Source organism: Butyrivibrio sp. LC3010 (assembly GCF_000424385.1).
In the GTDB taxonomy this organism is placed as follows: Bacteria; Bacillota; Clostridia; order Lachnospirales; family Lachnospiraceae; genus Butyrivibrio.
Genome location: NZ_AUJU01000002.1, coordinates 57672 through 115342, shown reverse-complemented (window position 1 = coordinate 115342; position 57671 = coordinate 57672). Strand labels below are relative to the sequence as shown.

56 protein-coding genes (2 of these 56 cut by a window edge) are annotated in these 57671 nt (G+C 38.1%); 29 read left to right on the top strand and 27 right to left on the bottom strand.

Going from position 1 to position 57671, the window contains the following annotated elements; all coding sequences use genetic code 11:
- The 23 genes from mutS to G622_RS0102270 form a co-directional block, all read left to right on the top strand.
- A protein-coding gene (mutS, locus tag G622_RS0102380; RefSeq protein WP_026509334.1) for a DNA mismatch repair protein MutS crosses the window boundary here: on the top strand, positions 1-1781 show its 3' portion. 865 nt of this gene lie to the left of the window's left edge; 1781 of the gene's 2646 nt are visible here — the last part of the coding sequence; its start codon lies beyond the left edge, outside the window; the stop codon is at positions 1779-1781.
- 39 nt (positions 1782-1820) lie between these two features.
- Entirely contained in the window at positions 1821-3929 is a 2109-nt protein-coding gene (gene mutL, locus G622_RS0102375; protein WP_026509333.1) for a DNA mismatch repair endonuclease MutL, read from the top strand.
- Positions 3930-3954: 25 nt separating this feature from the next.
- On the top strand, positions 3955-4908 hold the full coding sequence (gene miaA, locus G622_RS0102370; RefSeq protein WP_330363546.1) for a tRNA (adenosine(37)-N6)-dimethylallyltransferase MiaA: 954 nt from the start codon (positions 3955-3957) through the stop codon (positions 4906-4908).
- Positions 4896-6185, top strand: coding sequence for a methionine gamma-lyase family protein (locus tag G622_RS0102365; protein ID WP_044956952.1), 1290 nt, complete (start codon positions 4896-4898; stop codon positions 6183-6185). The genes miaA and G622_RS0102365 overlap by 13 nt, the downstream gene beginning before the upstream one ends.
- Positions 6186-6337: 152 nt before the next feature.
- Positions 6338-7054 (top strand): RadC family protein, encoded by a 717-nt coding sequence (gene radC / locus G622_RS0102360; protein WP_026509330.1) that lies wholly within the window; start codon positions 6338-6340, stop codon positions 7052-7054.
- Between the two features lie 14 nt (positions 7055-7068).
- Positions 7069-8076 carry a rod shape-determining protein gene (mreB, locus tag G622_RS0102355; RefSeq protein ID WP_026509329.1) on the top strand — a complete coding sequence of 336 codons (1008 nt, stop codon included), beginning with the start codon at positions 7069-7071 and terminating at the stop codon, positions 8074-8076.
- Positions 8077-8946 carry a rod shape-determining protein MreC gene (gene mreC / locus G622_RS0102350; RefSeq protein WP_196814168.1) on the top strand — a complete coding sequence of 290 codons (870 nt, stop codon included), beginning with the start codon at positions 8077-8079 and terminating at the stop codon, positions 8944-8946.
- Positions 8947-9465 carry a rod shape-determining protein MreD gene (gene mreD, locus G622_RS0102345; RefSeq protein WP_026509327.1) on the top strand — a complete coding sequence of 173 codons (519 nt, stop codon included), beginning with the start codon at positions 8947-8949 and terminating at the stop codon, positions 9463-9465.
- Positions 9458-12322, top strand: a complete 2865-nt coding sequence (locus G622_RS0102340; protein WP_026509326.1) for a penicillin-binding transpeptidase domain-containing protein — start codon at positions 9458-9460, stop codon at positions 12320-12322. Before mreD ends, G622_RS0102340 begins: the two co-directional genes overlap by 8 nt.
- A complete protein-coding gene (locus tag G622_RS0102335) occupies positions 12312-13445 on the top strand; it encodes an FtsW/RodA/SpoVE family cell cycle protein (protein WP_026509325.1) in 1134 nt (377 codons plus the stop codon). The genes G622_RS0102340 and G622_RS0102335 overlap by 11 nt, the downstream gene beginning before the upstream one ends.
- Before the next feature lie 17 nt (positions 13446-13462).
- The gene (gene mgsA, locus G622_RS0102330; protein ID WP_026509324.1) at positions 13463-13858 is read left to right on the top strand and encodes a methylglyoxal synthase; all 396 of its coding nucleotides are present in this window, start codon (positions 13463-13465) and stop codon (positions 13856-13858) included.
- Positions 13842-14816, top strand: a complete 975-nt coding sequence (locus tag G622_RS0102325) for a D-alanyl-D-alanine carboxypeptidase family protein (RefSeq protein WP_026509323.1) — start codon at positions 13842-13844, stop codon at positions 14814-14816. Before mgsA ends, G622_RS0102325 begins: the two co-directional genes overlap by 17 nt.
- 112 nt (positions 14817-14928) lie before the next feature.
- On the top strand, positions 14929-15348 hold the full coding sequence (locus G622_RS0102320) for a hypothetical protein (protein WP_026509322.1): 420 nt from the start codon (positions 14929-14931) through the stop codon (positions 15346-15348).
- Positions 15349-15414: 66 nt separating this feature from the next.
- On the top strand, positions 15415-16830 hold the full coding sequence (locus G622_RS0102315) for an HlyD family efflux transporter periplasmic adaptor subunit (protein ID WP_026509321.1): 1416 nt from the start codon (positions 15415-15417) through the stop codon (positions 16828-16830).
- Between the two features lie 53 nt (positions 16831-16883).
- Positions 16884-17408 carry a cell division protein SepF gene (locus G622_RS0102310; RefSeq protein ID WP_026509320.1) on the top strand — a complete coding sequence of 175 codons (525 nt, stop codon included), beginning with the start codon at positions 16884-16886 and terminating at the stop codon, positions 17406-17408.
- An 80-nt stretch (positions 17409-17488) separates the two neighbouring features.
- The gene (gene aroB / locus G622_RS0102305) at positions 17489-18592 is read left to right on the top strand and encodes a 3-dehydroquinate synthase (RefSeq protein ID WP_026509319.1); all 1104 of its coding nucleotides are present in this window, start codon (positions 17489-17491) and stop codon (positions 18590-18592) included.
- Between the two features lie 14 nt (positions 18593-18606).
- A complete protein-coding gene (gene lspA, locus G622_RS0102300; protein ID WP_026509318.1) occupies positions 18607-19146 on the top strand; it encodes a signal peptidase II in 540 nt (179 codons plus the stop codon).
- Positions 19143-20087 (top strand): RluA family pseudouridine synthase, encoded by a 945-nt coding sequence (locus tag G622_RS0102295; RefSeq protein ID WP_044956951.1) that lies wholly within the window; start codon positions 19143-19145, stop codon positions 20085-20087. Before lspA ends, G622_RS0102295 begins: the two co-directional genes overlap by 4 nt.
- A gap of 82 nt (positions 20088-20169) precedes the next feature.
- Entirely contained in the window at positions 20170-20796 is a 627-nt protein-coding gene (locus G622_RS0102290) for a cytidylate kinase-like family protein (protein ID WP_026509316.1), read from the top strand.
- Between the two features lie 60 nt (positions 20797-20856).
- The gene (yfbR, locus tag G622_RS0102285) at positions 20857-21450 is read left to right on the top strand and encodes a 5'-deoxynucleotidase (RefSeq protein WP_026509315.1); all 594 of its coding nucleotides are present in this window, start codon (positions 20857-20859) and stop codon (positions 21448-21450) included.
- Between the two features lie 30 nt (positions 21451-21480).
- Complete coding sequence (locus G622_RS0102280; RefSeq protein ID WP_026509314.1) at positions 21481-23943, top strand: adenosine deaminase; 2463 nt, start codon at positions 21481-21483, stop codon at positions 23941-23943.
- Between the two features lie 92 nt (positions 23944-24035).
- Entirely contained in the window at positions 24036-25754 is a 1719-nt protein-coding gene (locus G622_RS0102275; RefSeq protein ID WP_026509313.1) for a leucine-rich repeat protein, read from the top strand.
- Between the two features lie 155 nt (positions 25755-25909).
- Positions 25910-26431, top strand: coding sequence for a cysteine hydrolase family protein (locus G622_RS0102270; protein ID WP_026509312.1), 522 nt, complete (start codon positions 25910-25912; stop codon positions 26429-26431).
- A gap of 136 nt (positions 26432-26567) precedes the next feature.
- On the opposite strand, the gene G622_RS21390 is transcribed toward G622_RS0102270, so the two are convergent.
- From G622_RS21390 to G622_RS25655, 6 genes are all read right to left on the bottom strand, one after another.
- Positions 26568-29099, bottom strand: a complete 2532-nt coding sequence (locus G622_RS21390; RefSeq protein WP_242832943.1) for an ATP-binding protein — start codon at positions 29097-29099, stop codon at positions 26568-26570.
- Between the two features lie 210 nt (positions 29100-29309).
- Positions 29310-30179 carry a CPBP family intramembrane glutamic endopeptidase gene (locus tag G622_RS0102260; RefSeq protein WP_026509311.1) on the bottom strand — a complete coding sequence of 290 codons (870 nt, stop codon included), beginning with the start codon at positions 30177-30179 and terminating at the stop codon, positions 29310-29312.
- Between the two features lie 189 nt (positions 30180-30368).
- A complete protein-coding gene (locus G622_RS0102255) occupies positions 30369-31226 on the bottom strand; it encodes a CPBP family intramembrane glutamic endopeptidase (RefSeq protein ID WP_026509310.1) in 858 nt (285 codons plus the stop codon).
- Positions 31227-31240: 14 nt separating this feature from the next.
- Positions 31241-32305 (bottom strand): HAMP domain-containing sensor histidine kinase, encoded by a 1065-nt coding sequence (locus tag G622_RS0102250; RefSeq protein WP_026509309.1) that lies wholly within the window; start codon positions 32303-32305, stop codon positions 31241-31243.
- A complete protein-coding gene (locus tag G622_RS0102245; protein WP_026492187.1) occupies positions 32302-32994 on the bottom strand; it encodes a response regulator transcription factor in 693 nt (230 codons plus the stop codon). The genes G622_RS0102250 and G622_RS0102245 overlap by 4 nt, the downstream gene beginning before the upstream one ends.
- Before the next feature lie 78 nt (positions 32995-33072).
- Positions 33073-33243 carry a hypothetical protein gene (locus tag G622_RS25655; protein ID WP_155831403.1) on the bottom strand — a complete coding sequence of 57 codons (171 nt, stop codon included), beginning with the start codon at positions 33241-33243 and terminating at the stop codon, positions 33073-33075.
- 70 nt (positions 33244-33313) lie between these two features.
- Here G622_RS25655 and G622_RS25130 point away from each other — a divergent pair, with 70 nt between their 5' ends.
- Positions 33314-33562, top strand: a complete 249-nt coding sequence (locus G622_RS25130; protein WP_081675144.1) for a BspA family leucine-rich repeat surface protein — start codon at positions 33314-33316, stop codon at positions 33560-33562.
- 189 nt (positions 33563-33751) lie between these two features.
- Here the strand turns inward: G622_RS25130 and G622_RS25650 are convergent, their stop codons facing one another.
- Together G622_RS25650 and G622_RS0102230 are read right to left on the bottom strand one after the other, a co-directional pair.
- Positions 33752-33910: a hypothetical protein gene (locus tag G622_RS25650; protein ID WP_022770065.1), complete on the bottom strand. Its 159-nt coding sequence runs from the start codon at positions 33908-33910 to the stop codon at positions 33752-33754.
- 404 nt (positions 33911-34314) lie between these two features.
- The gene (locus tag G622_RS0102230) at positions 34315-35808 is read right to left on the bottom strand and encodes a radical SAM protein (protein WP_026509307.1); all 1494 of its coding nucleotides are present in this window, start codon (positions 35806-35808) and stop codon (positions 34315-34317) included.
- A 145-nt stretch (positions 35809-35953) separates the two neighbouring features.
- On the opposite strand from G622_RS0102230, the gene G622_RS0102225 reads away from it, so the two are divergent.
- Positions 35954-36502 carry a TetR/AcrR family transcriptional regulator gene (locus G622_RS0102225; protein WP_026509306.1) on the top strand — a complete coding sequence of 183 codons (549 nt, stop codon included), beginning with the start codon at positions 35954-35956 and terminating at the stop codon, positions 36500-36502.
- 3 nt (positions 36503-36505) lie between these two features.
- On the opposite strand, the gene G622_RS27125 is transcribed toward G622_RS0102225, so the two are convergent.
- The 10 genes from G622_RS27125 to G622_RS0102180 all read right to left on the bottom strand — a co-directional run bounded on the left by G622_RS27125 (position 36506) and on the right by G622_RS0102180 (position 44841).
- Positions 36506-36637 (bottom strand): helix-turn-helix domain-containing protein, encoded by a 132-nt coding sequence (locus tag G622_RS27125; protein WP_196814167.1) that lies wholly within the window; start codon positions 36635-36637, stop codon positions 36506-36508.
- 160 nt (positions 36638-36797) lie between these two features.
- Positions 36798-37619, bottom strand: a complete 822-nt coding sequence (locus G622_RS25645) for a TVP38/TMEM64 family protein (protein ID WP_026509305.1) — start codon at positions 37617-37619, stop codon at positions 36798-36800.
- A gap of 36 nt (positions 37620-37655) precedes the next feature.
- On the bottom strand, positions 37656-38390 hold the full coding sequence (locus G622_RS0102215; protein WP_026509304.1) for a GNAT family N-acetyltransferase: 735 nt from the start codon (positions 38388-38390) through the stop codon (positions 37656-37658).
- Positions 38391-38394: 4 nt separating this feature from the next.
- A complete protein-coding gene (locus G622_RS0102210) occupies positions 38395-38586 on the bottom strand; it encodes a hypothetical protein (protein WP_026491476.1) in 192 nt (63 codons plus the stop codon).
- A gap of 33 nt (positions 38587-38619) precedes the next feature.
- Entirely contained in the window at positions 38620-39417 is a 798-nt protein-coding gene (locus tag G622_RS0102205; protein ID WP_026509303.1) for a putative ABC transporter permease, read from the bottom strand.
- Positions 39418-39544: 127 nt separating this feature from the next.
- Positions 39545-39886 (bottom strand): thermonuclease family protein, encoded by a 342-nt coding sequence (locus G622_RS21385; RefSeq protein WP_049945644.1) that lies wholly within the window; start codon positions 39884-39886, stop codon positions 39545-39547.
- Positions 39861-40151 (bottom strand): hypothetical protein, encoded by a 291-nt coding sequence (locus G622_RS0102195; protein ID WP_026509302.1) that lies wholly within the window; start codon positions 40149-40151, stop codon positions 39861-39863. The genes G622_RS21385 and G622_RS0102195 overlap by 26 nt, the downstream gene beginning before the upstream one ends.
- A gap of 78 nt (positions 40152-40229) precedes the next feature.
- The gene (locus tag G622_RS0102190) at positions 40230-40601 is read right to left on the bottom strand and encodes a hypothetical protein (protein ID WP_026509301.1); all 372 of its coding nucleotides are present in this window, start codon (positions 40599-40601) and stop codon (positions 40230-40232) included.
- Positions 40602-40679: 78 nt separating this feature from the next.
- On the bottom strand, positions 40680-43151 hold the full coding sequence (locus tag G622_RS24225) for a zinc-ribbon domain-containing protein (RefSeq protein ID WP_049945643.1): 2472 nt from the start codon (positions 43149-43151) through the stop codon (positions 40680-40682).
- Positions 43152-43452: 301 nt separating this feature from the next.
- A complete protein-coding gene (locus G622_RS0102180) occupies positions 43453-44841 on the bottom strand; it encodes an MATE family efflux transporter (protein ID WP_026509300.1) in 1389 nt (462 codons plus the stop codon).
- A gap of 103 nt (positions 44842-44944) precedes the next feature.
- Between G622_RS0102180 and G622_RS0102175 the strand changes: the two genes are divergently transcribed.
- A complete protein-coding gene (locus G622_RS0102175) occupies positions 44945-45175 on the top strand; it encodes a hypothetical protein (protein WP_035785880.1) in 231 nt (76 codons plus the stop codon).
- Positions 45176-45322: 147 nt separating this feature from the next.
- On the opposite strand, the gene G622_RS0102170 is transcribed toward G622_RS0102175, so the two are convergent.
- Positions 45323-46501 (bottom strand): hypothetical protein, encoded by a 1179-nt coding sequence (locus G622_RS0102170; RefSeq protein ID WP_026509298.1) that lies wholly within the window; start codon positions 46499-46501, stop codon positions 45323-45325.
- Positions 46502-46809: 308 nt separating this feature from the next.
- The gene (locus G622_RS0102165) at positions 46810-47979 is read right to left on the bottom strand and encodes an NAD(P)-dependent malic enzyme (RefSeq protein WP_026509297.1); all 1170 of its coding nucleotides are present in this window, start codon (positions 47977-47979) and stop codon (positions 46810-46812) included.
- A gap of 157 nt (positions 47980-48136) precedes the next feature.
- Between G622_RS0102165 and pepF the strand changes: the two genes are divergently transcribed.
- Complete coding sequence (gene pepF, locus G622_RS0102160) at positions 48137-49936, top strand: oligoendopeptidase F (RefSeq protein WP_026509296.1); 1800 nt, start codon at positions 48137-48139, stop codon at positions 49934-49936.
- Positions 49937-50027: 91 nt separating this feature from the next.
- Here pepF and G622_RS21375 read toward each other — a convergent pair whose 3' ends face one another.
- On the bottom strand, positions 50028-50729 hold the full coding sequence (locus G622_RS21375; RefSeq protein ID WP_044956949.1) for a DUF975 family protein: 702 nt from the start codon (positions 50727-50729) through the stop codon (positions 50028-50030).
- 451 nt (positions 50730-51180) lie between these two features.
- On the opposite strand from G622_RS21375, the gene G622_RS0102150 reads away from it, so the two are divergent.
- Positions 51181-52236: a tyrosine-type recombinase/integrase gene (locus G622_RS0102150; protein WP_026509295.1), complete on the top strand. Its 1056-nt coding sequence runs from the start codon at positions 51181-51183 to the stop codon at positions 52234-52236.
- 108 nt (positions 52237-52344) lie between these two features.
- Here the strand turns inward: G622_RS0102150 and G622_RS0102145 are convergent, their stop codons facing one another.
- The 4 genes from G622_RS0102145 to G622_RS24220 all read right to left on the bottom strand — a co-directional run bounded on the left by G622_RS0102145 (position 52345) and on the right by G622_RS24220 (position 55879).
- The gene (locus G622_RS0102145) at positions 52345-53604 is read right to left on the bottom strand and encodes a 6-phosphofructokinase (RefSeq protein ID WP_026509294.1); all 1260 of its coding nucleotides are present in this window, start codon (positions 53602-53604) and stop codon (positions 52345-52347) included.
- A gap of 114 nt (positions 53605-53718) precedes the next feature.
- Complete coding sequence (locus tag G622_RS0102140; RefSeq protein ID WP_026509293.1) at positions 53719-54066, bottom strand: hydrogenase maturation nickel metallochaperone HypA; 348 nt, start codon at positions 54064-54066, stop codon at positions 53719-53721.
- A gap of 150 nt (positions 54067-54216) precedes the next feature.
- The gene (locus G622_RS0102135) at positions 54217-55341 is read right to left on the bottom strand and encodes a DUF5692 family protein (RefSeq protein ID WP_026509292.1); all 1125 of its coding nucleotides are present in this window, start codon (positions 55339-55341) and stop codon (positions 54217-54219) included.
- Between the two features lie 169 nt (positions 55342-55510).
- Complete coding sequence (locus G622_RS24220) at positions 55511-55879, bottom strand: LysM peptidoglycan-binding domain-containing protein (protein WP_049945642.1); 369 nt, start codon at positions 55877-55879, stop codon at positions 55511-55513.
- Positions 55880-56338: 459 nt separating this feature from the next.
- Between G622_RS24220 and lexA the strand changes: the two genes are divergently transcribed.
- Positions 56339-56953, top strand: a complete 615-nt coding sequence (gene lexA / locus G622_RS0102125) for a transcriptional repressor LexA (RefSeq protein WP_026509291.1) — start codon at positions 56339-56341, stop codon at positions 56951-56953.
- A 133-nt stretch (positions 56954-57086) separates the two neighbouring features.
- Here lexA and rsfS read toward each other — a convergent pair whose 3' ends face one another.
- Positions 57087-57455: a ribosome silencing factor gene (rsfS, locus tag G622_RS0102120; RefSeq protein ID WP_026509290.1), complete on the bottom strand. Its 369-nt coding sequence runs from the start codon at positions 57453-57455 to the stop codon at positions 57087-57089.
- 2 nt (positions 57456-57457) lie between these two features.
- Positions 57458-57671, bottom strand: the 3' end of a protein-coding gene (gene yqeK, locus G622_RS0102115) for a bis(5'-nucleosyl)-tetraphosphatase (symmetrical) YqeK (RefSeq protein WP_026509289.1). 368 nt of this gene lie beyond the right edge of the window; only the last 214 of its 582 coding nucleotides appear in the window; its start codon lies off the right edge, out of view; its stop codon occupies positions 57458-57460.

The following is a 57671-nucleotide window of genomic DNA, read 5'->3' as shown; positions in this document are numbered from 1 at the left end:
TTCTTGATAAGACAAAAACCGCAATGGGTGCAAGGATGCTTAGAAGCTTTATTGAGCAGCCTCTTATTGATACAAATGATATCCTTCAGAGGCAGACAGCAATCGAAGCTCTTGTTAAGAATGTTATTGCCAGGGATGAAATAAGAGAATATCTGGGGCCTATATATGACCTGGAGCGCCTTATGGCGAAAATCAACTACCATACTGCTAATCCAAGAGATTTACTGGCTTTCAGAAATTCATTAAAGATGCTTCCTGCTATAAAGATAGTATTGGAAGATCTTAGAAATACAGTTTCCCTGGATGATGTGTTTGGTCAGATAGATGATCTTCAGGATATATATGAACTGATTGATAAGTCTATAATTGAAGAACCGCCTCTTACTATAAAAGAAGGTGGAATCATCAAGGATGGATTTGATTCAAATATTGATCATTTCAGACAGGCGAGCAGCAACGGTAAGGAATGGCTTTCAGAACTTGAAGCCAGGGAACGCGAAAAGCTTGATATAAAAAATCTGAGAATTAAGTATAGTAATGTCTTTGGATATTCTTTTGAAGTTACAAATTCTTTCAAAGATAAGGTTCCGGATTACTTTATAAGAAAGCAGACACTTACCAATTGTGAACGATATACTACCTCTGAACTCAAGGAGCTTGAAGACACAATCCTTAATGCTCAGGATAAGCTAAATAACCTTGAATACGAGATGTTTTGTAAAATAAGAGATTCCATTTCTTTGGAAATCGAGAGAATACAGCAGACTGCTAAAGGAATTGCGTTACTTGATGTTTTCTGCTCACTTGCTTATGTGGCAGAAAGAAATCATTATGTAAAACCGACTTTATCAGATAAAGGCACCTTAAAAATAAACGGAGGGCGTCATCCGGTAATTGAACAGATGCTCGACCGAACTGATATGTTCATTTCAAATGATACCTTCCTTGACGATAAAAAGCATGCTGTTGCAATTATTACCGGTCCTAATATGGCAGGTAAATCAACCTTTATGAGGCAGACGGCGTTGATAGTTCTGATGGCTCAGATTGGAAGCTTTGTTCCCGCAGAGTCTGCGCAGATAGGTGTTGTTGACAGAATATTTACAAGAGTCGGAGCTTCTGATGATCTTGGAAGCGGACAGAGTACATTCATGGTTGAGATGAATGAGGTTGCAAATATATTGAGAAATGCAACTTCAAAATCACTTCTTATACTCGATGAGATAGGAAGAGGAACATCTACATATGACGGATTGTCAATAGCATGGGCTGTTATTGAACATATCAGTAACAGAAAGCTTTTAGGTGCAAGAACACTTTTTGCAACACATTATCATGAGCTGACAGAGCTTGAAGGGAAAATTGATAATGTAAATAACTACTGCATCGCCGTAAAGGAAAAAGGTGATGATATTGTTTTTCTTCATAAGATAATTAAAGGCGGCGCTGATAAAAGCTACGGTATTCAGGTTGCGAGACTTGCAGGTATTCCTGACATGGTAATAGACAGGGCAAAGACTATTGCCGAAGAACTGACAGATAATGACATTACTGAAAAGGTTCAGGGAATAGCCGTAAATCAGAGCAGCACTAAAAAATCAACAGTTAAGCATTATGATACTGTTGATCTGTCCCAGATGTCACTTTTTGATACAGTGAAGGATGAGGATGTTTTAAAGGAATTACAGGAGATCGATATTTCAAATCTTACGCCTATGGATGCCTTAAATACTTTATACAAGCTGCAGAATCAGCTAAAAAACAGATGGAAAGGCGCTTGATCTCAGGTTAAATGACCTGGTTCTTGCGGGGGTAAAATAATGGCTAAAATTTTTGAGCTGGATCAGAATACCATAGACCAGATTGCTGCGGGAGAAGTTGTTGAAAGACCATCAAGTGTGGTAAAGGAACTTGTTGAAAATGCAATAGATTCCGGAGCTACTTCCATAACCATCGAAATTCAGGATGGTGGAACGAAGCTTATACGAGTAACGGATAACGGTAGCGGAATTGAAAAATCCCAGATTAGAAATGCTTTTAAGCGACATGCTACAAGTAAACTTATGAGCATTGATGATATATACAGATTAAAATCCCTGGGCTTTAGAGGTGAAGCATTATCGAGTATCTCTGCTGTATCTCAGACAGAACTAATAACAAAAACAGCCGATGAACTTGTTGGTACAAGATACTGCATTAATGGTGGTACTGAAGCTTCTATGGAAGATATAGGTGCACCTACAGGAACTACTATCATCATAAGGGATCTTTTTTATAACACACCTGCAAGGAAGAAGTTCCTTAAGACACCACAGACAGAAGGCTCTTATGTAGGAGATCTCATGGAACATCTTGCCATGGATAATCCTTCGATATCATTTCATTTTATAAATAACAGAGATGATAAATTTACTACCTCCGGTAATGGTGATTTAAAGGAACTGATTTATAGAATTTATGGCCGCGATGTTTCAATGTGCCTTGTTCCTATTTCATATACTGAGGGCGAATATACAATCGAAGGTTATCTGGGAGAGCCGGCACTGAACAGATCCAACAGGAATTTTGAGAATTTCTTTGTTAATGGCAGATATATAAAAGACAAAGTGATATCCAAGGCTCTCGAAGAGGGATACAAGGAATATCTTATGCAGCACAAATTCCCGTTTTGTGTCGTACACATAAGGATGAGTACTGAACTTGTTGACGTTAATGTACATCCATCCAAGATGGAAGTGAGATTTTCAAATCAGCCATTTGTTTATGAATTTATAAGAAAAAGTGTTGCAAAAACGCTGCATGATCACGAGATGATCCCTGAAGTATTAAGGGACGAGAAGGAAGACAAAGCTTTTGAAAGAAAAAAGGCTGATGCCATAAAACAACAGGCTTCTACCATGATACCTCAGGCAGGTATTGCAAGAACTGATGCCGAAATATCATATTTAAAAAATAATTCTGCACCGGATAAAGCTCTGGGAGAACGTGAGCCATCCTATAAAGCTGAAGTCTTTTTCTCAGATGAAAATAAAGTTTCCGATAAGGGTGCTGATCCTGAAAAGAGCACTGTGCCAGAGCCTTTTGAAAAGAGCAGACTTACTGCTGAGAACAGGCTGCAGGAAAGTAAACCTGTATTTGCAGAAGGAATTGCACCTGAACCTGTTGTAATAGAGGACAACATGAAGTCTGCGGTGTGGACCAGAGTTTTTGGGGACCATTCACCTGCAAAATCCGATGATGATAAGGCTGCAGGTCCCATAATTAAAAGTTCAGACGCAGTGATCATCGAAAAAGGTATACAGCTTGACCTTTTTGATGACAAAATGTTAAAGAAGGATAATCGTAATGAATACAACATCCTTGGACAGATATTTGATACTTATTGGATAATTGGTTTCAAGGATAAAATGTTCATTGTTGATCAGCATGCTGCTCATGAAAAAGTAAACTATGAGCGAATGATAAAGCGTTATGAGACTAAGGAAATGGCATCTCAGCTTGTGCAGCCGCCTATTATAGTCACTTTATCAGCACAGGAGATTGATGTTTTTGAGAAATATCATTCATCCTTTGAGAAGCTCGGATTTAATATTGAACCGTTTGGCGGACACGATTATGCCATAAGGGAAGTTCCTGTAGACATCTACGGATGCAATAATGAGAAAGAAATGTTTACAGAAATCCTGGATGAACTTGCTACCGATACCAATCTTGACAGGACTCCTGATGTTATAAATTACAGGATTGCAGGAATGGCTTGCAAGGCATCAGTCAAGGGAAACATGAAGATGTCCACCATGGAAATGGAAAAGCTTATAGATGAACTTCTGACTCTGGATAATCCTTATAACTGTCCCCATGGCAGACCTACGATTATTTCTATGAGCAAGTATGAAATAGAAAAGAAATTCAAACGTATTGTTGACTGATACTAATTTTTGAATTGGAATGATTATGGAAAAACTAGTCATTTTGACAGGACCAACTGCTGTTGGAAAAACAAAAATCTCAATTGAGCTTGCTAAAGCTTTAAACGGTGAGATTATATCGGCTGATTCAATGCAGGTATACCGTGATATGAACATTGGAACAGACAAGATAACAGATGAGGCGATGCAGGGAATAAAGCATCACCTCATTGATATTCTTGACCCAAGTGAAGAATTCAATGCATTTGAATTTAAAAAACGTGCGAAGGAATTGATCACTGATATAAATAACAGGGAAAAACTACCAATAATTGTAGGCGGAACAGGCTTTTATATTCAAACAGTTCTCTACGATGTGGATTTTTCTGAAAATACAGAAGATGCCGAAATAATAAAATACAAAAATGAGCTTACTGAAATTTCAAAATCACCTGATGGGGTTCACAGGCTTCATGAAATGCTTAAGGAGATCGATCCCGAATATGCAGGTGATCTTCATGAGAACAACATTAAAAGAGTAATCAGAGCGCTTAGTTTTTATAAAGAAACAGGTACAAGGCTTTCAGAGCATAATAAGGATCAGCGGGATAAACAGTCACCTTATGATTTCTTTTACTTTGTTCTGACTGATGAACGAAGTGTGTTGTATGACAGAATAGAAAAACGTATTGATAAAATGATGGATGAGGGCCTTTTAGAAGAGGTAAAGGGACTTGCTGCAAGAAATATCGACAGACAGTCAACATCCATGCAGGCAATTGGCTATAAAGAGATATTTTCCTATCTGGATGGAGAAAACAGTCTCGAAGAAGCAGTTGCACTTTTAAAGAAAAATACGAGACACTTTGCAAAAAGGCAGATTACATGGTTTAAACGGGAAAAAGATGTGACCTGGATTGACAAATCTGATTTTAACCGTGATGATATAAAGGTTTCAAAAGAATTAATTAAAAGGATTAAAGACAGATGGGAAATATAGAATTAAAGAATTTGTATAAAAGTATGGGAATCCCGGAAAAGGTATATGATTACTGTGATAATATCTGGGATTCATTAAAACCAAGATTTGACAAGATACAGGAAGTGTCTGACTTCAACCAGGCAAAGGTTCTGAAGGCTATGCAGGATAATAAAGTTTCTGAAGCATGTCTTCTTGGAACAACCGGCTATGGTTACAATGATATTGGAAGAGATAAGCTCGAAGCTGTATATGCTTCAATTTTTCATACCGAGGATGCGCTGGTAAGACCTCAGATAACCTGTGGAACTCATGCTCTTGCCCTTGCACTTATGAGTAACTTAAGACCCGGTGATGAGCTTTTGTCACCTGTAGGAAAGCCCTATGATACTCTTGAAGAGGTAATTGGAATAAGACCGTCAAAAGGTTCACTTGCAGAATATGGCATAACCTATAAGCAGGTTGATCTTTTGCCAGACGGAGAATTTGATTTTGATGGTATAAGAGCTGCCATAAATGATAAGACAAAGCTTGTTACAATTCAGAGAAGCAAGGGATATCAGACAAGGCCTACTCTGTCTGTTGAGCGTATCGGAGAGGTTATAAAATTTATCAAAGATATTAAGCCCGATGTTATCTGTATGGTAGATAATTGCTATGGAGAATTTGTACAGACCATAGAGCCTACCGATGTGGGTGCTGATATGGTTGTAGGATCACTTATAAAGAATCCCGGTGGCGGACTTGCTCCTATAGGAGGATATATTGCAGGTAAGAAGGAGTGCGTTGAAAACGCAGCTTACAGGCTGACTTCTCCCGGACTTGGTAAAGAGGTGGGAGCTTCACTTGGCATTTTACCTCAGTTTTACCAGGGACTGTTTCTTGCTCCTAATGTTACTGCCAATGCGCTTATGGGAGCAATATTTGCAGCTAATATTTATGAGAAGCTCGGCTTTAGTGTCCTTCCGAATGCAGTGGAAGAGCGCTATGACATAATTCAGGCTATAACTTTTAATGATCCTCTGCTGCTTACATCCTTCTGTGAGGGTATTCAGGCTGCTGCACCGGTTGATTCATATGTAACACCTGAGCCATGGGATATGCCTGGATATGATTCACAGGTTATCATGGCTGCCGGAGCCTTTGTATCAGGAAGCTCGATTGAACTTTCTGCGGATGGACCGCTTCGCGAACCCTATTCAGTATTCTTCCAGGGAGGACTTACATGGCAACATGTAAAGTACGGAATAATGAAGACCCTGGCAGTTATGTTTGAAAAAGGTCTTATAGAACTTTAAAGATATTTGGGATTTATTTTGTGTATTGACAAGCTAATGCGAGCCTAAAATTGATTAGCAATGTAGTTGATACATAGCTAAATTGTGGTATAATCATTTGAGGTCTGATTTTCTTTTTTAAATCATTTGCCCGAAGAAGCAATGAGTAGAAAATGAAAAGAAATAAATCGATCAATACTTTATTAAAAGAGGATGCCGGTAACCGTTTAATGCTTCCATATGAGCGCTTTACTGCAATGGGTGCAGGTTCATTAACGGATGCAGAATTATTGGCTATTATTATAAGGACCGGAACCTCTACAAAGACTCCGATGGAAATCGGTAATTCTGTGCTTGGACTTTGTGACAGGACCGGAATGGGCTTGTCAGGATTAAAGCATCTTACAATTGATGATATGTTGAAAATTCCCGGAATAGGTGAAGTAAAAGCTGTTAAGCTCCTTTGCATTGCGGAATTGTCAGACAGAATTGCCAGGAGTAAGGCGCGTCCTCGCCTTGATTTCAAGACTCCCCGGACAGTTGCTGATTATTACATGGAGACAATGTGCCATTATCAGCGGGAGCATGTAATGTTAGTGTGCCTGAATAATCAGGGACAACTCATCTGTGACTATGAGGTATCAGTCGGAACAGTAAAAACAGCATCACTTTCTCCAAGAGAGATTTTTATTAAGGCTCTACAGGTAAATGCAGTACAGATAATAATTCTGCACAATCATCCAAGTGGTGATCCTGCTCCTTCGAATGCTGATCTGGAAATGACTGAACAATTAAGGAATGCCGGTATAATACTGGGCATCAATCTTATTGATCATCTAATTATAGGTGATCATAGATACTATAGTTTTTTAGAAAATAATGTTTTGTAATATAGGAGGCTATTTTGGGCAACAATACATTTGGTATCGATCTTGGAACAAGCAATATCAAAATTTATAACAAAGCAACAGATGCTGTTACTGTGGAGAAGAATCTAATTGCAGTAGAGAATAAGACATCACTACTTGCTTATGGTAATTCTGCATACGATATGTATGAGAAGGCTCCAAGCAACATTAAGATTTCTTATCCGCTTAGCAACGGTGTTATTGCTGATATTGAGAATATGAAATCATTGGTTAAACTCTTCATCACAGATCAGATGAAGGGTGCATCTAAGCCGGTTGATGTATATATTGCCGTTCCCAAGGATGTTACAGAGGTAGAAAGACGTGCTTTCCATGATCTGATTAAAGAGTCAGGCGTTAAAGCCAAGAAAATCATGATGGTTAAAAAGCCCGTAGCAGACGGCCTTGGAATGGGTGTTGATGTCATGAACTCACAGGGTGTACTTGTGGTTAATGTAGGTTTTGACACAACTGAAATTTCAATTCTTTCACTCAAAGGTATAGTTATCAGTAAGCTCATTAAGGTCGGTGGAAAGAAATTTGATGATGCTATAAGAAATGTTATCAGAAAAGAGTTTTCACTTATTATTGGTGAGAAGACTTCTGAAGCTATAAAGATTTCCTTAAAGGATCTTGAAAAATCAGGTCAGGATGCTGTTGTTTATGGTAGAGATATCGTTACAGGTCTTCCTGTTGAGAGATCCATACCTACAGACCTTATAGATCAGTGCCTTACAGAGAGCTTTGACCAGATTCTTGATAATATTAAGGCAACATTGGAGCGTACTCCTCCGGAACTTGCCGCAGATATTTTTAAGCATGGTTTATATCTTACAGGAGGAGCTTCACAGGTATGTCATCTTGCCCAGAGATTATCTAACGGTGTAGGTCTTAATGTTAATCTTGCAGAGAATCCGCTCAGTTCAGTTGCACTCGGCCTTGGAAAGATCATCAAGGATGATCAGTATAAGGCTCTTGCTTACTCAGTTGAAGAGGATGTATAAATGAGTCCTGTCATTAAAAGAGGGGGAGATAAATTTACACTTCCAAGTAAATATCTCCTCTTTATTTTAACAATTTTATGTGTGGGGTTAATTGTTGTTACTTTCAATACAGATGTTTTTAACAGTTCCGTTAATTCTTTTGCAGGAACAGTTGTAGTACCATTTCAGAAAGGCATTACTTCTGTAGGTGTCTGGATGAAAGGAACTGCCGATAATCTTGCCAGTATAAGAGCACTGCAAAAAGAAAATGAGAATTTAAGGAAGCAGGTTGAACAGCTGACAATTGAAAACACCAATTTGGAACAGGATAAGTATGAGCTGACTAATCTTCGTGAGCTCTACGAACTGGATGCACAATATTCAGATTATAAAAAGATTGGTGCCAGAATTATAGCGAAGGATGCAGGTAACTGGTATCATTCTTTTGTAATTAATAAAGGCACCGATGAAGGTGTTCAGGTCGATATGAATGTGATTGCCGGAGGAGGTCTTGTTGGTCGCGTAACTGATGTGGGTCCTGACTGGGCTAAGGTTCAGACAATCATAGCTGACAATTCTTCAGTGAGCGGAACTGTGTTATCAGCCTCTGAGAATTTGATTGCAACCGGTAATCTTGAGTTATATAACGAAGGACAGATTACATTTTCCAAGCTTGTTGATGAAGCTGATAAGGTAAGTGTCGGTGATAAGGTAGTTACCTCCAATATCAGTGATAAATATTTGCCGGGAATTCTTATCGGTTATGTTTCGACTATTGAGGAAGACTCCAATAACCTTACAAAATCAGGAAAAATTACTCCAGTTGTTCAATTTGAGTATATGAACGAGGTTCTTGTTATCATGGAACTCAAAAGCACCGGGGATAAATAAATGCGAAGATTCGTTTTTACATTATTATCTATTTTAATAAGTTTTATATTGCAGACTACAGTATTCAGAGTAATTGATTTCAGTGGTATAGTTCCAAATCTGATGATCATACTGACGGCATCCTATGCATTTATGCGTGGTGATAAAAGCGGTATGGTCATTGGTATGTTTTGCGGTATATTGATTGATATTTTCTTTGGCTCATATTTAGGATTCTATGCACTTATATATATGTACATTGGGTTCATCGTTGGAAAATTCAACAAAATATTTTTCCCGGAAAATATCTTACTGCCTCTGGCACTGATCGTTTCTTCAGACTTTTTGTTCGGATTTACGTGCTATGTGCTTTTATTCATGTTCAGAAACAAGTTTGATATAGGATATTACATGCTAAACGTGATAATCCCCGAAGCAGTATATACTGCACTTGTTGCAATTTTTATCTATCCTGTTCTGATCAAGATAAATATGTATCTTGAGGACATCGAACAAAGGAGCGCTAAAAAGTTTGTTTAATAAGATTAAAGAAGTCTTTATAAATTTCATAACTTCACGTCTTGTAATGATATCTGCGGTAATGATTCTTGCAGCATCAGGGCTTGTATATCGTTTGTTTTATCTGCAGATAATAAGAGGTGAGACATATCTTGATTCCTTTCAGTTAAAGATTATGAAAGAGAAATCCATTCCTGCTGCGAGAGGTAATATCTACGACAGGAACGGTAAACTTCTTGCATATAATGAACTCTCTAATTCAGTAACGATAGAAGACGTTTATGAATCAGGTTCAGGTAAGAATGCTGCTGTTAATGAGACAGTTAATAAGGTAATTGACATCATCGAAAAGGACGGAGATGTAGTTGATACTGATTTCAGCATTCAGTTAAACAGTTCAAATAACTTTGAGTTTACAGTAGAAGGGAATTCACAGCTAAGATTCCTTGCTGATGTTTACGGAAGAACCTCAACAAAAGATTTAAAATATGAGGAAAGATCAAAGACTGCGCAGGAAGTTATTGATGATCTCTGTGAAAAATTCGGAATCGGAGATTATACTGAACCAGGAAATAAAAAGTCATTTGTACCCGGAATGGGCTATGAAAAGGACAGGCTTTTAAAGCTGGTAATTGTCAGATTCAAAATGAATTCCAACAGTTATCAGAAATATATAAATACTGTAATTGCCAATAGTGTAAGTGATAAAACAGTTGCAGATATTATGGAGAATTCAAATATTCTCGACGGTGTTTCCATTGAGGAGGATACTGCCAGAGTTTATGTTGATTCTGTATATTTTTCACAGATTCTCGGATATACAGGAAAAATATCTGACAGTGAGCTGACAGAATTGCAGGCTCAGAATTCTAATTACAGATCAAATGATACAGTAGGAAAATCCGGTATCGAGCAATCTATGGAATCTGTACTTCAGGGAACAAAGGGAAGCGAAACTGTTTTTGTAGATAATACAGGTAAGGTCCTTGAGACAAGCAGCTATATTGATTCCAAGGCAGGAAACGATGTCTATCTTACTATAGATAAAGACCTGCAGGAGGCTTGTTATAATATTATTGAGCAGTCACTTGCCGGTATTTTGATATCAAAAATACAGAATACCAAGTTTTTTATTTATGGTGACAATATTAAAAAATCAGATATACAGATACCTGTATATGATGTTTATTTTGCATGCTTTGATAACCATATCATCGATCTTGATCATATGGCATCTGAGGAAGCCGGAAGAAATGAGAAGCTTGTCTATGAGCATTATCTGCAGAAAAGACAGCAGGTTAATGAAGAACTCAGAGCAGAATTCACTACAAAAAATACGCCTTATAATCTTCTGAGTAATGAATATAAGGTTTATATGAGTTATATAGCGCAGAAGCTTTACAGTAACGGAGTTATTGATTCTTCTAAGGTGGATAAGGAAGATAAGACATATATTGCCTGGACTACTGATGAGACTATTTCGTTATCGGATTATATAAAATATTGTATTTCTGCAAACTGGATTGATGTTACTTTGCTTAATCTTGAAAGTCAGTATGTTGATTCAGAAGAAATATATAATACAATCATTGATTATATTTTTAAGGATATTGAAGAGGACAGTGAATTTAATAAAAAGCTTTATAAGTATCTGCTCTCAGATGATATCGTTACCGGTGATGAAGTTTGCAGTATACTCCTTGAACAGGGAATAGTAGAACTGCCTGAAGAAGAACTGTCACAGTGGAATTCAGGATCTGAATCGCCTTATACTTTTATGATCAACAGAATTTCCGCTCTGGATATTACACCGGCGCAGCTGGCACTTGATCCATGCTCAGGATCAATGGTAGTTACAGATGTTAATAATGGTGACGTTTTGGCACTTGTATCTTATCCGGGATATGATAATAATAAGATGGCCAATGGTGTTGATGCGGAGTATTATGCAAAGCTAAGAAGCGATCAGTCATCCCCTCTGATAAATTATGCAACTATGCAAAGAACGGCTCCGGGTTCTACATACAAGATGGTATCAGCTACTGCAGGACTTATGGAGGGTGTTATTGATACTTCTTCAACGATTACCTGTACCGGTGTATTTGATAAACTGGACAATACAAACCCTGCACATTGCTGGATATATCCTCGTGCGCATGGATCACTTGATGTGGTTGGCGGAATAAGGAATTCCTGTAATGCATTTTTCTTTGAAGTTGGTTACAGGCTTGGCCTTGTAGGTGAGAACTTCCACTCGGATACAGGTCTTGAGAAACTCGCCACATACGCTGATATGTATGGCCTTAGTGAAAAGACAGGAATTGAAATTTCAGAATATGAACCAATAGTATCAGATTTGGACTCAACCCGTTCTGCTATTGGTCAGGGTACTAACTCGTTTACAACAGTTGGACTTGCCAGATATGTCACTACTGTTGCTAACAGCGGAACCTGTTATAACCTTACACTTGTTAAGAAAACATCTGATTCAGATGGTAACCTATTACAGGAATATGGTGCAACTGTAAGAAACCATATTGATATGGATTCATCTTACTGGAATGCAATACATCTTGGAATGAGACAGGTGGTTGAAGATAAGCCTTATTTCAATGATCTTGCAGTAAATGTTGCAGGAAAAACAGGAACAGCCGAGGAGTCAAAGAAAAGAGCAAACCATGCACTTTTTGTATGCTATGCTCCCTATGAAGCTCCTCAGATAGCTATAGCTACACGTATTGCATACGGATATACATCAAGTTATGCAGCACAGATTACAAAAGAAGCTGTAGCATACTACTTCGGATTAAAAGATCCTGATGATGTACAGAACGGAACAGCTCAGCAGCTTGAAGGTGGAGATGCAAATGCGGACTGAATCATTTTTGGAAAAACTAAAGAGCTACCGTATATTTGATTATGATTTTAAACTGGTTTTAATGCTGGTGGCTTTATCTATCATAGGTGTAATTGCTGTCGGCAGTGCGGATCCGACATATAAAAGTAAGCAGATTGCAGGACTTGTACTAGGATTGTTTATGATGGTCCTGGTTTCACTTATGGATTATTTGGTAATCATCAAATTTTATGTTGTTTACTATATAATCAATATTTTCTTTCTGTCACTGGTATTTACACCTCTTGGAAAATCAGTTAAAGGTGCAACAAGATGGATAGATGTGGGCGTTGTATTTCAGCCTTCTGAAGCATCTAAAATATTATTGATTTTATTTTTTGCAGCGTTCATAATGAAATATAAGGAAAGAGTCAAGAAAATATATTTTATTTTCATCTGTTTTGGACTGCTGGCTCCACCACTTTTGATGATTGTAATGCAGCCTGATCTTTCCACAACAATTATGCTTACTGTAATTATCAGCTGCATACTTTTTTCAGCCGGAATAAATATGAAATTTGTTATTACGGTCCTTGCGATATCTATCCCGTCTGCATTACTTGTTATCTTTGATGCACTTGCAGACAAAAGCATCTTGCTTAGGGAATATCAGCAAAGCCGTATTCTTGCATGGCTGCATCCGGAGGATTATGCCAATTCTGATGCTTATCAGACGCTTAATTCAATGATGGCTATCGGTTCCGGGCAGCTGTTGGGAAAGGGCTACAATACTAACGAAATCACTTCAGTTTTAAATGGTGGTTTCGTATCAGAGTCCCAGACAGACTTTATCTTTACTGTTGTAGGTGAGGAATTCGGCTTTATTGGGGGGCTTGCCGTTATTGCTTTGCTTTTATTAATTGCAGTGGAATGCTTTGTTATTGCTGGCAGATCTAAAGATCTTGCAGGGCAGCTTATCGCTACAGGTATGGGGGCCTGGATCGGATTTCAGGGATTTCTTAATATCGGAGTTGCCACAGGTGCGCTTCCGAATACAGGAATTCCGCTGCCATTTGTAAGCGCCGGACTTACATCCCTTGTCAGTTGTTACATAGGTATGGGATTCGTACTGAATGTTAGACTGCAAGGTAAAAAATATTTTTAGTTGGGGAAGGGGTAACCATGAATATTGCATTTATAGCACACGACGCAAAAAAGAAGCTGATGCAGAACTTCTGTATCGCATATAGAGGAATTTTATCAAAGCATGATCTTTTCGCTACCGGTACTACCGGCAGGCTTATTGAAGAGGTCACTAATCTTAATGTCCATAAATATCTCGCAGGACATCTTGGTGGTTCTCAGCAGATTGGTGCTGCAATTGAAGCGAACGAGATTGACCTTGTGATTTTCCTGAGAGATCCTCTTACACAAAAGAGACATGAGCCTGATGTAAATAATGTTATGCGACTTTGTGATATGCATAACATTCCGATTGCAACCAATCTGGCAACAGCTGAGCTTTTGATTAAATCTTTGGACAGAGGAGACCTTGAGCGGCGTGAGATGTATAAATAAGACTAAGAAATGTCTGATTGCTATTAGTTTGATCCTGGCTTCCGTAACCGGTCTTGCCGGTTGTGCACCGGCTGAATATGCTTTTGCGTATTCCTTGCCTACTGTTGAATATGGTGAAAATACAGGTTTGACTATGAAAACATTTGCATCCGAACTTTGTGTGACTAATGGTGATATAGGGGATTCCTTATCTTTATCAGAGAATACCTGCTGTGGACTGTTTGACTTAAAGAATAAGAAGACTTTATATGCAAAGAATGCTCAGATTCAGCTGGATCCGGCTTCTCTTACAAAAGTTATGACAGCTATCGTAGCATTGAAAAAAGGGTCTCTTGATCAGATGCTTATTGCTGATTCTGAAGTCTATATAAATGAGCCCGGAGCGCAGCTTATCAATCTTAAGGAAGGGGATTCAATGACCTTGGATCAGGCCCTTCATATATTGCTGCTTTATTCTGCCAATGATGTTGCTGTTCTTATTGCCAAGGGAATATCCGGAAGCGTTGAAGCTTTTGTTGAGGATATGAATAATGAGGCGCTTGCCATAGGTGCGACCAATACTCATTTTATGAATCCTAACGGGCTTACGGCTGATAATCATTATACAAGTGTTTACGACATGTATCTTATGTTCAATGAAGCACTTAAATATGAGAAATTCAATGAAATAATAGGAATGTCTACTTATTCCACACAGTTCGGAACTGCGTCCGGTGAATTAAGAGACGTTGAAGTTAAAAATACCAACGGATATATCAACGGAGCAAGGGAAATGCCATCCGGAATAACCGTCCTTGGGGGTAAGACAGGGACAACCAGTGCGGCCGGACATTGTCTTACTCAGCTTGCTTCTGATACCTCCGGAAACAACTATATTGCCATAATTATGAGAGCCGAGGACACGGAAACTCTTTATACCGAAATGTCTGATTTGTTATTGCAGATAACGAATGGTTAATTTATAATTATTATAACAACGAAAAGTTAATTCTGGTTTTCGCCAGACGGGAGATGTTTCTTTCTCGAACCTTTTCAAAAAACAAAAATCAAAAAACGTGGAGGGTATGGATATGGTTCAATTAATCGTTGGGAATAAGGGAAAGGGCAAGACAAAATGCCTGTTGAACAAAGTCAATACCGAGGTAAAAAACATTTTAGGCAATGTTGTTTTTCTTGATAGAAACACAAAGCACATGTTTGAACTCAACAACAAAGTACGTCTTATTGTAGTTCCGGAGTTTATGATTGAAAATTCAGACGAATTTATCGGTTTCGTCAGTGGCGTGATTTCACAGGATCACGATCTTCAACAAATGTATTTCGATGGTTTCCTTAGCATAGCTTGTCTCGAAGGAAAAGATATCACAGCAACAATTGAAAAACTTGACCGCCTTGGCGAGAAATTTAACGTAGATTTCGTACTAAGTGTATCTATGGATGAATCAGAGCTTCCTGAAGCAGTTAAATCAAAGGTTGTTACAGCTCTATAATTATATATAAAGAATAGGAAATGGATAAGCCGCGTTTTATCTCGCGGCTTATCTTTAGTTTAAGACATGGCAAAACAGAGAAAAAACAAGGTGACTAAATATCCAATGTTTTTGCACATAAATGTTGGATTGATATTCTTTGCTTTTATTATCATTTATGTTGTCATCTGCGTTTTTACATATTTCAGTAAAAAGCATATTGTTGGTTACGAAGTAAGAGAGGGGGCTCTGTCTTCCAATAACATTTACGAGGCCGTTGCACTAAGGCAGGAAAGCGTTGTAACTGCTTCAAATGCCGGTTATGTTAATTACTTTGCGCCTGAAGGTCAGAGAGTGGCCGTAGGTAATCTGGTCTACACTGTAGATGAATCAGGTGATTTACTTGATTATCTTAAGACTCAGGGTACTGAACAGGCTTCCTTGACTGATGAAGATCTGAGCGAATTACGTTCTCAGATTGTAAACTACAGTGCAGACTTTGATCCTAAATCCTTCTCAACTGTTTACGATTTTAAGAGCAGTCTTGATGGCACGGTTCAGAAGCTTGCAAGCTCCAGTATACTTCAAAGCATTAATTCGCTTAATAATAACGCCGGTGCACTGCAGAGTATCAATTATTGTTATTCTCAGGGAACCGGAATAGTCCAGTATTATGTGGACGGATATGAGGATCTTAATATTAATAATATGACAGTTGATCTTATGGATAATACCAAATATGAACGGACTCAGCTGATCAGCAATGCACTGGTAGGTGTAGGTGATCCGGTATTCAAGCTTTCGACCAATGAAGACTGGATGATCGTAATAAATGAAAATGATCTGGATAAAGTTAAAGCTCTTGCTGAAAAAGAGTACATAAAAGTGCGATTTCTTAAGAACCAGGACGAAGCCTGGGGAAAAGTATCCTATGTTACAAATGATGCCGGAGATACATTTGTAGGATTATCATTTACCAATTCCATGATTACTTTTGTTAAAGACAGATTCTTAAGTGTTGAACTTATAACAGAAGATGAAAGCGGTTTAAAGATTCCAAATTCTGCAATTGCCGAGAAGAGTTTCTTTGTAATTCCTAAGGAGTATGTGACAAAGGGAAATAATAATAATTCCGGAGTTCTACGTGATAAATATGATGAAAATGGAAATGAAACATCTGAGTTTATAGAAGTAGAACTATATAATGAGAGTGATGATTCATATTATGTAGATGATGATACTTTAAGAAACGGTGACATAATCATCAAACCTGATTCACAGGATAAATTTACTATTAATAATAAGGATACGCTTATTGGTGTGTATAACATAAACAAGGGTTATGCAGACTTCAGACAGATAATTATATTGTATCAGAATGATGAATATGCTATCGTTAAATCAAATACAAATTATGGTTTGAACGTATATGATTATATCGTGCTTGACGCTTCCACTGTTGAGGGTGATGTTAAGAATCTTGACACTTCGGAAGAAAACTAGCATAATATAGGATAATGAATTTATAGTTTTGGTTGGGGTTAGGAGTTAATCACATGAGTGTAATGGATAAGTTTTTATCAGCTATGAAGCTGAATGGGGATGATGAGAGCGGATATTATGATTCAGATGATGATGCATATTATGACAGCACCATCGAACCTATTCATAAATCCAGTTCAATAGGTAAGGATGATCCTTCTATTGAGGTAAATGAGGAGAAGCTTAAGAGAACTGCTCCTGCACCTAGAAGTTTACCGAACAGGACAAGATCAGGTAATGGAATGGAGGTTTGTGTTGTAAAGCCTACTTCTATTGAGGATGCAAGAGAGATTACTGAGACGCTTCTTAATAATCGTACTGTAGTACTTAATCTCGAAGGAATTGATGTTGAGCTTGCTCAGAGAATAATTGATTTCACATCCGGATCATGTTTTGCAATAAGCGGGAATCTGCAGAAGATTTCAAGATATATCTTTATTGTAACACCCGCAAGTGTTGATATTTCCGGTGATTTTCAAGATATTCTAGGTGGTGCTTTTGATGGTGGCATGGGAAGTGCCGGTCCGCAGCAGATGTAAACAATAGATCTGATTATAAGGCAGAAGCGTTTGTTTCTGCCTTTTCTATTTGATTAATATATGAATTGAAAGGATTAATTATGTCCGAAACATTGACTGTTAATTATAATAATGCACCTTGCTATGATATTGTGTTTGACACAAGTTTTGATGAACTGCCGGGATGCATTTCAGAGCTTGGTTTTGCAGATAGGAAATTTGCAATAATAACTGATACAAATGTAAAAGATCTCTATGCAGAAAATCTTGCATTGATGCTTGAAGCTATTTCATCAAAAGTAATTGTATATGCAATCCCTGCCGGAGAAGATCATAAAAATCTTGATGAGATAAGAAAAGTCTATTCTGTATTGATTGACAATAAGTTTGACAGGAATGATCTTATTATCGCTGTAGGAGGCGGAGTTGTTGGCGATATGGCAGGATTTATTGCCGCAACTTACTTAAGAGGTGTTTCTTTTATACAGGTTCCGACAACACTTCTTGCTCAGACTGATAGCAGTATAGGTGGTAAAACAGGCGTCGATTTTGACGGATATAAGAATATGGTTGGCGCTTTTCACATGCCATCTCTTGTTTATATAAATATCAGTGTTCTTAATTCATTACCTGGTGAGCAATTTGCTTCAGGTTTCGCTGAAGTAATGAAGCATGGTCTTATAAAGGATTCAGATTTCTATATCTGGTTATTAGACAACATGTATGAGATAGGCGAGAAAGATCCCGATACACTTATATATATGATAAAGAAGAGCTGTGATATCAAAAGACTTGTGGTAGAAAAAGATCCTACTGAAAAGGGTGACAGAGCGCTTCTCAATTTTGGACATACAATCGGTCATGCTATTGAAAAATATAAAAATTTCGAATTATTCCATGGCGAATGCGTTGCCCTGGGTTGTGTCGCTGCTGCTTTTATTTCATGGAAGAAGCAGATGCTCTCAATGGAAGAATATTATGAAATACGAGATATGTTTGTACCCTTTGGACTTCCTATTTCAGTTACGGACATCAATGAAGATGAGGTTATAAGGCTTTTGCACTCTGATAAAAAGGCCGATGGTAATACAATTAAATTCATTCTTCTTAAAAAGGTCGGTAAGGCTGTAATTGATAAAAATGTTACAGACGAAGAAATAAGAGAAGCCTTAAAGGAGATTACCTGGTCAGAGGATTTTGAATAATATTTGGAGTTAATATGAACAATTTTACAAACAGGAAAAAGATTTTTCTTTTAGCTGATATTATATCAGTTGCAATACTTGTTATTTTAGATCAATTTACAAAACATCTTGCTGTCAAGTATCTGATGGATAAAGAATCAATCGTAATAATACCAAAAGTTCTGGAATTGACATTTTTGAAAAACAGAGGAGCTGCATTTGGAATATTACAGGATCAAAAAGTATTTTTTGTGATGATAGCAATAATGATCATGATTGTAATTGCTTATGTGTTATTTCAGCTTCCTCTTGAAAAAAAATATAATATATTACAGATTATTCTTGTTATGATAGCAAGTGGAGCTGCCGGAAATATGATAGACAGGATAAGAAATGATTACGTAGTGGATTTTATTTCTTTTGTGATTATTAATTTTCCGATATTTAATGTGGCAGATATATATGTTACTGTTTCTACAATTCTTTTTATTATACTTTTCCTGTTTTATTATAAAGAAAAGGATTTTGATTTCTTAAGCTTTAAACAGCAGAAAAAGTATAGGGAGTTTAAATGAATAATTCATTTGAAGCAGAGAACAAATTAAATTACATAGCTTCTGATGATATGGAGGGAGAGAGAGTTGATAAAGTTATGAGCTCTCTCTCTGATTCTATGTCCAGAAGTTATATTCAAAAACTAATAAAGGATAAAAAAGTACTTCTAAACGGCAAACCTGTTAAGGCAAGTACTTCAGTATCGGAAGGGGATCTTTTGGAAATGGAAATTCCAAAGTCTGTCGTTCCTGATATTGAGCCTGAGGACATTCCTCTTGATATAATCTATGAAGACAGTGATGTTCTTGTTGTAAATAAACCTAAAGGCATGGTGGTCCATCCTGCTGCCGGTCATTATAACGGTACTCTAGTTAATGCACTTATGTATTATCTTGGTGATGATCTGTCAGGGATAAACGGAGTGATGAGACCCGGAATAGTTCATAGAATAGACAGGGATACTACCGGATCAATAATAATCTGTAAAAATGATATTGCCCACAGATGTATTGCTGATCAATTAAAAGAACATAGCCTTAACAGAATTTATCATGCAATATGTTATGGAATTCTAAAGGATGATGAAGGGACAATTATTGGCAATATCGGAAGGAGTGCTACAGATAGAAAAAAGATGGCTGTTGTTCCTGATGGTCAGGGTAAAACAGCTGTTACACATTATAAAGTTCTGAAACGTTTTGAAAAAGATAAAATGACTTACATTGAATGTAAACTCGAAACAGGAAGAACACATCAGATCAGAGTGCATATGTCTCATATAGGGCATCCTCTTTTGGGAGATACGGTATATGGTCCTTCCATGAAAAGCAAATTCAAACTTGAAGGACAATGTCTTCATGCCAAAGTTCTTGGGTTTAAGCATCCGGTGACCGGTGAATATATCGAAACAGATGCGCCATTTCCTGAATATTTTCAGCATTTACTAAATGTTTTACAATAAGTCAGTTTTTCTATCCTAATAGTTTGATTTGTGGTATAATTGTATTAAATTTATGAAATCTTTTATTATGGAGGTTTTATTTATGAATACAATCATTACAATAGGCAGACAATTTGGCTCTGGTGGACGTGAGATTGGAATGAAGGTTGCTGAACACTTTGGCATTAAGTTTTATGACAAAGAATTGCTTACAAGAGCTGCTTCAGAGAGCGGTTTCGCTAAGGAAATGATTCAGGATCATGACGAGCGTCCCACAACATCATTTCTCTACAACCTGGTTATGGATACGTATTCATTTGGATATAATTCCTCCAGCTTTGTAGATATGCCCATCAGTCACAAGATTTTCCTGGCTCAGTTTGATACTATCAAAAAGATCGCCGATGAAGGTCCCTGTGTAATCGTTGGCAGATGTGCTGATTATGCACTTGCCGATTACAAAAACGTGCTGAACATATTTATTCACGCTGATGAAGATGATAAGATTCAAAGAGTAATGGACAGATATCCGGATGTGACTACTAAAGATAAAGCTCTTGAAATGCTTATAAAAAAGGATAAACAGAGGCAGAGCTATTATAATTATTACTCATCTAAAAAATGGGGAAGATCTGATACCTATGATCTTACGATAAATAGTAGTGTGCTTGGCATTGATGGCACGGTGAAACTGATAACCCAATTTGTCGCAGATTTTGAAACAAAATAAAAATATAAATCAGAAAGGAATAAGGGGCAGACTTAGGGTTTGCTCCTTTTTTATACGAAAATGGTATACAATTTTTTTGCTACAATTTCCAGAATGAAATATATCGAGCGTTGGGCTCTTATGAGAAATTCAAGACCGGAAAACTTAAGTGAACATTCACTTGAAGTTTCAATGATAGCCCATGCGCTATGTGTAATCGGAAACGTCAGATACAATAAGAACCTTAATGCTGAAAAGGCTGCTTTGATTGGCTTATATCATGATGCTTCTGAGATTATTACAGGGGACATGCCCACGCCTGTAAAATATTATAATGAAGAACTGAAAAATGCGTATAAACAGGTTGAGGCTATAGCAGATGTGCAACTGCTTCATAAGCTTCCGGATGATTTGAGGCCCGCTTTTGAAGACATATTCAAGGTACAGGATGGCGATGACGAAAAGTATATGCGAAAACTTGTTAAAGCAGCTGATAAACTGTCAGCTCTGATAAAGTGTATTGAAGAAAAAAATTCCGGAAACAGTGAATTTCGAACAGCTGAAAAAAGCACGATGAAATCATTGGAGAAAATGAAAAAAGAGTTACCTGAAGTCAATGACTTTATGGAAGATTTTCTTGAACCATATGGAAAAACTCTGGATGAGCTTTCCTGAATTATTTTGTTTTTATCGAAAGGTATTATTATGACTTTTTTTACATGCTTTTTCCTTGATGCAGAAAAAGATATCATTGTAAGTCTATATAAGGATTTGGATAAAATGTATTACATTTTATCTACTCCTAATCATCACACAGGCAATCTTATCAGGAATCTGTCTGCGCTTTGCAAGCTACCACTCACTCAAAATGAAAATGATATGCTTGAGATAAGAGGTGAGGTTCCCTGTTTTGTTGATGCCAATAACGTAGAATCTTATGTATTTAGTATTGGAGATGTTGAAATAGCCAGTATTTTCCAGGATGGCACAGTTGATGTAAAAGCAACTATACCTGCAATCGCGAAGACTTTAATGAGTCAGACAAAGGACTATCAATTGGATATTTCAAAGACTCTTTTTAAGACCTATGTCAGAAAAGAATTAAAATTTCGTGCGGATTTGCACACGCATATGAATGGTAATCTGCCCGGAGATGTTCTGATAGCGCTTGGAATATATCATCAGATAAGATACCCTTTATATTATGTTAAAAAACTTGATTTAAAACTTACTGATGCGCAGTGGGATAAACTTAATGCTCAGAGGGAAAAAGTCGCAAGACAATTTGTAACATCAGGACTGCAGGGAAAATACCTTGATCGAAGAATAAATGATAACACTTTTATAAATTTTGCAGATCTTATTTTAAATAACCTTGATAATGCAGAGATGAATATTGTTAAGATTCGAGGCTCTCTCGCGGTGATTAAAGACGGGCAGGCTGTTTTCACTAATCTTGAAAAGGTATATCTGTACAGATATGTTTTCTGTAAGGCTAAAGAAAGTGAAGATAAGATTGTCTATAGTAATATGGATCAGATTCCTGATAAAGACGTAAGAGATGTTTTAAAACAGATGCAGAAGGACAAAGAAAATCCTGATTATTCTAAAAATACAGTATTTCAGGATAAGCTTTTATGGATCGCCAGAAATTATAAAAGACAAGGCGTCTGTTATGCTGAGATAAGTGATACCACACTTGTAAAAAAATATGAGTCAGTGGAGATGCTAAAGCAAGTCCATGAGGTTATGCCTAAAATATATCAGGAAACAGGCGTAATGATCAGATTTCTTGCGGCAATGAGAAGAATTCCGCTCACTATTGTAAAAGATGCTGTTACCCCTTCTGATTATCTTGAGCAGAATCTTGAAGTGTTAAGAGCGACTTTCCTTGATCCCTACGTCGCAGGATGCGATTTCGTAGGTGAAGAGATAAATGACATTATCACACTAAAGCCTGTGTTTAAAGAGCTTGTAAAATTTGCTGCGATTGATCCCAGTTTTGTTATAAGAGTTCATGCAGGAGAGAACGATTCACTAAAGGATAACATCTCGCATAGTATACAGTGCGTAAAGGATTGTCTGCTTCCGGGACAGTCTATGCCCAGAATGAGGCTTGGACATGGACTTTATACATACAGTCCCAGATCAAATAAGGGTAAGGAAGTAATTGAGCAGCTTAAAGAAAACAATATAGTCTTGGAGTTCCAGCTTACAAGTAATGTAAGGTTAAATAATCTGAACTCATTAAAAGAACACCCTCTAAAGTATTATTTGAAGCAGGGAATTCGCTGTGTTCAGGGGACTGATGGAGCTGCGCTTTATGGCACAAGTTCCATTGATGAACAGCTTTCTCTAAAGAAAATGCTGGAGCTTTCTGATGAAGATCTAAAGCTTATGAAGGATGCAGAAGCACAGATAATTGAGGAAGGGCAGACAGCATATTCCGATAAGAAGGCTGCTTTTATAGCCCTTCTCAAAAACAGAGACATGGAAGAAGTTCTGCTTGAAAAGATGAAGACTGTAAGAATATCAAAATCATCTTCAAAGAAGTATAAGCGTCTTGATGCGAATAAAGAGCTTAAAGAGCAGATTTCAGAAATAACCTGGGATCGTTTTCCTATTGTTCTTTTAGGCGGCAGCTTTAATACAGAAAAAAGAGCTACCAGAATCACGCCTGATGGTCAAAAGGAACTCGATGAATTGATGGACTTTTTAAATCCTGAAGAAGTGTGTTTTGTTATAGGACATAAGCTCTCAGGCTATGAGAAATATCTGATTGATAATAATAAAAAGAATTTCAGAATATATGCGGTTGTTCCTACACTTATAACAAAGCAGGAGAGAGATAAACTAATTGAAGCAGGTGTCTATATAAGAGTTTCTCCGGAAGCTGAGGGAATGGGAATATATAAAAGCTTTAACTATGAGATATTTGAAAGAAGGCCGTCAATGGTAATTGCATTTGACGGAAACAGTTCAGCTGCAAATCTTATTCAGGAGGCAAAAAACGGTAAAGGCAAATCTGCGATTTTTATCTGGAGTCATTCCCAGACATTGAAGCAAAAGGCCAAATCCCTGCATGGATATGTAAACATTTTTGACACTGAAAATCCGATAGTTAAGAGAATTGTCGAATTACAAACGGAGTTAAGTAGAAAATCATAAAATATTTTACCTTTTTCTATTTTGTTGGACATTTGTTGGACAAATTATTATATAATAGTATACGTAAAATAGTTTATCGAGGGAGGCTAACAATGGCTAAAAAAAGTTTTAATGTATTACAAAAACTGGGGACAGTTATTCTTGCTGCTGCACTCGCAGTAACAGTGGTACCTACAACATTTATCACTTCAGAGCCTATCGTTGCTAAAGCGGCAAATGCTTCAGCTATACGCGATAGTCTTAATGATGCTCAGAAGAAGATTTATGATGCTTACAACTATCTTGATTCTAAGATAATGGATCAGGGCGTTGCTATTTCAGCTGAGAACAAGGCACAGTTTAATGCATCAAATTTCTACACAATGTTTACAGGTGAAGCTGAAAAGAAGAAGTATTCAGCCGAGGATCTCAAATTTGCAAGACGCGCATATGTATATTCAAATCCTTTAAATATTGCCGGTGCTATGGCTGAGCTTAAGCTTTTCTATGTTAAGGATAAGGATGAAAAGTATTCATGCTACGCATACCTTAAGAGAATCAGCGACAACAATTACACAGGTGAAGAGAAGGCATTAAAGAATGCTGTAAACAAAATAATGAGCAATATTGATGCTGATGATACAAATTTTGTAATTGAATATCAGTGCTTTAATATGGTTCTTGATAATGTAACAAATGTAAAGGTTGATATTGATAACAAAGATCTGAAGAACACAGCTTATGGTGCACTTATTCAGCACAGAGCTTCTTCTCAGGGATATGCACTTGCATTTGCAGCACTTCTTGACAATGCTGAGATTTCCAATGATATTCTTTTTAACGGAAACAAGTGCTGGAACCAGGTTAAAATCGGTTCAAAATGGTATGAGACTGACCTTGTAGCATGTGATAAGGCAAAGAAGGGTTATATCGATTACGAGAGATTCAACACATCTCAGTCTAAGATGAAATCTTATGGCTTAACACGTGTTAATTACTGCACAAAGCTTCGTGAGTCAAAGGGTACTCATAAGGAAACAAGTAACAGAATCCAGAAATATGATGAGTCACTTTTCAAGGATTCACATAACTTTGGTTTAGGTATACTCAATGCTGATAAAACAGTAACTCGTACTACAATGCTTAGCTCTGAAAAGACAGCAAATTTTGTTCCTACATTTAAAGATGCTTCACAGCTCTATGATTGCAGCCTGATTCTTAAGGCCGTTTCAATTACAACAAAACCTGAAGAAAGTGCATTTACATGGGTTAACTGGACTAAGGAGCATCCTTATATCGAGCTCACAAAGAACGGTGCAGGACAGAGCAGAATCCTTAATGTTACACTTGTTATTGATGATACTGCCAACACCACTGTAAGCTTTGCAGCTACAATAAATGATCTTGATGATACAACAGGCAAATTTGTTTATCAGGTAACTGGTGAAGATACAGTCGCTGTTTCAAAATATACTAAGAAAAATGCAAAGAGTATTACAATTCCTTCAACAGTAGTTGTTAACGGCAAGGATTACAAGGTAACAAAAATCAACAACAACGCATTCAAGAGCTGTAAAAAGCTTGAGACAGTAATGCTTGGTGCAAATATTACTGAGATCGGGAAAAATGCATTCTCCGGAAAGACAAAGCTTATCCGTGTTGAGACATTAGGCTATAATCTTACAAAGCTTGGTAAGGATGCATTTAAATCAGCAGATTCAAATACATTATTCTTACTTAAAGGAACAAGCCGCGGAGCATACAATAAGCTTGTTAAGAAGGTAAAGAAGGCAGGCGGTAAGAATTCTGTATTTAAGTACAGAGCTTTCTGATTGAATCCTGAGTCTAAATAATTTGATTTTAGTAGAGGCCATATGAATAATATGGTCTCTATTTTTTTCTTTGTAGTCATGATATACTAATACTGTTTGAATACTAATACATTGGATGCAATGCATTAAAAATAAAAGTGGAGGAATTATTCGGTATGAGAAAGTTATTAGTTGTAATCGATATGCAACACGATTTTATTGATGGATCTCTTGGGACTAAGGAAGCTGTAGCAATTGTTCCAAATGTCATTGAAAAGATCAAAAAATATGACATAAAAGATGTTTTTGCCACCAGAGATACACATCAGCCTAATTATATGCAGACTAAGGAAGGCAAAAATCTGCCTGTTGAGCATTGCATTATAAATACCCATGGCTGGAATATTGAAGAGAAAATTGCAGAACTTTTAAAGGATGCAACCATTATTGATAAGCCTACATTCGGATCAACAGAGCTTGCTTCAAGAATTAAAGAGATTGCAGATAAAGAAGAAATAGAGATTGAACTTGTGGGATTATGCACAGATATATGCGTGGCATCAAATGCACTTATTTTGAAAGCATTTATGCCTGAAGTAAATATCTCAATAGATCCGGATTGCTGTGCAGGCGTTACACCTGAAAAGCATCTGGCTGCAATTAAAACAATGGAATCATGTCAGATTTCAGTTGCTTGATTGTAATAATAAATACACTCATTACTTCGTTAAAGAGGGATTTAACGAAGTAATGTTTGTCTAAGATCAAACTGCCCAAGCACGTAATTTATACGCTCCTTATATGGTCGGCCATACAGACCGACTTTTTACTGAATTAAAGCTCTTCCAGAATCTTTTTATATTGGCGATATAAGCTCAGCATTTCATCATGATTTTCCTTTATGTAATCAAGGTCACCATTTAAGCCCGCTTCCTCGAGAAGTCTTGCTTTTTCCGAGAGATCCTTAGCACCGATCATTCTTGCAGAGCTTTTTAGCGCATGCACTTTTGTTGCATAATCCTCAATATTATTCGAGTTTAATAGTTGCTCTAGCTCGGCGGATTTTTTATCCACGTTGGCCCTGAAGAACCGCAGAGTATCCACAAACAGTGTTTCTGCACCTGCGTATTCAACTCCGGATTTGATACTTATATACCTGTCGTTTTGGAGCTCTTTTAGCTTCTTCATAGTGTCGGCACTTACAACGGACGGATTTTCATCGCTGTTATCTGCGCTACTTTCATCATCTTTTTGAACGGTATTATTCCTTTGGTCATTTTCGCTTTGGGTTATGCTCGCAGGGGAAATAATCCTATCAGGATGGATATATTTTTTTAGCATATCCTCAAGACGCTTTCCATTAACAGGTTTTTCCAGATAATCGTCAAAACCGGCATTAATAAACATCTCTCTTACTCCACTTACCACATTGGCAGTGAGAATTATGCAGACGCTATAATAATTTATTCCGTCAGCATCATATTTAATATGCTTAAGAAGCTCTACTCCATCCATCTTGGGCATGCGATAGTCTATCAGCAAAATATCATATTTTGTTTTGCTCAAAAGTCCCAACGCAATCTTCCCGCTAAGAGCAGTGTCCACCGTCATCCGTGTTTTCTCCAGAAGACCTGTAATTACCTTGAGGTTTAGCTCATTATCATCAACAGCAAGTATTTTTACGCCCGGAGCTATGAAGCTGGGACAGTAATTACCCTGGCCGGTTGCAACCTCCTCTGCAATTTTGTCATATTCGCCTATCTTACCCCAGTTGGCGACTTTCTGCCTTACAACAAAGGAAAACTCGCTACCTACACCATACTCACTTTTTACTTTAAGATTGCTTTCCATTGCATCGAGAATCTGTTTAACTATACTCATTCCAAGGCCTGTGCCCTCGATAGTTTTGTTTTTATCTTCATCAAGTCGTTCAAATGCTTTGAATAGCTTGTTAAGCTCCTCCTGCTTCATTCCGATGCCTGAATCCTTGACACTTATATATAAATCTATGCAATTAGATTCAATCTTTTTAAAGCTGATATTTAGTTCTACAAAACCTGCCATGGTGTATTTCACACCATTTGTAAGCAGATTTATAAGAACTTGCTTGAGCCTTGTCTCATCACCTATAAGACCATCGGGAATATTGGCATCAACTACGGGATTATAGACAATTCCCTTACTCTTGGCACGTTCAACTATCATCATATTGACATCATTAAGCAGACTCGATAAATGATAGGGATCATTTCGGAGCTTCATTTTCCCGGCTTCCATCCTTGAGAAATCAAGGATGTCGTTGACAAGATAGAGAAGAGAATTGGCAGAGCTACAAATGTTGAAGGCATACTGCTTTATCTTCTTGTCGGCAGTCTCTCTCTGTACCAGTTCGCCCATACCCATAATGGCATTTATGGGCGTTCTGATTTCATGAGACATATTTGCAAGAAACAATGTTTTAGCTTTAGAAGCCTCTTCAGCGATTTCGTAGGCTTTTTTGAGTTTTATGTTCTCGAATAACCAGACACCACAAACTAAAACAAATATAACCAGAATAAATCTGTACTCATACAGATAGTCGAAAAAACCATACCTGTACAGCTTTCTGGTGGTATAGTCCAGAATTACAGCCTGTCTTTGGCTGTCGGTTAAATTTGCGATATCACTGTTTAGTTTTTCAATGATTTTCCGGCTCTCTGGAGTATCAACAGCACCTGCATAGAATTCCATGGAAATGACTGCTGAAGGGTGAATTGTCAAATCCGAATAAGATGGCTTCTGCAATATGTAACTCCATACATAAGAATTATGCAAAAGCGCATCAACTTTACCGGCTTTAAGCATCTTCACACACTCAGGCACATTTTCGTACAGAGTAATGTCTATTCCGGGCAAAGTCTGTTTTAGTGATTCAGCAACACCCACCTGAGATTTCAGCATTCCGACTTTTATGTTGTTAAAATTCGGAAGTGCCTGTTTGTTCACCGTTACAAGAGTCATCGGTGTCTCTACCAGAGAATCAGTTATGATAGTTTGCTGACCGCTTGCGCTGGTAATGGCACTCCCAAAAGGCATCACCAGATCATAATCTCTATTATCAAGAGCAGCCTTTATATTCTCCTCTTTAATTGCCTTGAAGCGCATTCTATATCCTGCTGCTTCGCCAACTTCACTGAGCAGATCAACGCCTATGCCAACAATCTTATCTGTTTTGGAATCTACATAGATCATAGGGCAACGATCCACAGGAACGCCTACAGTTAATGTTTTTTTTGCAGCTGCAGCATAGTATGAAGACATAGCGATGCTGACATGCATTATGAATATACATATCAGCAGGATTAAGATTCGGTTTGAATTTCGCATATTCTTCAAGCTATAACCCATCCTTTGTATAGGAATTCGTGCAAATACTGTGTGTATAGTACCTGTAAGTATATGTTACATCAAATTTATTTGGGGTATATTAAATGACGATAAAAAATTTATGTAGAAAGGCTTAAACTTTTAGATATTTCGCGGAAATCTAAAAAAGGCCACCGACATTTCTGCCGGCAGCCTCGTACTTTTTATGAATTATGCAGCAACCTCTGTATTTTCGGCCTGCTTAGTCTCTATGGGCAGCTTCTTGTAAATAAATGCAGCAAGTGCCAGAAACACTACACACATAATAGCTGCTTCAATATTGCTAAGAGCTCTTCCCATAAGTGAAGGTAATGCAATAGCAACTGTATTATTGATAGCATGCATGATGATTGCAGGAACTACTGAATTATACTTATAAGCTACGAATGCAAGTGCCAGTCCCAAGGGCATTGCATATATGCTCTGAAGCGGGTTCATGTGCATAAGTCCAAACATCACTGCTGAGAGGATGACACAACCTACAATTTCAAAAGACTTCTTTGAGTTCTTAAGCATTACTGCTCTGAATGCCAGCTCCTCGGCGAAGGGAGCAAGCAGTGCTACTGTAAGTACAGCGATAACCTGATTTCCACCTGAGATAAGTCCCATAATCTGCCCAAACAGCTCTCTGCTTCCGGGGATAAGGGCTGCAATAACATTGGAAACTATTAATACAAATGCATAGAAACCAAGTGCAGTGAAGGTAAGGAATGCGATTGACTTTACATTTGCTATCTTCTTAAGACCTGATTCATAGGTTCCCTGCTTTTTATCTTTTCTTACGGATCCAAGGTAATACCAGAGACCGAATACTGCAATGCAGGCAATCTCTCCAACAAACTGTAATACAGTTAAGATTTCGGAAATGTAATCCATATATTCTGCCTGATCCTTAAAGGTTTCTCCTGTCTGAGCATAATGTATATAAGACGCTCCTACTGATCCTGCAGCTCCGATCACTCCCTGAATTCCCAAAAACAGGAGCACAATTCCCAGTGCTACGAATATTGCTTTTGCTTTACTTCCCTTTGTTGTTTTCATACTCATTCTCCTTTTTCTTATAAAATTATTGTTATCAATTTGAGGTTAAAAAAACTTCAATCCTACAGGCGATTCCGTATCATGTTTGCACGCTTTCCCTTGCCTGATGAAAACATGATAATTCGAAATCATTTCCGCAGATTGAAGTAAATCTTAACGTAACCTTATTTTTACATTATTTTCAAATCTTTATTCGTTCTGAGAGGGAATATCCTTTGTATCTTTATTTGAAAAGGGAATTTTCCTGTACATAAAAATTGAAAGTGCAAGGAAAATAACAACACAGCATGCACTTACAACCGGTGGAAGCCCCGGACTAAATATCTGATTCAGTAATATCGCTCCGATATTGTTTATTAGGATCACCAGCATGCCCGGTACGACTGAATTAAACTTGTAAGAAATAAACATCATAACAAGGCCAAATGGGATTCCGTAAATTATCTGCACCGGATTAAGCATCAATACGGCAAACAGTATGGCAGGTATAATTATGCATGCCGCCATCCCGAAGGAATTCTTGAATTTTTGCATTATAATACCCGGAAAGGCAAAGGCCGTTGCCATAGCTGATAATATAACCATTGATGTGATATTCATGGGAGTTACTTCCGAAACGTTTGACATTATGGTGGATAATAACTCACCGCTTTCAGGAGATATCATTATTATCAGATCAGCAATATGTCTGTCAAAAAGTCCTATTGCCAGTGATGAAAACACTATAAAAGCAATGACTTTTGCATCACACATTTTCTCATGCCAGGGCTCATAAGTTCCGGCAAGCTTGTCTTTTCTTACATATCCCAGGTAATACCAAATTCCAAACAATACTGTACAGATTAAATTCGAAATGAATAGCATAAGCGGTTGCATGGCATTAATACTATCGAGCAAAGCTTCCTTATCCATGTTGTCTACAGACATGGTCAGGGATACAACCAGACTGATAATGATTGATACCGCCAGTTGTATCAGCAGGTAAAGCAGTGTTATTGCTACTGCCTCCATTACTGTCTTAACCTTGTTTTCCTTTTTTGTTTCCATATTTTTTTACCTCTCTACATCCATTCCAAGGGTAAAGTAACTACAAAACTTTTGTAGCCATCATCCGAATTCTCATTATATTCGAGGCTTCCGCCATGAAGCTCGACAATTCTTTTTGCTACTGATAATCCAAGTCCGCTGCCACCGCTTTTCCCCTTCTTATAGGGTTCGAAAATGTGCTCCTTCAGGTCTTCCTCCAGAAACGGACCATCATCTGAAAAGCTGATAATTACGCCATTTTCCTCTTTTATTGATACCCTGAAGGTAGTATTTTCAGGGTTATGCCTTATGGCATTATTGATCAAATTAGTAAAAACACGCTTCATCTGCTCAGTGTCATATTTGCAGATGACTCTGTCCGGTATTTCAGGCTCAAGAATCATTTTCCTGTCCTCAAATCTGTAGAACATATCTGCAAGAATGCCACGAAGAAAACCCGCAATATTGCCTTCTTCCGGGAAAATCTTATAGTCTGTGCTTCCGTATTTTGCATACTCAAGCATGTCTTCTAGCTGAACATTGGCAGCTTTTATCTGTTGTTCGATTATAGTCAGATAGTGATTTCTGTCATCCTCAGAGATATCCTCCTCCTTGAGAAGTCTGGCATAGCCCATTACCATAGTCATGGGAGTCTTCAGATCGTGAGCAATCCCGGCGTATAACTGCCTGTTCTGTTCCTCATTCTGCTCTCTGATACTCTGAGCCTCTTTTAATTTCAAAACCATGTGGTTGAAGGCTTCTTCCATCTCTGCAAATTCAAAGCTGTCCTTTACTTCCATCTGCACATCAAGATTCCCAGAGCTTACCAGATTCATGTTATCTGCTATTTTTCTGGCAGGTTCCGAAATATTCTTTTCCAAAATATTGGACAGTCCCCAGAAAAGAAGGTAGGTCACAATCATGCTGGCCATGGTGATCTGAGTACCGAGATCTTTGCTCATACCCTGACCGCCATATAAGCCGTCTATGACTCCCATCAGGAACTCCCTGATTTTATCTATAAATAGGATAAGTAAAAAAACATATGCCAGAATAATTATCAGGAATGTTTGGAGTTTTCTTTTATATTTAAGTCTCATTTTTCTTCCATCCGATATCCCAGCCCTCTGATGGTGTGGATATAATCATTTTCTCCGTCAGAGATTTTCGATCTCAGCTTACTTATGGCAACCATAATGCTGTTATCGTCCGGGAATTTGTCGCTTTCCCATGCTGCCTCATATATTTGATCCTTAGTGAGGACCTGTCCGATATTACTCATGAAAAATTCGGTCATTCTGTATTCCAGAGCCGTAAGCTCAACGGACTCATCATTTTTATAAAGGCGCTTCAATGATGGCTTGAGCTTTAGCGCCCCGCAAATGAGCTCCTTCCCTTCCTCCTGACGGTCGTAACCGTAGCATCTGCGAAGGGTTGATAACACTCTTGCAGCGACCTCCATGGGATCGAAGGGCTTTACGATATAATCATCCGCACCAAGATTAAGTCCCTTTATCCTGTCCAATACATCACCCTTTGCGGTCAGGAAAAGCACCGGTACATTGCTCTGCTTCCTTATCTTTTCAACCAGCTCATACCCGTCCATGACAGGCATCATTATATCTGTGATGACCAGATCAAACTGTTCGGAATTGAACAGTTCATAGGCTTTGCTACCATCATATTCTTCCTTTACCGTCATTCCATGCATCTCAAGACATACTTTTAAAAGTCCTGCTATTTGAGGCTCGTCGTCAACGACCAGCACTTTGTACTTTTTATCCGCCATATATACTCTCTCTAACCCACTTTTTCATTTTTATAATTTATAATACCCCTCAGTCATTTCTGTACATTTAAGTGAATCTTAACGTAACCTTAACCAATCTTTGCTCTTCTCTATATCTGCATAAAAATATCCGGCCTTTACATTTACTTCTATTCCGCTTCCGGTCCAGAACAATGCCGTACAATCATCTAATGAAGAACATCTTCCCCATATACGCTTATTTTCTATTTCTGATAATTTATATTCCATTTTCCATATCCTCCAAAAAACACCAGTTACTTCAAAATTGTAATTCTTAGTACCATATATAGCAAGAAGTATGCGCAAAATATCACGTTTATATATATCAAAAAACAATTCCAATGTTGAAAATATGTATCGAATGTTTTCATATTCATTAGCCCTTAATAGCATCAATAACAGCAGCTTTAATACTTCAAAGGTAACCAATGTCCAGGAAATGTTTGACAGCTGCACAAGTCTGGAACACCTTGACCTTCGAATTTTTGATCTTACAAATGTTCCTGCAGAAAAAGCAGGCAGTTTTCTTGAAAATGCAAGAATCTGAAGTACGTGGACGGCCCCGCTAAAACAAACCACAAATTTCCATAAAAGGATTAGTCCTGCATAAAAAATAGCAATAAAAGGGAGCTGGAAAAAATGATTTCTCATCCTAAAAAACTCCCGACCAGATGTCGAGAGTTTATGGTATATCCAACTATAAGAACCAGTTAGGCAAGTTGATTTTCTAAGATAGTTATGAGCGCCTTTTATCTTCAGGAACCCATGTATGCCATGCTGGTGCTTTAGGCATCTCCTCCCCTGTGATCAGGGACTTGATCACACGTCTGTGGATGAAAAGACATCCACCAAAGAGTATTGCTACTACTGCCAATATTACATTTCCTGACTTCATCTTAAATCTCCTGCTGTTTATTTGTTCAATTGTTTTTCAATGCTTCACACTAAGGTATCCGGCTTCTCTGAAGGTATAAACCTTTCAGCTATATTTTCATCTTTATCAATTTAAACAATTTGATACAATATGATAGTAACACATTCAATTCTGAATTCAAGATATCTTTTTATTAATTCTTTGTTTATATTTACAAAGCATTAAGCGGCTTTTTACGGTAAATTTTCAGGGTAAACGCACACTTTTTAATAAATAAATTTTATCGAACTAAATGCACACAAAGCCAGAGTTTTTCAGCACTCTGGCTTATTTTTTATGCCCTTAACTTCACTGATTCAGGTGAATAATAGCTTCTGACAAATCCAGAGTATTAAGCCGTATTTTGGAAAAACGCATATCTATAATCATGCATGTTTTTTGAAATCTTTGGCAAGGTCTGGTTTCTTCTCTTCAAATCTCATAAGATTATCATTTCCTATCCTATTAGCCGGTGCATAATTTTCATACTTCTTTTTTTGATGTGGCTGCGATTTCCAAATCTCATCGGCAACAGGGGCCCACTTGAGAGCATAGTAATCACACTTTGCACATAAATGCTCTACACTCTCCTCCGATTCTTCATTTGTGCCATGTGCTTTTGATCTTTCAACCATCTCCCTTAGAAGTTTTGGATTTTCGAGCATCGGACACGGTCTTAAGTGATTTTTATTAAAGGGCTGTCCCTTATGATATTCCATGAAAAGCGGACTCTTTAGCATTTCCAAAATAGAATTGTCATGTATATTAGTGTTTGAAAAATGGATGAAAACGCAAGGTTCTGCATCTCCGCTTGAGTTAATATGGAAATAATTCCTTCCACCTGCAATACATCCACCTACAGCTTCTCCGTCATTCTGAAAATCCATCGGAAAGAAGCCTGTATTACATTCGTTTGAGCGAATCCATCTGATACGTTCTATCATCAGCTTTCTCTGCTCTACGGTAGGCATCAGCTCCGGTACCGCATTATTTCCAACCGGCATATAGTGGAAGAAAAAGCCAAATCTCGCGCCTTTTTCTGCAATATACTTTATAAACTCAGGATTTGTCACGGCTTCAATATTATTTCTTGTATAGCAAATAGATGTACCAAAGAGAATCCCGTATTTTTTGAAAAGAGACATTGCATTCATCACTGCATCATAATGACCGATTCCTCTTCTTGCATCATTAGTTTCAGGTGTCCCCTCTATGGAAAGCATGAATGTAATATTTCCCAGCCGTACAACCTCTTTACAAAAATCATCATCCACAAGAGTTGAATTACTATATATTCCGAACTGCACATCATTATGCTTTTCTGCAAGCTTAAGTATATCTGCCTTCCTGACAAGGGGCTCTCCACCTGTCATCATATAGAGATACACGCCCAGCTCTTTTCCCTGAGTTACTATCTTATCCATATCGGCAAAAGACAAATTGTTCTTTGGTCCATAAGTGCCTGACCAGCATCCTTTACAGTGCATATTGCAGGCAGAAGTAGGATCAAAAAGTATAAGCCATGGTATGTTACAGCCGTATTTTTCCCTGTTCTTCCGTATAGTCTTTGTTCCCCTGAAGAAAGCCTCGTACCCCAGATTGAGCATGGTCATTTTGGCTATATGCGGATCAGTTTCATCCACTACTCTGTTTATAAAGTTTACCCAGCGGTTATCCGGATCCTTAAATGCACGTCTAACAGCTTCCAGTTTTTCAGGATCAGCAGCCTTCTTTCCCCAAAAGCGTTCTGCTTCATCAACGAGCTTTAAGTATGTTTTGGTGCGGTCATCAGTCTTATCAAGATGGCCAAGGAATTTGTCTATCAGGATACTAAAAGCTTGTCTTTGCGCTGCATGTGAAATATTTGTAAATGTGTTCATATCGTCTCCCAGTATTTTTATGTATATTGACAAAACATCTGTCTGATAATACATTTATATCATCTATACAAATGTCAAACAATATGTTGTGCGTATTTGATACACAATTTTACAAAATGTAGTGACAATACAAATGGAGGCCAAAATGTCCACAGAGCTTGAAAAAAGAAATATACGAAGAATGTCAAATAAGGAGTCCAATAGAATTACTAAAGAATGCATCTGTGATGCGATGATCGGATTGATGAAAGAGCATCCGTACAAAGATATAAATATGACCATGATAATAAAAAAATCAGGAGCTTCAAGAGCTTCTGTCTACAGAAATTATCCTTCAAAAGAGGCTATCATTCAGGACATTACAAAAAACATAACTGACGAGCTCAGCGCTTCTTTGACAGGACTGTTGCAGAAAAGTAACACGTATGAGTGGTTTTTAAAGGTGTTTTCAAGGCTGCACTCCGATAAAGACATGTGTGTACTTATCCGTAATTCAAATATCTCTTTTACGGATATGTTCTATAATGCCTTATGTATTGCCTCAGACAGCGAATACGCTTCCCAACATGAATATATTGCCAGAGGTATTGCTGCCGGCTTATGGGAAGTGTCGCTGACATGGATAAAAAACGGTATGAAAGAATCTCCTGAATATATGGCAAGGGTATGCTCAGAAACCTTAAGATTGGAATGAAAATTACTTAACGAAACATCCAAAAGTTTTATTCAAGACAGTTGAATGGGATTTTCCTATCTTTCTAGATATCAGATTAGGATTAAGATTATTATCAAGACCTTCCTGAATATAAACACGATCATCTAATGTCATATGAGACATTTTTTCACCTGACTTTCATATAATGTGTTGATCATCATATGAACACAAGAGACCCATATTCGAAATACGTCTTGATATATAGAAAAAAAGAATTCTCAGACTAAACGCAACACCTATAGAATAGTGTGCTTTTAATCTGAGAAATATGCGTCTAACTAAATAATTTACAAAGCTGCTTTTCACATCCTTTTTTCGTGATTTCTCCTTGCTTTTCCGAATACATCCATTGGTTTGTCTGCCTGAAAAGACAGATGGAGATCTCCAAGTGCATATAGTGCCATTTATTCACCACTATTAACATTTTTTTCTTAATAAGCATAGCAACAGCCAGGTAAACAACTACTGCAATGATCGCGCCCGCAGCAATATAGCTGTATTGCTTCTCTAGCATCTTTTCAGCTCCGAATGTATAGATAAAGATATGCGGAAACCTTGCAACAAAAGTGATCAGGATCCATTGGATCACATTTTCTTTTGAATAAAAGCCAAGCCATGCATAAGTATCTTTTGGCAATGGTAAAAGCATGAACAGAACATGTACCAATACCGGATTTTTATTTAGAACAAGATTTTCAACCTGTTCCAATTTACTTTTGGGAAAAAGCAGAAGCAAAAAATCTCTTCCATATTTCTTTCCCAAGAGGAATGCAGTTGTGTTTGCCATAGTTGCAAATATATCACAAATGATTGCTCCCTTAATGCCTCCAAATGCAGCGCCAGCAGCAAGATAAAACGGAAGTCCTGGTATGCAGTTTGAGAGTGTCTGTAAAAAAACAAAAAAGCCAAACACTAATAGTCCAAAGATGCCTCTGCTTTTAACATATTCTTGAAATCCATCTGCATCATCAACAAAAGCAATCATAGGTTTTCCAATTAAAAAGTAAATACCAAGCAGGAAAAAAGCAACAAAACATACAATCAGGATTCTCCGCTTATTATTCTTTTGAGATTTGTTTGTGGACTCTAATTGCATCGCATGTCCTCTCCAAAATGACAGTATATGTAAAAATCATTCGAGCCTATCTGTTACAAGTTCTGCCCAGGCCGGCACAAACCCTGAACCGATAGCAACCTTCTGGGAAGCGATATGTCCCATGGAAGTACCGTAATATGGAAGCCTTCCCTTACCAAGGATCTCATTTTTAAGAAGTGAAACCAGCATCTTTCCAATGCCCTTTCGTCTTCCGTTTGGCTCCACATTTATGCCGATCTGCCACATCATAGGACTGTCCATGCTTGCTCCTGCCATGCCAAGGATTTCATCATCTTTTATGGCTGCGACACCTACCATATCAGGTGCAGTTTTGCAGAAGGTATAAGCTTCGCAGAACCTGTTATCTCCCCTAAACTGCTCGATTTCCTTGCCCCGATACCACTTAATATCATATCCGGAAGTGTCTACATCAGATTTTTCCTCAGATATATAAAACGGATGGGCCATGCCTATCTGGTATCCATCCAGATGCAGTCTGTCGTTCAGCTTTCGAAGGTTTTTTGCTTCCATAAACCACTCAGAACCATAACTTTCATAGTTTTCCTGACACCAGGCAATAATATCTTCTCTGCCGGTAAACAGGAGCTTTCCGTTAACACATACAAGCTTAAGGTAGCATTCTTCTTTTTCCTGGTATCTGCGCCTGCCATCTACAGGGCAATACTTAGTAAAGTGGTTTTTATCATCAATTACATCTTCCCGAGAGCAACAGTAATCACGGGATAGCTGTTCACAAAGTATATCGTTCATAGTCCTACTCCATCTCTCCGGTTTCTTTACTGATCCTTATTGTGCTGTCTCCCATAAGCGGCATGATATCCCCGTCTTCTCTGACAAGACCAAGTCCGAAACACCAATACTCCGGATCCTCAAATGAGTTTACAATAACAAGATTATCTGCCAGCTTTTGTTTTAATATTTCTCTGGCTTGTTTCTGATCTATCACGCTAAAACCTCTTCTTTACTTTAAGCTCATTTTTCATTTTCTACTATGATCGCGATGGTCACGGAGGGCAGTCTTAAGACTGTCAAGAACAAGCTCCCTTCCACGATTATGCTCGCTGCTACTATTAAGCAATGGTGTAAAACTTTTAATATTATCTACAATCCTCTTTTGATTGACATTACTTCTTTCTATAAAAGCTCTGCTCCTCTCAATTCTGTTTTTGATATTTTCTGGAATCTCTGCGACTTTATCGTATCTTGCCTGGGCTTTTTCGTTAAATTCGGCGTGGATTTTTTCAACTTCCTCAAGCAGCTGTGAAAGGCTGACTTCTGTCATAGCAAAATCTGCACCGAACAGGATTGCGAAGCATAGGGCAAGAAGCTCATAGATTAGTGGTGGGATAAGCCCTCTTGCAAATGCTATCAGCGGAAGCAGATACTTTATGATAAGAACACCGGCTATCCCAAATGTGCAGCTTACAGGGACGCATATCCTCCCCTGTATATTGAGCGGCATTTTACTGTAATCCCACCATCTGGCATGGAATCTTTTTTCTAGAACCCATGAGGTACCAAATTCTGCTATGGCGCTTCCTATATAACATAGGATAAACAATATCCATACAGGAAAATCAGGATCTGAAAGCCTTGGAAAAATAACAAGAACTAATGATGCGCCCACTACACATGAGCCATATATGGGACAGATGGGGCCGAAAAGAAAGCCTCTGTCGGCCCATTTCTTTTCTTTTACAGTGCAGTATATGGATTCCCACACCCAACCCAGAAAGCTGTACAGAATAAATTCGACAAAGTACTGAGAAACAATCATAACTAACCTACAATATCTGCTTTCCTTTAAATATTTCTTTCAGGCGATGCTGAATTTTCATTCGAAATACTGTATTTTCTCTATCACCTTTACAGGAGAAGATACAAGCTCTGCAAATGCCTTCCCATCAGTCTTTTTCCCTACAATAACCTTCAAGGAGGTTTCTGGTATACTCAGATGCCTTATCTCCCTCAGGAGTATTCACTTTGTAGCCGTCGGAGGCCACGCTTTCCGGAGTGTCTATGCCGATGAGCCTTACATGGACATCGCCACCATCACTTTTAACAATGATCGTGTCACCATCTATGACACTCACCACATCATAAGGGCCATCAAGGTCCTGCGAAACTGAATTGATGGATTGCTTTAAGAAATACGTGATCAAATATATGAGAGCAAGAACTGCCACTGTGGCAATTACGCTCAGAATGTATTTTTTGTTTCTATTCTTCCTCTTCTTCGTCGCCATTAGAAGATGATTCCTTATCTCTTATGCTATCTATTCCACTTTTGATTGTTTCCTTGATCTTAGCCTTAACTTTTTTCTTGGCCTTCTTCTTAAGAATCTTTAGGACAATCAGAAGGATAATAAGACCAAGCACTCCAAGAATAACAGGTATATTATCCTTTAGCATTTTTAAGGCTCTTTCACGCTGTTTCTTCTTGATATATTTCTCTATACGCTCTTTCATGATAAGTCCTTCCTGATGTTCTTTACCTACAGCTTGTGCCATCTATCCAGTATGTATCACGAGACTTGCCTGCTATTTAGTCAGTGCGTCCTCCATACTCATGCCTTTTCTTCTCCTGCTTCAATAGGTGCTTACCTTTACGTCATAAAAGGCGCACATTTCTGCCTCATTAGCATATTTGTTTCCAAGATGGTCTGTTACCCGGAATGACTTCCTATCAACGATGTCATCAATTGAATATCCATGTTTTAGCTTTAGGCGGAATGAGTTTGGATGGATGTCAAAGGCGTCACAGACTTCCTTCTGAGAATAGTAATCTTTTCCATCACGTGAAAAATAAGGCTGCTTACCTTCAAGAGCTTCCTTGACGGACCAGCCTCGCTCGATTCGTTTGAGATATAAAGTTGGAGTTACACCAAAGGCATCACACATTTCCTTGATGGATTCGTATGTGATGCCATTATGGTCGGTACAAGGTGTTTTTGTGTTCATATATGCTTTTTATACTAAAAATGATTGTTTTTACTATAAAACAGTATATCACTTGTATGTGTTTTTTGTCATGGAAGCTTAAGCAAAGGGAAGCACCATTTGTTCATATTCAGGTTTTTTCGGCATAGTAACGATAGGTGCGACAGAGGGCTTTTTAGTGTCAGTACTGGCAACAAGCTCTGCCAGCATTGAGTGTCTGACCTCAATCATGTTGTTATCAATAGACTCATAGAAAGCGTCATAAGTTCCTATAAGCGTTACCTGATGCTTCCCTCTTGTGATTCCGGTGTAAAGGATGTTTCTTTTCTTCATAAGTCCATGTCTTTGTGTAAGGCAAAGGACAACGGAATCATATTCAGAACCCTGGCTCTTATGTACAGTTGTTGCATAGGCAAGGGTCAGCTGCTCCTTTGCATCATTGTAGGAGTAGTCTACGCTTGTCGGATTTTCTCCGGGAAACAAAACCTTTACTTCATCAAATGTGATCTCAATGACATATCCAACATCGCCATTAGCAACATCATCTATATTTTTAAGCTGCATAACCGGATCTCCTGCTCTTAGGAGCATATCGTTTGGGATTTTCAGCTCGTTTTCACCTTTGGAAGGATTTAGTACATTCTGAAGAATGTTATTCACCCTGTAAACACCGCAAGCACCTTTTTTAAAGGGACAAAGGACCTTAACGTTTTCAAGGCCATATTGGTATATTTGCTGAAGTGCTGAGCCGATAAGGTTTTCTTCAGCTGTTTCAAGGTCTTCTGCTTCTACAATATGGAAATCATCACCGGTATTTAAGTTGTGAAGCCCGTTCTTTATATTCTGAGCATTCTCGCAGATATTAAGAGCATCGGCAGACTGCCTGTGGATAGTATCAAGCTGAACACAAGAAACAGCTCCGGACTGGATAAGATCCCTTAGAATAGATCCGCATCTTACTGAAGGAAGCTGATCAACGTCACCGATAAGACCAAGTGTTGAATCTTTGATGTTTCTGAGAAGCCCTTCCATAGTCCAGAGATCTATCATTGATGCCTCGTCTACGATCACTTTGGAATTTACCAGGCACTCTTCATTAAATCCCTTTGTGTCAGCAAATCTTTCATCATCAACAATGCCAAGGCCAAGAGCTGAATGTATGGTCTTAGCGGGGTAACCAGTAGATTCTGTAATTCTTCTCGCTGCTCTTCCGGTTGGTGAAAGAAATACGTTGTTATCCTTGCCTGCTTTATAACCACATTTTATGCACCCGTTGCCTTGAACAGTTCGTTTATTCAATGAAACTGTCCATCTGTGTCCACATATATGGCATTTCCAATGAACCTTCTTGCCACTATTGAACATTATCTCGCCCGGATAAATGTCATGCCTTGCATTCTCTTCATAATCCCAATCAGCAAGAAGCTCCGGCATTTTTGTTTCTAAATCATTAACCCCTTTTTCAAAAATAAAGCCTGCACATTTGGGACATCCTGTATGATCCTTGGCACGATGATAAACTTCCGCTTCCCATCGATATCCACAAGTAGAGCAGATCCAGTTTACATACTGTGAAGAACCTGCGGAAATCATGTCCGGTTTCAATTCACCATTTCTCTCATAATCCCATTCTTCGGCTAATTCCGGAGCAATTTCCTGAACAGAGTTATTTACTGGTCCTTTCAAATATGACAATATCTCAAAGCGATCCCTAGTTACGTCAATATCAGGTACCGAAGGTATTGAACCATTCTTTGTTTGATCTAGTATCCAGGTAATAACATTTTTTATACTAATACTTAATGCAACTTCATCTGACTCAGTCTCAGGTGAAAACACACACCAATCTGCAGCTGGAACTTCATCCACATGCTTTCTCTTTTCTCTGACTTGTATCAGTGTTATTCCATTTTCTTTGCAAATATCATACTTTCGCTGTTCTCTTTCGTATGCAGCTGCTTTCTTGTGATGCCAATATACGCCATCATATTCTATTCCTATCTTCAGATCAGGAATATAAACATCCAATTCCATGCTCCTAGTGAATATTTCTTTGTATCCGCTTATAGCTGTAGGATACACTTTTTTAACATAATAATATAAAGCCTGCTCCGCAAAAGAAGTTTGGCGACCGGAATTGCAGACAGGGCATTTTGTTCCAGCTCCATTTGTTCTATGTAAAACTGTTGCCGAGTATACATGCCCTCTGGGACAAAGCCAGCTAAACTTTTTTCCGCATCCATGCGTAACATCATATGGAGTAACATCTCCGTTTAGCGGCTGATACCACTCCTTAGCTATCTCCGGATGTGTAGTAGCGAGATCATTTATTCCTTTAACCACGACTTTATTGGCACAGCAAGGACAACCTCTCCCCAAAACAGCTCTGTTGCTGATCTTAGAATCCCATACGTAATTGCATTTGGGACACTGCCAGTAAACTCTTTTTCCACTTCCAGGCAAAACATCGCTTGGAAGCAAGCCTGCATTTAGCGTTGGATGCCATTCTTGGGCAAGCTCAGGATATGTAGTTTCTAAATCATCAATTCCTTTTGTAGCAGTTTTCTTCACTGAACCAATCCTCAAAATTTACGTCTTTTTTTCAATCTACTTTTTATTATATTGAAAAAATAACATTTTGTTACTTTGTTGCTCAAGGTCATAATTTCTATTATCAGTGAGAACACTTCGGGTATTCAAAGTTTTTGAGGGTCAATAATTTTGAGGGGTTGTCGTGAGGGGCTACTTTGAGGGTCTCTTGTGATAATAAACAAAACCAGGGTTAATCAGTTATTGAAACTGACTAATCCTGGTTTTTTTTATGCAGGGATCATTCCCTGCACTTCCTCCTTCACCTATATGTATACTGTCGTCAGATGTGCAACTCCTCTGCGTCCCGCCACATACGTCTGAACTCCTGGCGCAGAACGAAAAAGGAAACCACTGCAGCAAGAAAGTCTGCGACAGGACCAGCGTATAGGACACCTTTGATGTCAAACATCAGTGGTAGAAATAGCAACAGAACAATCAACGTCAGCTGCTTGGAAAGTGAGATCATGATCCCGCGCTTCGCCTTACCCACAGAGGTCATAACATGCATTGAGATGGGTGGAATGCCTGCGAGGATTACCAGCAGCATAAATACATGCATATAAAGAATGGCAAATTCCTCATATCCACCTGCGCCACTGCCAAATATCTGGAGAATCTGATGAGGGAAGACCCAGAAACAGACTGTCTCAATGGCTCCAACAATCAGCGCATACCGCAGCGTAGCAAAGTATGTATCTGTCACACGGCGGTATTTTTTCGAACCATAGTTGAAGCCCAGGTTGGGCTGACCACCTATGCCGCATCCGATAATTGTAGAATAAAACAGGAAGTTAACCTTGGTCACCACGCCGGCTGCGGCCAGTGCCTCGCTGCCGCCATAGACAGAAAGTGCTCCATAGTGTCGCAGTGCGCTGTTCAGGACAAGATTCATCACCATCATGGCCGCCTGATTAAGACTGGGAGCAGCACCGATGGAAACAATCTGCTTAAGATTCTCACCTGTGATCAGAAAAAGATGTGCTTTTACGCGCCCCGTTTTGAATCGGAACATATAGGCAATAACCATTACCGCAGACAGAATCTGTCCCAGGATTGTTGCCAGTGCCGCACCTGCTATCCCCATATTCAGCGGGTACAGGAACAGATAGTCCAGCACAAAATTCAACGCCACGCCTGATATGGAACAGATCAGCGCATAGCGGGGACTACCATCTGAACGTATCAGTAGCGTTCCTCCGGCAGTTACAGCAAGGAACGGAACGCCAATGGCGATAATGCGCATATAGGTCAGCGCGTAGGGAAAAACTTCCTCCGTAGACCCAAACAGATTGACGAACCACGGCGTGAATATGCCCACAATCAAGCCCAGAAGGAGTCCTTCCGCCGTGATCAGGGTCAGGCCATTCATGCCAAATGTCATGGCCTCATCCTTTTTTCCTCTGCCATTGAGGATGTTAAAGTTCACAGCGGCGCCATTACTGAACAGAAGCGTCAGCGCACCGCATAAAAACGTCAGCGGATAGGCAACCGTCGTTGCAGCGTTACCGAGATACCCAATCCGCTGCCCGATAAAAACCTGATCCATCATGTTATACAGCGAGCCAATTAGCGTACTGATTATTGATGGTATGGCATACTGTAGCAGCAGTCGGCCAATGGGCTGCTCTCCAAGTGGGTTTCCGCCCTGAGCAGAGGCTGTTTTTTCCATAACGTGCTCCTTCTGTTGGATGGTGTCTCCCTGCGATGAACTATCTTTTCTGTATCTGATAACTTTAATGATATCCTCACGTATATACCCATTGTATCAAATCATGAACTACCACGCACCTAATGGTGACAATGTCTTTGATGATGATGGATGGCCGCTAGACTTTATAAACACTCTTCGCAGCTGGAAAGAAATGCGCGAATACTTTGACTGCGTAAATGAAGAACAAAAAGAATCTGAAGAAGGCACTCAAAGCTTTGCTTCTATACCTGATGGAAATGTGTTTGATGATTTTCCAGAAGACTTTCTAGGCGCAACAGATTTACCATTCTGACTTATAACTCAGCCCGCGGAGTAATCCGTGGGCTATTAAAATGGCTCCAACATACAGACCCTCAAACCAGACCCTCAAAACGCTTGGCAAACCCTCAAAAAGTTTGATTATCCATTTTTTCACAGCCCCTTTTTTATCCGTTCCTGATCAGTTCGTACTTCTTAGTCCTGAATTTCCTTGCCATTCATATGTGGAATCAGCGTCTTTGGTATATTCAAATACCATGGCAATATTGGAATCACTAATTGTTATTATCTGTTTTCCATCATAATCGGATCTAAAGTATATCATTTTTTCCTGACCTTCATCTGTGGCAACATATATTGTCCCATCATCCCAGGATAAATCGTAATAGGTTCCGATAAAATGCGCATAGCCTTTACCATCAGGACAAAGCATCATATCGAATTCAACACCAGCATTTTTTAATTGATCTTTTGTGTATGTGGTGCCATTCTCCTGAAAAGCCATTATCTCATAATATCCGGCATCTTTATGCTTTGAAGTTGATAAATCAGGTAGATATGATGAATCAAATTGCGCTGTATCAGTGTTATCACTACTATCAGCAGATTTAGGTGTAACGGATAATGAACCCTTAAGCGAAGTTGAAGCGCCATCCAAAGCATCTTCAAACTCCTCTGATGCTTTTTCTATTTCTTTCGAAGCGTCATCTGCTGCATCATCAATAGTATCTTTTGCATCATCTGCTATTTCGTCTATCTGATTCATGGCATCATCATAGGCAGAATCCAATATATCATCTGTAATCTGATCTATGGTCTTATTGGTATCACCATTTTCATATGCTTTTATCTCATCCTCGGTCATTTTTACAAAGACCATCTCATCTATTCCCTGTTTAAGTGTGAACTCACCATTTACAAAAGTATACTCTGTGACAGTATCTTCACTCTCATCATGAACAGTAATAGCTTTGTCATCCCAGTTTAAACCAGTAATTTCTCCAAGCATGTTAATAGATCCTGTACCATCTTCATTAAGTATCATATAGATGCCGGAACCCATATCCTGAAGTTCTAAAAGTTCTGCAGTAATATCTTCGCCTTCAGAGATAAATTTTATTAGTTTATAATAGCCTGAAACTGAATTATCATCAGCTTTAATACTCTCCTTTTCGGTTCCTTTACTTGCTGTCTCTACGGTTTTTGCGGATGCATTGGAAGCCTGCGATGTAGCCTTTAGTTTACCCTCTGATATCTCTGTGCGAACATTTTCTTTGGCGTTTTTCTTAGACGAGCCACAGGCACTCATGGAGACTGACAAAGTCAGAATTAATGAAACTACAAGAATTTTCCTAAACATAAGCAGTTCCTCCCTATAAGTTGCATCAATGTTTCCATGTAAATTATAAATGAAAGAAACAAATAAAATTATTAAAAAGCTATAAAATAAAATTTCATTATAGAGAACAAAGAGTCGCTCGCGACTCTTTGCGCGCTGGTGCGCGCAAGCTTTAGCTTGCAAAATTCATCTGCGCACCAGTCGCATCCACAGCGGAGCGCTTTTTATTCAATAGGAAATCCGAAGGAATTTACTATTGAATAAAAAAAGAGCCCCAAATGCGACGAGCACATTTTGGACTCAATAATTATTTGTTATGAAAAGAAGTATTATATTCTTGCTACGCCGCATTCACGAGCAGCCTTAGCTACTGCATCTGCAACGGCTTTTCCGACTCTCTTATCAAAGGCAAGAGGAAGAATATATTTATCATTAAGTTCTTCAGGAGAAACAAGGTCTGCAAGTGCATAGGATGCGGCCTGCTTCATCTCTTCTGTAATATCCTTGGCACGAACATCAAGCGCACCTCTGAAAAGTCCGGGGAAACAAAGTACATTATTTATCTGGTTCGGATGATCACTTCTGCCTGTACCAACAACTGCTGCGCCTGCTTCAAGTGCCTCATCAGGCTCGATTTCAGGAACAGGATTAGCCATAGGGAATACAATAGCGCCTTCAGCCATGGATTTAATCATATCCTTAGATACTATGTGAGGAGCACTGACACCTATAAATACATCGGCACCTTTCATGGCATCTGCAAGAGATCCTGAGAACTTTTCAGGGTTTGTCTTTTGCGCCATCTCTTCCTGAGCAGAATTCATTTCAATTCCTTCACAGAGTATGCCGAATCTGTCTACCATTTTAAGATGCTTTACACCAAGGTTCATAAGATGCTTTCCTATTGCAATACCTGCAGATCCGGATCCATTTATTACGACTTTTGCTTCAGATAATTCTTTTTTTACTACGCGAAGAGCATTTATAAGAGCTGCGCCTACAACAACTGCTGTTCCATGCTGATCATCATGAAATACGGGAATATCGCAAATTTCCTTAAGCTTTCTCTCAATCTCAAAGCATCTGGGTGCAGCTATATCCTCAAGATTTATGCCGCCAAAAGAACCTGAAATAAGATATATTGATCGAACTATTTCATCTACGTCCTTGCTTCTGATACAGATGGGAAAAGCATCCACATCTGCAAACTCTTTAAATAATGCACATTTACCTTCCATTACAGGCATACCTGCCTCAGGACCGATATCGCCAAGACCAAGAACAGCAGTTCCGTCTGTTATTACAGCTACAAGGTTATGACGTCTTGTAAGTGTATATGACTTATCATAATCCTTCTGTATCTCAAGGCAAGGTTGTGCAACACCGGGTGTATAGGCTAAAGAAAGATCCTCTTTATTTTCAACCTTTACTCTTGATACTACTTCTATTTTTCCCTGCCACTCTCCATGTAATCTAAGGGATTCTTCAGCATAGTTCATAGATAAATTCTCCTCTTAAGTATTTTTAATTGTGTTCTCCAATTGGATATATTCTGGTATACTAATTGGGTGCAATGCGTCATTAGAAATATACACGTATACATACAATTGGGCTATAATTAGCTCATTATTAAATAATAATAAGGAGAATAACTAAATGCAAGGAAAATTACCAAAAAGACAAGAAGTTGACATGTCACTTACATGGCGACTTGAGGATATTTATGAAAATGAGGATCTTTGGGAGGCAGACGTAAAGGAGGCCCTCTCAATAGCTGATAAGTTATCAGAATATAATGGAAAGCTCTCAGATAGTTCTAAGGCGCTTTTAGAGGCACTTAAGCTCTATGAGAAGGCTGACCTTCTGACAAGTAAATTCTATGGCTATGCCCATATGAGGCACGATGAGGACACTGCAAATTCCAAATATAACGGAATGAATCAGAGGGCTACTTCAGCTAATATTCAGATTGAAGAGAAGGCTTCTTTTGTAGAGCCTGAGATACTTTCTATTTCTGATGATAAACTCTCCTCTTTTTATGAAGAAGAACCGGAGCTTAAAAATTATGAATTAAAGATCAGGGAAATAAGAAGGCTTAAAGACCATATTCTCAGCAAGGAACTTGAACAGCTGATCGCTTCAGCAGGTGAAATGGGACGCACTCCCTATAACGGCTTTAATATGCTATCCGATGCTGATTTAAAATTCCCCAGTGTTACTGATTCAGAAGGAAATGAAGTTGTTCTTTCAAACGGCAGGTTTGTACCTGTTCAGATGTCAAAAGACAGAGACCTTAGAAAGAAAGCATTTGAAGCATTCTATGGCAGATATGAAGAGTTCAAAAATACCTGGGCTGCTCTCTATGATGGTGAAGTTAAGACCAGAATATTCAATGCTAAAGCAAGAAAATATAATTCCAATTTCGAAGCAGCTGTTGATGAGAATAATGTAGATCCTAAGGTCTGTGACAGACTTATCGAATCCATACATAATGGTTTTGACAAGATGCATAGATATGTTGCTCTTCGTAAAAAGCTTCTCGGTGTCGATGAACTGCATATGTATGATGTATATGTTTCAATGATAAGTGATTTTGATATGCAAGTAAGCTATGATGAGGCAAAAGACATCTCTCTTAAGGCTCTTGCACCTCTTGGCGATGAATATCTTAATATCGTAAAGGAAGCCTATGAAAGTCGTTGGATTGACGTTGTAGAGAACGAAGGAAAAAGAAGCGGTGCATATAGCAGCGGTGCTTACGGCGTTCATCCCTATATGCTTCTTAACTACAACAATACACTTGAAGATGTATTTACTCTTGTTCATGAAATGGGTCACTCAATGCACACCTGGTATTCAGAGCATGAGCAGAGCATCTGGAATGCAGACTATAAGATTTTTGTTGCTGAAGTAGCATCTACTACAAATGAAGTACTTCTCTACCATTATCTTAAAGATAATGCCAAGAGCAAAGAGGAAAAGGCGTATATCATCAATCATTTCCTTGAGAGCTTCAAGTCAACAATGTACAGACAGACCATGTTTGAGGAATTTGAAAGAAAAACAAATGAAATGGCTGAAAATAGTGAGCCTCTTACAGCAGAATCTTTATCAGAAGTCTACTACAACCTGAACAAAGAATACTTTGGAGAGAATATGGTTTCTGATCCTCAGATTGCATATGAATGGTGCAGAATACCTCATTTCTACTACAATTTCTATGTTTATCAGTATGCTACAAGCTTTGCTGCAGCTGTTTCAATCGCTAAAAAGATCCTTGATGAAGGAAGCAGTGCTGTTGAGCAGTACAAAAAATTCTTAAAGAGTGGATGCACACAGGATCCTGTAAGCCTTCTGAAGATAGCCGGAGTAGATCTTACAACTGCTAAGCCGATTGAAGATGCACTCAAGGTATTTGAAGAAGCACTTGAAGAAATGGAAGAACTTTTTAAATAAGTAAGTAAAACGGTGCTGTCACAGTAATGCGACAACACCGTTATTTTAATCAGTGCATTTAGTAAATATTTTAAGTTTAGTACAAACTGGTTCAAACATTTTCAGGCTGAGGATTGAAGGTTTCCTTAATAGCTGTATAAAGCTCTGCATCAGAGCACATCTTATAAGGGAATGAATAGAAAACTCCAACTATTCCGCAAGTGATGATAGCAAGTATGTACCATCCGATGAAAGAAAGATCATAAATAAAAGCATTCATCTTCTGCCCATTCATCATTGTTCTTGAAAGTGTAATAGCTTCACTTGCTGTCATATCAGGATTGTCAGCAAGTATATATGGAACCAGTCTGTAAGAATATGACTTAATGATTCCGGGAATAAAGCAGAGTAATGACCAAAGACATAAATAAAGATCTTTTAAAAACATTACCTTTACAATATTCATCCAATTACTTTTAAAACCATAGGTTACTTCTGAAATCTGTGCATTATCCTGAGTTCTGTTAACAATACAGAATTTCTGACATCCTACCTGTAATACATTAAACAATAAAATATCGATAACTACCGCAATCAAAAAAGCAACACCTACAACACCTAAAATAACAGCAATAATTTCAGGTGAAAGATTAGCAAACTGATCTCTAATCTGCTCATTGTTTGCGCTGTTTGCAGTACCTCCTGCACTTCCTCCAGCACATATGCCCAGAATGATTGAAACAACAATACAAGCCCATCTGTTTTTCTTAAAATTTGCAAGACCATTTGCTTTTATTTGAGCATTTGTCCACATAATTTTCTCCTCCTTCACAAGTTTTTTTATTTACAAGATTATTATACATCATAAAGCAGAAATTAAATACAATTTTTAGGATAATTAGAAATATTTATTTTTCTTTTCTAACTATTGTATATAATTTAGAAATTAGTTAGAATTTATTTTCTATTTTCAGTCATGATATAATTAGTATGTACCGTTTTTTTTGAAGAGATGGATGCCACTAGTGTCTTGTCTGAATGACAATTTGATAAATTACTTGTCTAATTCTCAATACGCTTCGTCATCTTCAATCGCCGTAGCCACCGCTACGACTCATTCAGATTCCTAGCCTATTGAGAATGATACTTCGTAATTAAATCAAAAGTCACCCAGACAAAACACTAGCGTATGTCCTTTGGACGCTCAATAGTCCGGCTATTTAAGAAACGATGCATTAGCAAAAATAATAGGAGGAGTTAAAGTTATGGGGGCAGACTCAGAATATAATAAAAAACTTCATTTAAAACGCTTGGAGAAGCTTCATACACTGGAAGATATTCTACCTGTGTATTGTATCCCTTTCCTGGACGACAAAGAGCTTACGTCGCAGATTAACACAGTTATCTCCTATGCATACGATCTTATTACATTCTTTCAATTTCTTAAGGAACGCAATCCTTTACTAAAAGATATTGTAGAAATAAAGAATATTGAATTAGAACTACTTGATCGACTTTCATTTGAGGATATTAATGAGTTTCAGAGATATCTTTCCTTTAATAATGGAGAAAATAAGCACATAAATAAAGAAAAAGGTATCGCAAGAAGAATGTCTGCAGTGCGTGGTTTCTATGAATTCATGTGCCAGCATCATTATCTTAAGAATAATCCTACTCTTGGTGCTGCGAAGCGTAAAAAAACACCCAAGAAAGATATTATCAGAATGAATTCCGAAGAGGTTAATACTCTTATGGACACTGTGATAAACACTGAAATCAAGGTTTCAGCCCGTCAGCGTTCATTATGTGAAAAAACTAATTTACGGGATACTGCTATATTTACTCTCCTTTTGAATACGGGTATTCGTGTATCAGAATGTGTTGGACTTGATGTTGATGATATCAATTTTGACGAGAATTCCTTTAGTGTAGTTCGTAAAGGTGGTAATACACAGATTTTATACTTTAACAGAAATACTGCTGAAGCACTAAAAGAATATATTGAATTTGAAAGACCGTCTCTTATGTCCAATGATAAAGAAAAAGCCTTATTCTTATCGCTTAGGAAAAGCAGAATAACTGTCAGAAGTGTCGAACTCATGGTAAAAAAGTACACACAAATGGCTGTACCCGGAAAAAAGCTTACTCCACATAAAATGAGAAGCACATATGGTACTGCTCTTTATCGTGAAACCGGTGATATCAGACTGGTTGCTGATGTTCTTGGCCATAAGGATATAAATACAACAGCTAAGCACTACGCTGCTATTGAAGAAGAACACAGACGTCGTGCAGCTACAATTGATCCATACAGTAATTGATAAAATAAAAAAACTCCGATTATTGTTATACTGATAATCGGAGTTTTAATTATATAAAATTAAAATATTTAGTTTTTTTTGGTCAATTATTTCAGGCTTTGAATCGGCTTACAGCAGTTCCTGGAATCCGGGTACAAACAGATGTCTCGGAATACCATCTACCATGATAGGACCTACATCACCCTGAATAAGAGGACGAACATATGTAATAAATTCATCTGTTACATAGGTTCCTTCCTTATTGATCCATTCTCTGGGAACAAGACGCTCATCATTAGCAATCTTGTGAACATCCTTAACTTCAGTACCTGCCTGATAAGGATCATCTGAAAGTCTTTCGATAACAACCATCTTGCCGCTATCACCTTCATCTGCAGCCTTCATAGCTGCACCACCAACTTCATAAGCTTCAAGGATATCAACACGTGAAGCACAGTGACTTGCAGCTCTCTGAAGAGTTGAAAGCTCAATTGCTCTTGTCTTACAACCAATTTCAGTTGAGAGAACTGTGCAAAGATATCTGGCAGTACCGGTAAGCTGTTTATGACCAAATGCATCTACATATTCAACGCCGTTGTCATACTCACTAATATACTTACCATCTTTGTCATGTATACCTTCGGAAATTGCAATAACTACGTTTGCTTTCTCCTTCAGCAGCTTCTTAACCTTATCGATGAACTTTTTAACATCGAAAGGAAGCTCAGGAAGATAAATAGCATCGGGACCATCACAGTCTTCACCTCTTGAAAGAGCTGCTGAACCTGTGAGCCATCCTGCATTTCTACCCATGATCTCAACAATAACAACCTGACCATGCTCAGTTTCAAGACTCCATCCATCACGGATAATTTCTTTTACAGAAGTTCCGATATACTTTGCTGCTGATCCATAACCGGGCGTATGATCAGTAAGAGCCAGATCATTATCAATGGTCTTGGGACATCCAACAAATCTTACAGAAGATCCGGAAATAATTGCATAATCCGAAAGCTTCTTGATGGTATCCATAGAATCATTGCCACCGATGTAGATGAAGCAATCGATTTCCAGGTCAGAAAGAATCTGGAAAATCTTTTCATAAGTTTCTTTACTCTCGAAAATCTCAGGAAGTTTGAATCTACATGATCCAAGATATGCAGATGGTGTCCTCTTAAGAAGCTCAGCATCAAGACCGGTCTTGATATGATCAGCTAGATCAACATATCTTCCTTCCATCAGACCCTGAACACCGTGGATCATACCGTAAACCTTCTTGTATCCACGATCGATAGCTGTACGATAAACACCTGCAAGTGAGGAATTAATAGCAGCTGTGGGTCCTCCTGACTGTCCAACAATTACGTTTCTCTTCTCCTTCGTTGCCATGGTTATGAATACCCCCTTATCTAGTTTAGTTATGCAACATGCATATATTTTACCAAAATAAGTAGGATATGTCATTAATAATGAACATAATTATAAAATGTTTTTGAATATTCTTTATTCTGTTACTTCAATTTCCTTAATGAGAAATTCATTTCCTTGTAGCAAATATGTTTTTTCACTTCTGCAAAACGGGCAAATACGTCCATGTTCCAATGTTCCGTATTCCTTTTTGCATTCCTCACAATAAGTAATGGCGGGAATTGTTTCGATCGAAAGCTTTGTATTTTTTAGAAAATCCTGCTTAGAAGCTGCCCAATTAAAGCAGTCTGTAAGAATGTGAGGTATTACCGTAGAAACCTCACCAAGCTCAATTGTAACCTTATCAATTTTTTCTAACTGATTCTCTTCTGCAACAACCTTAAGATCATCAATTATATGAAAAACAACACCAAGTTCGTGCATAATACCTCTTTAGATATAGCCATAATATGATTTATTCTTACGAATTATGGCTGAATATTCGTTTTTATTATATTTAGTCTAAATACGGATACCGCAATCACATATGACGTGATCAGGGTATCCGTTTATTATTAGATATTAAAATACATATCAGGCTTTTTCTGCTCTTTCCATGGCAAGCTTGAAGTCCTTTGTATCTCCAAATACTTCATTAGCATATGGATTCTTGCCAAGCTTGACAGATCTCTTAATAATCTCAGCTATGCAGATTACATTGATTGCAATAGCAAGCACTGCAACAAAGCCCTGCATTCTCGGATCTGCAGTTATACCCATTGAAGCGATGATCTCACCTGCCTGGGATGATTTACCTGCACCTGAATTATAAAGATCAATTGCCTTAGCATAGAGGTCCATTGTTGTAATACCGTTCTCAGTAGCTCCACCATAAACTGAAGGCAGTGCAGCTGCAAATTTACTTGAAAGCTGGAACCCGGGTACTACCTGAGCCCACATACACCATATTGCAAGTGTATTTGCTCTGTTCTGTATCCATGCACCCTTGTTCCAAAAAGCATTGGCAAAAGTAGGAGCAAGAAGAAGTGCAACACCGCAATACCATGAATGAGTAGGAAGGTTAAGATATGTGTATTCAAAATTCCATACATCATATGCAAGTATGAACCATACTGTCATGTCAGGCCAAAGCATATCTGACTGGTTTCTGTCATTAGATGTGTAAAGATGTATGCAGCCTGTCATACAGAAAATATTGATCATACCGGCAATGGCATTTACAACATTCCACCATCCACCGTAGATGAATACACCTTCATTTGAAGCCCACCAGGCACCACTTAAGTCACCGGAAATCTTAAATGCAGCAATTGCAGATTCCATATCTGATACATTAGCAATCATGATATTGGCAGCAACTATAAACCAGGGGAACCATGCAAACCATTTTTCCTTTCCGATGCCCCATTTATACTTGATCATCATAAAGCCTACGCAGCCTATATCAGCAGCATAGAGTTTGAAATAATGGAACCAGCCGTCCATAAATGCAACTGTAGGGTTAGATGCTCCACCGAATGCACCCATATGTGCAGCAATGAAATAAACAGTAAGAATTGTAGGGATTATAACGAATACAACCATTCCGCCTGCTTTTGTACGACGACCAATCTCATTCATAAGAATAAGTCCCGCAAATACCAGTACCCAACCTAATAATTGAGAGCTGGCTGTGGTGCCGTAAAGTTGAAATAGCATAAAGTACCTCCAAAAATTGATATTATTAAGTTTATAAATAAATAATAGCAATTTGCATGTGCAAATTGCTATTGGCAAAACTCATATAATTTACATTCAATTTTTAGATACTATTATTCAATATGTGGTTTCCTTAACTGATCTAAGCTTGTAAACATACTGATTATATTCATTTCTCCAGTTCAGAATAATAAGGAATGATAAGATTAGTTCCTGCTCTCAGCTTAGAATCAGGGGAAATTCTATTAATATGTGCTATATCCGTAACATATTCCCTTGTATTTCTGTAATGAAGTTCATCCATATATTCTTCAGCAATTGACCATACAGAATCTCCGGAGGTTACACTTACAGATGTATAGTATCTGAACTGTTCATTATCTGAATTAGCACTGGCATCTGAGTTAAAGGAAAAAGACAATATTATAAACAAAGATAAGATAATAGATGCCATTATACAAAATGTTATGATTCTTCTTTTTATTATTACTTCTCTTCTGTGATTCCTTCTTGTTAATGCTCTTTGTTCTGCTCTCATCTCTCTCCTCCATTTATCGACCTAAGTAGTACCGCATACTGCGGATTCCTTAGGTCAAACCAGTATTTTCAAAATTGATTTGACACTACATAGCCGAACAAACGTTGCGAACAACTGTTCTGTGTTAAATATATCGAACATATTTTCTTTTGTCAATAGAATATTCGTACGTTTGTTCTTTTTGAATCTTAAATAATTCATTCGTTTTAGTTCATAATTTGTTCATATTTATCCAGTATATTTATATCAAGATAGTTGATGAACGAAATCACTATCTCCCCCTCATAAGAAAATCGCAGGACACTCACAGTAATGTGAGTGTTTTGTGATTAATCCCATTTCTTTATATTTCTATAATAAACTTCGATGTGTCCCATAAAAAGTACAGCGAATATATGTTTGCGTTATGCCCTGGTTTATGATAAACTGAACATAGGTTCTTGAAAATGGAGGAATAATATGGAAAAAGGAAAAATCAGTGAAAAGCAGAAAGAAATCCTTGAATATATTAAGGAATGTATTCTGGATAAGGGGTATCCGCCGACTGTAAGGGAGATCTGTGAGACTGTTCATTTAAAGTCTACATCTTCTGTTCACTCTCATCTGGAGACTCTTGAAAAGAACGGATATATTCGCAGGGATCCTACTAAGCCCCGTACCATAGAGATTTGTGATGATTCTTTTAACATGGTACGTACTGATATGGTTAGTATTCCTGTGGTTGGACAGGTAGCTGCAGGTATGCCGATCTTAGCTGAACAGAATATTGATAGTTATTTTCCTATTCCGGCTGATCTTTGCCCTAAGGGTGAAATGTTTATATTGAATGTTAAAGGTGATTCAATGATTAATGCAGGAATTTTTAATGGCGATCGTATTTTTGTTGAATCCTGCAATACTGCTAAGAATGGTGAACAGGTCGTAGCACTAATAGATGATTCTGCTACTGTTAAGACATTCTATAAAGAGAACGGCCATATAAGACTTCAGCCCGAAAATGATGCTATGGATCCTATTATTGTTGATGATTGCGAGATTTTGGGTAAAGTTTTTGGCGTTTTAAGACTATATTAAGAACAAGCGCACTTGCCCGTTAGAAACTCACTTAGTGCTTTGCTCTAATAATTAAGCGGACTATGATTCATGTCATAGCCCGCTTTTATATTGATTTTTAATTCTATTCGACTATTTGTTAGTACAAATTCTATTAGTCCAAATCTTCTTTAGTTACATGCTTTCCATCGCGCCATATTCTTTCCAAATCATAGAAAAGCCTGTTTTCCTGATCGAAGATATGGACAATCACATCACCAAAATCCTGAAGGATCCAGAACGCACTTTCATAGCCCTCAATATCCTTTTTCTCATATCCGGCTCTTCCGAGAGACTCTTCTACTTTGTCTGCCATAGCCTGTATCTGAGAACGGTTTGTTCCACTGGCTACGATAAAGTAATCGCCAAGAGAAGAAACCTCACTGATATCGATTATCTCAATGTCCTGTCCTTTTGTGTTCTCGATTGCTTCTACTGCAAGTTTAACCATCTGTTTTGAATTTTCAATTGAATGTTCTGCCATTATTAATTATCCTTTTCTAAATAATATTCATAGGTCTTTGCTGTCATATCATCGCACTCTTTATCAATGTTTTTTAGATAGTTCAGAGTATCTGATAATATATGTAGCATACATTTATCAAGGTCTGTATAAGCAAGTTTTCTGATTTCACTCATATGCTCCAGCGGTTTCCTGTTTGGCTCAATGAAATCGGCAATAAAAACTATCTTTTCAAGA

What these genes read in the sequence shown, in the direction of transcription:
- mutL (WP_026509333.1), top strand. Translation starts at nt 1,821, where the DNA reads ATGGCTAAAATTTTTGAGCTGGATCAGAATACCATAGACCAGATTGCT.
- miaA (WP_330363546.1), top strand. Translation starts at nt 3,955, where the DNA reads ATGGAAAAACTAGTCATTTTGACAGGACCAACTGCTGTTGGAAAAACA.
- G622_RS0102365 (WP_044956952.1), top strand. Translation starts at nt 4,896, where the DNA reads ATGGGAAATATAGAATTAAAGAATTTGTATAAAAGTATGGGAATCCCG.
- radC (WP_026509330.1), top strand. Translation starts at nt 6,338, where the DNA reads ATGAAAAGAAATAAATCGATCAATACTTTATTAAAAGAGGATGCCGGT.
- mreC (WP_196814168.1), top strand. Translation starts at nt 8,077, where the DNA reads ATGAGTCCTGTCATTAAAAGAGGGGGAGATAAATTTACACTTCCAAGT.
- mreD (WP_026509327.1), top strand. Translation starts at nt 8,947, where the DNA reads ATGCGAAGATTCGTTTTTACATTATTATCTATTTTAATAAGTTTTATA.
- G622_RS0102335 (WP_026509325.1), top strand. Translation starts at nt 12,312, where the DNA reads ATGCGGACTGAATCATTTTTGGAAAAACTAAAGAGCTACCGTATATTT.
- mgsA (WP_026509324.1), top strand. Translation starts at nt 13,463, where the DNA reads ATGAATATTGCATTTATAGCACACGACGCAAAAAAGAAGCTGATGCAG.
- G622_RS0102320 (WP_026509322.1), top strand. Translation starts at nt 14,929, where the DNA reads ATGGTTCAATTAATCGTTGGGAATAAGGGAAAGGGCAAGACAAAATGC.
- G622_RS0102315 (WP_026509321.1), top strand. Translation starts at nt 15,415, where the DNA reads ATGGCAAAACAGAGAAAAAACAAGGTGACTAAATATCCAATGTTTTTG.
- G622_RS0102310 (WP_026509320.1), top strand. Translation starts at nt 16,884, where the DNA reads ATGAGTGTAATGGATAAGTTTTTATCAGCTATGAAGCTGAATGGGGAT.
- aroB (WP_026509319.1), top strand. Translation starts at nt 17,489, where the DNA reads ATGTCCGAAACATTGACTGTTAATTATAATAATGCACCTTGCTATGAT.
- lspA (WP_026509318.1), top strand. Translation starts at nt 18,607, where the DNA reads ATGAACAATTTTACAAACAGGAAAAAGATTTTTCTTTTAGCTGATATT.
- G622_RS0102295 (WP_044956951.1), top strand. Translation starts at nt 19,143, where the DNA reads ATGAATAATTCATTTGAAGCAGAGAACAAATTAAATTACATAGCTTCT.
- G622_RS0102290 (WP_026509316.1), top strand. Translation starts at nt 20,170, where the DNA reads ATGAATACAATCATTACAATAGGCAGACAATTTGGCTCTGGTGGACGT.
- yfbR (WP_026509315.1), top strand. Translation starts at nt 20,857, where the DNA reads ATGGTATACAATTTTTTTGCTACAATTTCCAGAATGAAATATATCGAG.
- G622_RS0102280 (WP_026509314.1), top strand. Translation starts at nt 21,481, where the DNA reads ATGACTTTTTTTACATGCTTTTTCCTTGATGCAGAAAAAGATATCATT.
- G622_RS0102275 (WP_026509313.1), top strand. Translation starts at nt 24,036, where the DNA reads ATGGCTAAAAAAAGTTTTAATGTATTACAAAAACTGGGGACAGTTATT.
- G622_RS0102270 (WP_026509312.1), top strand. Translation starts at nt 25,910, where the DNA reads ATGAGAAAGTTATTAGTTGTAATCGATATGCAACACGATTTTATTGAT.
- G622_RS21390 (WP_242832943.1), bottom strand. Translation starts at nt 29,099, where the DNA reads ATGCGAAATTCAAACCGAATCTTAATCCTGCTGATATGTATATTCATA.
- G622_RS0102260 (WP_026509311.1), bottom strand. Translation starts at nt 30,179, where the DNA reads ATGAAAACAACAAAGGGAAGTAAAGCAAAAGCAATATTCGTAGCACTG.
- G622_RS0102255 (WP_026509310.1), bottom strand. Translation starts at nt 31,226, where the DNA reads ATGGAAACAAAAAAGGAAAACAAGGTTAAGACAGTAATGGAGGCAGTA.
- G622_RS0102250 (WP_026509309.1), bottom strand. Translation starts at nt 32,305, where the DNA reads ATGAGACTTAAATATAAAAGAAAACTCCAAACATTCCTGATAATTATT.
- G622_RS0102245 (WP_026492187.1), bottom strand. Translation starts at nt 32,994, where the DNA reads ATGGCGGATAAAAAGTACAAAGTGCTGGTCGTTGACGACGAGCCTCAA.
- G622_RS25655 (WP_155831403.1), bottom strand. Translation starts at nt 33,243, where the DNA reads ATGGAATATAAATTATCAGAAATAGAAAATAAGCGTATATGGGGAAGA.
- G622_RS25130 (WP_081675144.1), top strand. Translation starts at nt 33,314, where the DNA reads ATGCGCAAAATATCACGTTTATATATATCAAAAAACAATTCCAATGTT.
- G622_RS25650 (WP_022770065.1), bottom strand. Translation starts at nt 33,910, where the DNA reads ATGAAGTCAGGAAATGTAATATTGGCAGTAGTAGCAATACTCTTTGGT.
- G622_RS0102230 (WP_026509307.1), bottom strand. Translation starts at nt 35,808, where the DNA reads ATGAACACATTTACAAATATTTCACATGCAGCGCAAAGACAAGCTTTT.
- G622_RS0102225 (WP_026509306.1), top strand. Translation starts at nt 35,954, where the DNA reads ATGTCCACAGAGCTTGAAAAAAGAAATATACGAAGAATGTCAAATAAG.
- G622_RS27125 (WP_196814167.1), bottom strand. Translation starts at nt 36,637, where the DNA reads ATGACATTAGATGATCGTGTTTATATTCAGGAAGGTCTTGATAATAAT.
- G622_RS25645 (WP_026509305.1), bottom strand. Translation starts at nt 37,619, where the DNA reads ATGCAATTAGAGTCCACAAACAAATCTCAAAAGAATAATAAGCGGAGA.
- G622_RS0102215 (WP_026509304.1), bottom strand. Translation starts at nt 38,390, where the DNA reads ATGAACGATATACTTTGTGAACAGCTATCCCGTGATTACTGTTGCTCT.
- G622_RS0102205 (WP_026509303.1), bottom strand. Translation starts at nt 39,417, where the DNA reads ATGATTGTTTCTCAGTACTTTGTCGAATTTATTCTGTACAGCTTTCTG.
- G622_RS21385 (WP_049945644.1), bottom strand. Translation starts at nt 39,886, where the DNA reads ATGGCGACGAAGAAGAGGAAGAATAGAAACAAAAAATACATTCTGAGC.
- G622_RS0102195 (WP_026509302.1), bottom strand. Translation starts at nt 40,151, where the DNA reads ATGGCACAAGCTGTAGGTAAAGAACATCAGGAAGGACTTATCATGAAA.
- G622_RS0102190 (WP_026509301.1), bottom strand. Translation starts at nt 40,601, where the DNA reads ATGAACACAAAAACACCTTGTACCGACCATAATGGCATCACATACGAA.
- G622_RS0102180 (WP_026509300.1), bottom strand. Translation starts at nt 44,841, where the DNA reads ATGGAAAAAACAGCCTCTGCTCAGGGCGGAAACCCACTTGGAGAGCAG.
- G622_RS0102175 (WP_035785880.1), top strand. Translation starts at nt 44,945, where the DNA reads ATGAACTACCACGCACCTAATGGTGACAATGTCTTTGATGATGATGGA.
- G622_RS0102170 (WP_026509298.1), bottom strand. Translation starts at nt 46,501, where the DNA reads ATGTTTAGGAAAATTCTTGTAGTTTCATTAATTCTGACTTTGTCAGTC.
- G622_RS0102165 (WP_026509297.1), bottom strand. Translation starts at nt 47,979, where the DNA reads ATGAACTATGCTGAAGAATCCCTTAGATTACATGGAGAGTGGCAGGGA.
- pepF (WP_026509296.1), top strand. Translation starts at nt 48,137, where the DNA reads ATGCAAGGAAAATTACCAAAAAGACAAGAAGTTGACATGTCACTTACA.
- G622_RS21375 (WP_044956949.1), bottom strand. Translation starts at nt 50,729, where the DNA reads ATGTGGACAAATGCTCAAATAAAAGCAAATGGTCTTGCAAATTTTAAG.
- G622_RS0102150 (WP_026509295.1), top strand. Translation starts at nt 51,181, where the DNA reads ATGGGGGCAGACTCAGAATATAATAAAAAACTTCATTTAAAACGCTTG.
- G622_RS0102145 (WP_026509294.1), bottom strand. Translation starts at nt 53,604, where the DNA reads ATGGCAACGAAGGAGAAGAGAAACGTAATTGTTGGACAGTCAGGAGGA.
- G622_RS0102140 (WP_026509293.1), bottom strand. Translation starts at nt 54,066, where the DNA reads ATGCACGAACTTGGTGTTGTTTTTCATATAATTGATGATCTTAAGGTT.
- G622_RS0102135 (WP_026509292.1), bottom strand. Translation starts at nt 55,341, where the DNA reads ATGCTATTTCAACTTTACGGCACCACAGCCAGCTCTCAATTATTAGGT.
- G622_RS24220 (WP_049945642.1), bottom strand. Translation starts at nt 55,879, where the DNA reads ATGAGAGCAGAACAAAGAGCATTAACAAGAAGGAATCACAGAAGAGAA.
- lexA (WP_026509291.1), top strand. Translation starts at nt 56,339, where the DNA reads ATGGAAAAAGGAAAAATCAGTGAAAAGCAGAAAGAAATCCTTGAATAT.
- rsfS (WP_026509290.1), bottom strand. Translation starts at nt 57,455, where the DNA reads ATGGCAGAACATTCAATTGAAAATTCAAAACAGATGGTTAAACTTGCA.